At 69.0% G+C, this 52,871-nt stretch carries 51 protein-coding genes (1 of these 51 cut by a window edge); 32 read left to right on the plus strand and 19 right to left on the minus strand.

The genetic code is table 11. The annotated features are described in order from the left end of the window. The 10 genes from AC0IW9_RS10975 to AC0IW9_RS11020 all read left to right on the plus strand — a co-directional run. On the plus strand, nt 1–339 hold the 3' end of the coding sequence (locus AC0IW9_RS10975; protein ID WP_471648275.1) for a S49 family peptidase. It extends 471 nt beyond the left edge of the window; only the last 339 of its 810 coding nucleotides appear in the window; its start codon lies off the left edge, out of view; it ends in the stop codon at nt 337–339. A 297-nt stretch (nt 340–636) separates the two neighbouring features. Continuing rightward, complete coding sequence (locus AC0IW9_RS10980) at nt 637–1,005, plus strand: RidA family protein (RefSeq protein ID WP_471648276.1); 369 nt, start codon at nt 637–639, stop codon at nt 1,003–1,005. Then, nucleotides 1,002–2,051: a potassium channel family protein gene (locus tag AC0IW9_RS10985; RefSeq protein ID WP_471648277.1), complete on the plus strand. Its 1,050-nt coding sequence runs from the start codon at nt 1,002–1,004 to the stop codon at nt 2,049–2,051. The genes AC0IW9_RS10980 and AC0IW9_RS10985 overlap by 4 nt, the downstream gene beginning before the upstream one ends. Before the next feature lie 78 nt (nt 2,052–2,129). Continuing rightward, on the plus strand, nt 2,130–3,131 hold the full coding sequence (locus AC0IW9_RS10990; protein ID WP_471648278.1) for an NAD-dependent epimerase/dehydratase family protein: 1,002 nt from the start codon (nt 2,130–2,132) through the stop codon (nt 3,129–3,131). Between the two features lie 109 nt (nt 3,132–3,240). Further along, a complete protein-coding gene (locus AC0IW9_RS10995; RefSeq protein WP_471648279.1) occupies nt 3,241–4,377 on the plus strand; it encodes a DegT/DnrJ/EryC1/StrS family aminotransferase in 1,137 nt (378 codons plus the stop codon). A 104-nt stretch (nt 4,378–4,481) separates the two neighbouring features. Continuing rightward, on the plus strand, nt 4,482–5,360 hold the full coding sequence (locus tag AC0IW9_RS11000) for a c-type heme family protein (RefSeq protein WP_471648280.1): 879 nt from the start codon (nt 4,482–4,484) through the stop codon (nt 5,358–5,360). A 4-nt stretch (nt 5,361–5,364) separates the two neighbouring features. Next, a complete protein-coding gene (locus AC0IW9_RS11005; RefSeq protein ID WP_471648281.1) occupies nt 5,365–6,771 on the plus strand; it encodes a serine/threonine-protein kinase in 1,407 nt (468 codons plus the stop codon). 197 nt (nt 6,772–6,968) lie between these two features. Further along, the gene (locus AC0IW9_RS11010) at nt 6,969–9,746 is read left to right on the plus strand and encodes a phosphoenolpyruvate carboxylase (RefSeq protein WP_471648282.1); all 2,778 of its coding nucleotides are present in this window, start codon (nt 6,969–6,971) and stop codon (nt 9,744–9,746) included. A 111-nt stretch (nt 9,747–9,857) separates the two neighbouring features. Further along, nucleotides 9,858–10,130: a hypothetical protein gene (locus AC0IW9_RS11015; protein ID WP_471648327.1), complete on the plus strand. Its 273-nt coding sequence runs from the start codon at nt 9,858–9,860 to the stop codon at nt 10,128–10,130. Nucleotides 10,131–10,436: 306 nt separating this feature from the next. After that, the gene (locus AC0IW9_RS11020) at nt 10,437–10,652 is read left to right on the plus strand and encodes a hypothetical protein (RefSeq protein ID WP_471648283.1); all 216 of its coding nucleotides are present in this window, start codon (nt 10,437–10,439) and stop codon (nt 10,650–10,652) included. A gap of 90 nt (nt 10,653–10,742) precedes the next feature. On the opposite strand, the gene AC0IW9_RS11025 is transcribed toward AC0IW9_RS11020, so the two are convergent. After that, nucleotides 10,743–12,212 (minus strand): helicase HerA domain-containing protein, encoded by a 1,470-nt coding sequence (locus AC0IW9_RS11025; protein WP_471648284.1) that lies wholly within the window; start codon nt 12,210–12,212, stop codon nt 10,743–10,745. Nucleotides 12,213–12,354: 142 nt separating this feature from the next. Here AC0IW9_RS11025 and AC0IW9_RS11030 point away from each other — a divergent pair, with 142 nt between their 5' ends. Then, nucleotides 12,355–12,972 carry a hypothetical protein gene (locus tag AC0IW9_RS11030; RefSeq protein WP_471648285.1) on the plus strand — a complete coding sequence of 206 codons (618 nt, stop codon included), beginning with the start codon at nt 12,355–12,357 and terminating at the stop codon, nt 12,970–12,972. A 109-nt stretch (nt 12,973–13,081) separates the two neighbouring features. Beyond that, the gene (gene hemA / locus AC0IW9_RS11035; RefSeq protein WP_471648286.1) at nt 13,082–14,308 is read left to right on the plus strand and encodes a 5-aminolevulinate synthase; all 1,227 of its coding nucleotides are present in this window, start codon (nt 13,082–13,084) and stop codon (nt 14,306–14,308) included. Nucleotides 14,309–14,356: 48 nt separating this feature from the next. On the opposite strand, the gene AC0IW9_RS11040 is transcribed toward hemA, so the two are convergent. The 6 genes from AC0IW9_RS11040 to AC0IW9_RS11065 form a co-directional block, all read right to left on the minus strand. Next, nucleotides 14,357–14,728, minus strand: coding sequence for a hypothetical protein (locus tag AC0IW9_RS11040; protein ID WP_471648287.1), 372 nt, complete (start codon nt 14,726–14,728; stop codon nt 14,357–14,359). 105 nt (nt 14,729–14,833) lie between these two features. Further along, entirely contained in the window at nt 14,834–15,190 is a 357-nt protein-coding gene (locus AC0IW9_RS11045; RefSeq protein WP_471648288.1) for a hypothetical protein, read from the minus strand. Beyond that, nucleotides 15,190–16,587, minus strand: coding sequence for an amidase family protein (locus tag AC0IW9_RS11050; RefSeq protein WP_471648289.1), 1,398 nt, complete (start codon nt 16,585–16,587; stop codon nt 15,190–15,192). The genes AC0IW9_RS11045 and AC0IW9_RS11050 overlap by 1 nt, the downstream gene beginning before the upstream one ends. A 65-nt stretch (nt 16,588–16,652) precedes the next feature. Further along, nucleotides 16,653–16,994 (minus strand): DMT family transporter, encoded by a 342-nt coding sequence (locus tag AC0IW9_RS11055; RefSeq protein ID WP_471648290.1) that lies wholly within the window; start codon nt 16,992–16,994, stop codon nt 16,653–16,655. Next, nucleotides 16,991–17,968, minus strand: a complete 978-nt coding sequence (locus tag AC0IW9_RS11060; RefSeq protein WP_471648291.1) for a glycosyltransferase family 2 protein — start codon at nt 17,966–17,968, stop codon at nt 16,991–16,993. The genes AC0IW9_RS11055 and AC0IW9_RS11060 overlap by 4 nt, the downstream gene beginning before the upstream one ends. Nucleotides 17,969–17,994: 26 nt before the next feature. Beyond that, on the minus strand, nt 17,995–18,741 hold the full coding sequence (locus AC0IW9_RS11065) for a class I SAM-dependent methyltransferase (RefSeq protein WP_471648292.1): 747 nt from the start codon (nt 18,739–18,741) through the stop codon (nt 17,995–17,997). Between the two features lie 133 nt (nt 18,742–18,874). Between AC0IW9_RS11065 and AC0IW9_RS11070 the strand changes: the two genes are divergently transcribed. From AC0IW9_RS11070 to AC0IW9_RS11090, 5 genes are all read left to right on the plus strand, one after another. Next, complete coding sequence (locus AC0IW9_RS11070; protein WP_471648293.1) at nt 18,875–20,494, plus strand: hypothetical protein; 1,620 nt, start codon at nt 18,875–18,877, stop codon at nt 20,492–20,494. A 33-nt stretch (nt 20,495–20,527) separates the two neighbouring features. Further along, the gene (locus AC0IW9_RS11075) at nt 20,528–21,520 is read left to right on the plus strand and encodes a DMT family transporter (protein WP_471648294.1); all 993 of its coding nucleotides are present in this window, start codon (nt 20,528–20,530) and stop codon (nt 21,518–21,520) included. After that, entirely contained in the window at nt 21,504–22,415 is a 912-nt protein-coding gene (locus AC0IW9_RS11080; RefSeq protein WP_471648295.1) for a DMT family transporter, read from the plus strand. The genes AC0IW9_RS11075 and AC0IW9_RS11080 overlap by 17 nt, the downstream gene beginning before the upstream one ends. After that, nucleotides 22,412–23,293, plus strand: coding sequence for an MBL fold metallo-hydrolase (locus AC0IW9_RS11085; RefSeq protein WP_471648296.1), 882 nt, complete (start codon nt 22,412–22,414; stop codon nt 23,291–23,293). Before AC0IW9_RS11080 ends, AC0IW9_RS11085 begins: the two co-directional genes overlap by 4 nt. Before the next feature lie 80 nt (nt 23,294–23,373). Continuing rightward, on the plus strand, nt 23,374–24,084 hold the full coding sequence (locus AC0IW9_RS11090) for a hypothetical protein (protein WP_471648297.1): 711 nt from the start codon (nt 23,374–23,376) through the stop codon (nt 24,082–24,084). A gap of 14 nt (nt 24,085–24,098) precedes the next feature. On the opposite strand, the gene AC0IW9_RS11095 is transcribed toward AC0IW9_RS11090, so the two are convergent. From AC0IW9_RS11095 to AC0IW9_RS11110, 4 genes are all read right to left on the minus strand, one after another. After that, a complete protein-coding gene (locus AC0IW9_RS11095) occupies nt 24,099–24,794 on the minus strand; it encodes an NUDIX hydrolase (RefSeq protein WP_471648298.1) in 696 nt (231 codons plus the stop codon). Beyond that, nucleotides 24,787–25,626 carry a nitroreductase family protein gene (locus AC0IW9_RS11100; RefSeq protein WP_471648299.1) on the minus strand — a complete coding sequence of 280 codons (840 nt, stop codon included), beginning with the start codon at nt 25,624–25,626 and terminating at the stop codon, nt 24,787–24,789. Before AC0IW9_RS11100 ends, AC0IW9_RS11095 begins: the two co-directional genes overlap by 8 nt. Nucleotides 25,627–25,699: 73 nt before the next feature. Further along, the gene (locus AC0IW9_RS11105) at nt 25,700–27,751 is read right to left on the minus strand and encodes an acetate--CoA ligase family protein (protein ID WP_471648300.1); all 2,052 of its coding nucleotides are present in this window, start codon (nt 27,749–27,751) and stop codon (nt 25,700–25,702) included. Nucleotides 27,752–27,801: 50 nt separating this feature from the next. After that, on the minus strand, nt 27,802–28,707 hold the full coding sequence (locus AC0IW9_RS11110) for an SDR family NAD(P)-dependent oxidoreductase (protein ID WP_471648301.1): 906 nt from the start codon (nt 28,705–28,707) through the stop codon (nt 27,802–27,804). A 139-nt stretch (nt 28,708–28,846) separates the two neighbouring features. Between AC0IW9_RS11110 and AC0IW9_RS11115 the strand changes: the two genes are divergently transcribed. Genes AC0IW9_RS11115 through AC0IW9_RS11125 form a run of 3 tightly spaced genes read left to right on the plus strand, consistent with a single transcriptional unit; the run spans nt 28,847 to nt 31,331 of the window. After that, nucleotides 28,847–29,608, plus strand: a complete 762-nt coding sequence (locus tag AC0IW9_RS11115) for an ABC transporter ATP-binding protein (protein ID WP_471648302.1) — start codon at nt 28,847–28,849, stop codon at nt 29,606–29,608. Continuing rightward, on the plus strand, nt 29,605–30,369 hold the full coding sequence (locus AC0IW9_RS11120) for an ABC transporter permease (RefSeq protein WP_471648303.1): 765 nt from the start codon (nt 29,605–29,607) through the stop codon (nt 30,367–30,369). Before AC0IW9_RS11115 ends, AC0IW9_RS11120 begins: the two co-directional genes overlap by 4 nt. Nucleotides 30,370–30,380: 11 nt before the next feature. Further along, the gene (locus tag AC0IW9_RS11125) at nt 30,381–31,331 is read left to right on the plus strand and encodes an ABC transporter substrate-binding protein (RefSeq protein ID WP_471648304.1); all 951 of its coding nucleotides are present in this window, start codon (nt 30,381–30,383) and stop codon (nt 31,329–31,331) included. Between the two features lie 58 nt (nt 31,332–31,389). Here AC0IW9_RS11125 and AC0IW9_RS11130 read toward each other — a convergent pair whose 3' ends face one another. Beyond that, nucleotides 31,390–32,280, minus strand: a complete 891-nt coding sequence (locus AC0IW9_RS11130) for an alpha/beta fold hydrolase (RefSeq protein WP_471648305.1) — start codon at nt 32,278–32,280, stop codon at nt 31,390–31,392. Nucleotides 32,281–32,391: 111 nt separating this feature from the next. Between AC0IW9_RS11130 and AC0IW9_RS11135 the strand changes: the two genes are divergently transcribed. From AC0IW9_RS11135 to AC0IW9_RS11180, 10 genes are all read left to right on the plus strand, one after another. Then, nucleotides 32,392–32,853, plus strand: coding sequence for an SUF system Fe-S cluster assembly regulator (locus tag AC0IW9_RS11135; RefSeq protein WP_471648306.1), 462 nt, complete (start codon nt 32,392–32,394; stop codon nt 32,851–32,853). An 8-nt stretch (nt 32,854–32,861) separates the two neighbouring features. Continuing rightward, nucleotides 32,862–34,361 carry a Fe-S cluster assembly protein SufB gene (gene sufB / locus AC0IW9_RS11140; protein WP_471648307.1) on the plus strand — a complete coding sequence of 500 codons (1,500 nt, stop codon included), beginning with the start codon at nt 32,862–32,864 and terminating at the stop codon, nt 34,359–34,361. A gap of 36 nt (nt 34,362–34,397) precedes the next feature. After that, nucleotides 34,398–35,144 carry a Fe-S cluster assembly ATPase SufC gene (gene sufC / locus AC0IW9_RS11145; RefSeq protein ID WP_471648308.1) on the plus strand — a complete coding sequence of 249 codons (747 nt, stop codon included), beginning with the start codon at nt 34,398–34,400 and terminating at the stop codon, nt 35,142–35,144. Then, nucleotides 35,141–36,430 (plus strand): Fe-S cluster assembly protein SufD, encoded by a 1,290-nt coding sequence (gene sufD / locus AC0IW9_RS11150; RefSeq protein ID WP_471648309.1) that lies wholly within the window; start codon nt 35,141–35,143, stop codon nt 36,428–36,430. The genes sufC and sufD overlap by 4 nt, the downstream gene beginning before the upstream one ends. Then, nucleotides 36,427–37,656 carry an aminotransferase class V-fold PLP-dependent enzyme gene (locus tag AC0IW9_RS11155; RefSeq protein WP_471648310.1) on the plus strand — a complete coding sequence of 410 codons (1,230 nt, stop codon included), beginning with the start codon at nt 36,427–36,429 and terminating at the stop codon, nt 37,654–37,656. Before sufD ends, AC0IW9_RS11155 begins: the two co-directional genes overlap by 4 nt. After that, nucleotides 37,656–38,123, plus strand: a complete 468-nt coding sequence (gene sufU / locus AC0IW9_RS11160) for a Fe-S cluster assembly sulfur transfer protein SufU (protein WP_471648311.1) — start codon at nt 37,656–37,658, stop codon at nt 38,121–38,123. Before AC0IW9_RS11155 ends, sufU begins: the two co-directional genes overlap by 1 nt. Then, the gene (locus tag AC0IW9_RS11165; RefSeq protein WP_471648328.1) at nt 38,092–38,487 is read left to right on the plus strand and encodes an SUF system Fe-S cluster assembly protein; all 396 of its coding nucleotides are present in this window, start codon (nt 38,092–38,094) and stop codon (nt 38,485–38,487) included. The genes sufU and AC0IW9_RS11165 overlap by 32 nt, the downstream gene beginning before the upstream one ends. A 13-nt stretch (nt 38,488–38,500) precedes the next feature. Beyond that, on the plus strand, nt 38,501–38,884 hold the full coding sequence (locus AC0IW9_RS11170; RefSeq protein WP_471648312.1) for a HesB/IscA family protein: 384 nt from the start codon (nt 38,501–38,503) through the stop codon (nt 38,882–38,884). 1 nt (nt 38,885) lies between these two features. Next, complete coding sequence (locus AC0IW9_RS11175) at nt 38,886–39,527, plus strand: 3'-5' exonuclease (protein WP_471648313.1); 642 nt, start codon at nt 38,886–38,888, stop codon at nt 39,525–39,527. 81 nt (nt 39,528–39,608) lie between these two features. Continuing rightward, the gene (locus AC0IW9_RS11180; RefSeq protein WP_471648314.1) at nt 39,609–40,583 is read left to right on the plus strand and encodes a Bug family tripartite tricarboxylate transporter substrate binding protein; all 975 of its coding nucleotides are present in this window, start codon (nt 39,609–39,611) and stop codon (nt 40,581–40,583) included. Between the two features lie 3 nt (nt 40,584–40,586). Here the strand turns inward: AC0IW9_RS11180 and AC0IW9_RS11185 are convergent, their stop codons facing one another. From AC0IW9_RS11185 to AC0IW9_RS11210, 6 genes are all read right to left on the minus strand, one after another. Continuing rightward, nucleotides 40,587–41,822: an ABC transporter substrate-binding protein gene (locus AC0IW9_RS11185; RefSeq protein ID WP_471648315.1), complete on the minus strand. Its 1,236-nt coding sequence runs from the start codon at nt 41,820–41,822 to the stop codon at nt 40,587–40,589. Nucleotides 41,823–41,900: 78 nt separating this feature from the next. Further along, on the minus strand, nt 41,901–42,884 hold the full coding sequence (locus AC0IW9_RS11190; RefSeq protein WP_471648316.1) for an MBL fold metallo-hydrolase: 984 nt from the start codon (nt 42,882–42,884) through the stop codon (nt 41,901–41,903). Nucleotides 42,885–42,960: 76 nt separating this feature from the next. Next, entirely contained in the window at nt 42,961–44,235 is a 1,275-nt protein-coding gene (locus AC0IW9_RS11195) for a class I SAM-dependent RNA methyltransferase (RefSeq protein ID WP_471648317.1), read from the minus strand. After that, nucleotides 44,219–44,641, minus strand: a complete 423-nt coding sequence (locus AC0IW9_RS11200; protein WP_471648329.1) for a DUF2721 domain-containing protein — start codon at nt 44,639–44,641, stop codon at nt 44,219–44,221. Before AC0IW9_RS11200 ends, AC0IW9_RS11195 begins: the two co-directional genes overlap by 17 nt. Before the next feature lie 18 nt (nt 44,642–44,659). Next, on the minus strand, nt 44,660–45,865 hold the full coding sequence (locus tag AC0IW9_RS11205) for an acyl-CoA dehydrogenase (protein WP_471648318.1): 1,206 nt from the start codon (nt 45,863–45,865) through the stop codon (nt 44,660–44,662). 121 nt (nt 45,866–45,986) lie between these two features. Next, nucleotides 45,987–47,822 (minus strand): DEAD/DEAH box helicase, encoded by a 1,836-nt coding sequence (locus AC0IW9_RS11210; RefSeq protein WP_471648319.1) that lies wholly within the window; start codon nt 47,820–47,822, stop codon nt 45,987–45,989. Nucleotides 47,823–48,286: 464 nt separating this feature from the next. Here AC0IW9_RS11210 and AC0IW9_RS11215 point away from each other — a divergent pair, with 464 nt between their 5' ends. Beyond that, complete coding sequence (locus AC0IW9_RS11215; protein WP_471648320.1) at nt 48,287–48,988, plus strand: alpha/beta fold hydrolase; 702 nt, start codon at nt 48,287–48,289, stop codon at nt 48,986–48,988. On the opposite strand, the gene AC0IW9_RS11220 is transcribed toward AC0IW9_RS11215, so the two are convergent. Further along, a complete protein-coding gene (locus AC0IW9_RS11220) occupies nt 48,985–52,155 on the minus strand; it encodes a PAS domain-containing protein (RefSeq protein ID WP_471648321.1) in 3,171 nt (1,056 codons plus the stop codon). The two genes, AC0IW9_RS11215 and AC0IW9_RS11220, sit on opposite strands and share 4 nt — an antisense overlap. Before the next feature lie 42 nt (nt 52,156–52,197). Here AC0IW9_RS11220 and AC0IW9_RS11225 point away from each other — a divergent pair, with 42 nt between their 5' ends. Further along, nucleotides 52,198–52,587 carry a PH domain-containing protein gene (locus tag AC0IW9_RS11225; RefSeq protein WP_471648322.1) on the plus strand — a complete coding sequence of 130 codons (390 nt, stop codon included), beginning with the start codon at nt 52,198–52,200 and terminating at the stop codon, nt 52,585–52,587. The last annotated feature ends 284 nt before the right edge of the window (nt 52,588–52,871 follow it).

Here is a 52,871-nt window from a genome sequence, read left to right on the forward strand (position 1 = left end):
CCCGAGGATGTCGCGCGGCTCGGGGTGCTGCTGGAGGATCTGCACGGCGAATTCCGCAACTGGGTGCTGTCCCGCCGGGCGGATAGGCTAAAGGCGCCGCCGGAGGCGCTGTTCACCGGTCGCTTCTGGCCGGGCCGCAAGGCGGTGGAGCTGGGGCTGGCGGATCGCCTGGGGGACGCCGCCAGCGAGGCGAAGCGGCGTTTCGGCGATACGGCGAAGCTCATCCCCATCGGTGGCCGGAAGCCGGGCCTGCTGCGCCGGCTGTTACCGGGACTGGAGGTGGAGGCGGTGATCGCGGCGCTGGAGGAGAGGGCGGCCTGGGGGCGCCTGGGGCTTTAGGCATGCCGTTCCGGGAGCATCGCGTCAATTGAAGTGCTGTCCGCGACCCGCTGGTCGACTAGGCTTTGGGGTCACCTTGTCGTATCAGGCGCGATCGGCATCCTCATCCCCCACCTGGCGGACCGGCGGTGCGGCAGACTTCGACAGGGGGCATTGGCCAAGGCCTAGCCTGTTGTTTTCCTGCATGATTCATGGCCTTCGGTGATTTCGCCGCAACGGCATCCGCACTAAACTGGCGCCCAAGCCTGGGGCCGTGGGTGCGACCCGCGGGTGGCGCATGGTCGAGGGGGCAGGGGCATGGCGGGCATCAAGCGGCTGGCGGAGGAAGGGCGGCTCTCGGGCGCCGTGGTGCATGGCGGGCTGGTCTATCTTGCCGGGCAGGTCGCCGATGATCCCAGCCTGGATACCGAGGGTCAGACCGCCGACGTTCTGGCGCAGATCGATGCCTTGTTAGCCGAGGCCGGCACCAGCAAGTCCGGACTGCTGAGCGTGACCATCGTGCTGGCGGACATCAAGGATGCACCGGCGATGAACCTGGCCTGGGACCGGTGGCTGGACCCGAGGGCGAAGCCGGCGCGGATGACCATCCAGGCGCCGCTGGTGGATCCGTCCTGGCGGGTGGAGATTACGGGTATCGCCGCCCTGCCAGATACCGGGACGGCGTGACGCCCGCGGCGCGGCCACGCCGGCGGCGGACGCCGCGGGGCTTCGTCTCGGCGCTGGGCATGTCCCTGGTGCTGATGCTGCTGGTGGCAGGCGGGATCGCCGACCGGGGCGGGGCTTTCCCACTGGTGGTGCTCGGGGGCTCGGCCATGGCGGTCGGCGCCTTGTACCTGCTGTTCCCGCATGGGCCGGCCTTCTCGCTCGGCACGACCAACGGGCTGGCGATGTATGCCTGCCTTTATGTGGTGCTGGGGAGGGCCGGCTTTCCGGAGGCGACGGCCTGGGCACGGGCGCTGGGCTTCCTGCTGCCGGTCGCCACCTTTGTCCTCGCCTGCTGGGTGCGGCGCCGCGACCTCAGCGCCTGGGCGCAGGAGGAAGAAGCGGCCGACTTGGCACATCTGCCGCGCTTCGCCCGGTGGCTGGGGCTGATCGGCGTGGTGGGCGTGGTCTCGCTCGCCTTCCCGGTCAACCGGCTGGACGAGATGGGCCAGGGGCTGGCGCTGCTGCTGGCGATGGGGGTGATCGCCCTGGTCAGCGCCGTCGCGGTGGGCGACGTGGTGCGGCTGCTGGTGGATATCGCGGTGATCTTCCGCGCGGTGACCCGGCGGCTGGCCCGGCTGGCGGTGCCGATTGCGGCCTATTCCAGCCTCTGGGCCTTGCTGACGGTGGTTTTCGGCTGCCTGTACCGGATCGCCGATGGGCTGTCCTCGGCCCCGCTTTTCACCAGCACGCATGGGCCGATCCGGGTGGATTTCTCGGATGCGCTGCATTTCAGCGTGGTGACGCTCTCGACGGTGGGCTATGGCGATATCCTGCCCTCCGATGACGGCATCCGGCTCTTGGCCAGCATCCAGATGCTTCTGGCGCAATTGCTGCTGCTGTTCGGCTTCCTCGAGATCATGCGCGGCAGCCGGGCGGGATTGCCGGACCAGACGGCCGCGGATAGTCACGCTTCCGCCGCCTCTCGAATACCTCATTCCCCCATTGATGCAATGACAGGGCATGCTGCGGCCGTGGCGGAACCGCGCCGCGCGGGTGCCGGGGAATAGGCGCGCTTCCGCCTTATTCACTTGCGAAGCCTAGAATATCGCCGCGGCCGGTGCCGCGGCAGGGAAGGACGGGGATCGATGACCGACGCGGAAAGGGCCGCCTTCTGGCGTGGCAAGCGCGTGCTGGTAACAGGCGGCGCCGGCTTCCTCGGCAGCGCGCTGTGTCATGCGCTGGCGGGGCTGGGGGCGCGCGTCACCGCGCTGGATGCGATGTTCGAGGATGGCGGTGCCAATATCGCCAATCTTGAAGGCGCCTCGGTGCTGCTGGTGCGCGGCGATATCCGGGACGTGGAGCTGCACACGCTCTGCCAGGGCGTCGACGTGCTGTTCAACATGGCGGCGCAGACCAGCCACATGGGCGGCCAGAAGGACCCGGTGGCGGATATCGCCATCAACGCCGTCTCCCAGGTGCGGCTGATCCAGGTGATGCGGGAGGCGGCGCCGAAGGCGACGGTCGTGCACGCCTCGACCCGGCAGTTCTACGGCCGGCCGACCTATTTGCCGGTCGACGAATTGCATCCCGTCAATCCGCCGGATGCCAATGGCGTCTCCAAATGGGCCGGGGAACAGTATTGGCTGCTGGAGCAGAGGGTGCTGCATCGTCCCGTTGTTTCCCTCCGGCTGACCAATTGCTACGGCCCGCGCCTGCGGATCCGCGATGCCCGGCAAACCTTCCTCGGCATCTGGATCCGCCAGTGCCTGAGGGGGGAGGGCTTCGAGGTCTGGGGCGGCGAGCAGTTGCGCGATATGACCTATGTGGACGACGTGGTGCAGGCCTTCCTGCTTTCGGCCGAATACGCGCCGCGGCCGGAGGTGGCGGGCAAGGTCTTCAACCTCGGTGGCTCGCCGCCGGCGAGCCTGCTGGAACTGGCGGACCGCCTCATCTCAGCCAATGGCGGGCATGGTCATTACGATATAAAATCATTCCCTGCTGACCGGGCGCCGATCGATATCGGCAGCTACCACGCGGATGACCGGGCATTCCGGGCGGCGACGGGGTGGGAGCCCCGGATCGGCCTGGACGAAGGTCTGGCGCGGTCGCTGGAATGGTATCGCGGCCGGCTGGCGGATTACACCTGAGGCCGGTGCCGGCCCCGGCGGAACACGGAGGCCATGCAGGATCGGGTAATACCTCCCTGATCTTTGGCCTCTCCGAAGCGAATCGAGACACGGTCCAAGGGACACCGTTATGAACGCCACCCATACCATCATCGCCCAGGCCGATCCCGGGGCTGGCTACCGGGCGCAGAAGGAGGAGATCGATGCCGCGGTGGCCCGCGCGCTCAACTCCGGCTGGTACATCCTCGGCAAGGAAGGCGAGGCCTTCGAGCAGGAATTCGCCCAGTGGCTCGGCACCACCCGTGCTGTCGGCTGCGCCAATGGCACCGATGCGCTGGCGCTGATCCTGCGCGGCCTCGGCATCGGCGAGGGCTGCACCGTCGCCACCGTCTCCCATACCGCGGTTGCCACGGTGGCGGCGATCGAGATGGCCGGGGCAACGCCGCTGCTGCTCGACATCGACCCGGATACCTACAACATGGACCCGGATGAGCTGACCGCGGTGCTGGAGGATCCGCCGCCGGGCCTGCCGCCGATCCGCGCTGCGATCGCGGTGCATATCTACGGTCAGGCCTGCGACCTGGACCCGATGCTGGCGGCCTGCCAGCAGGCCGGCGTGGCGCTGATCGAGGATTGCGCCCAGGCGCATGGGGCGATGCTTGGCGGCCGCAAGGTCGGCACCATGGGAACGGCAGCCGCCTTTTCCCTGTACCCCACCAAGAACCTCGGCGCGCTGGGCGACGGCGGCGTGCTGGCGACGGATGACTTCGAACTGGCCGACCGCATCGGCGCCATCCGGCAATACGGCTGGCGGGAGCGCTATGTCTCCTCGATGGTCGGCGTGAACAGCCGGCTGGACGAGATCCAGGCGGCAATCTTGCGGGTGAAGCTGCCGATGCTGGATGCCGGCAATGCGCGGCGGCGGGAGATTGCCGCCGCCTATGACGCGGCGCTGGCCGGTGGGCCGCTGGCGCCGCCGGTGCGGCGGGCGGATGCCGAGCATGTCTTCCACCAGTATGTCCTGCGGACCGGGGCGCGGGCCGAAATGCAGGCCCGGCTGCGCGCCGATGGCGTCGGCACGGGCATCCATTATCCGGTGCCGGTGCATCTGCAATCCGCGTACCAGGGCCGCACGGCCTTGGGCCCGGCCGGCTGCGCCGAGACGGCGCGGGCGGCGGAGGAAGTGGTGAGCCTGCCTATGTATCCCGAGTTGACGGATGAGCAGGTGGAGCGGATCTGCGGAGCGTTGCGGAATCTGGCCGAATGACCCTGCTTCGCCGTATATAGAATACCGACGCATCATGCGGTGCCGTCCAGCCGTCTGCGGGTATTCCGCAACGAGTTCCGGGCGGCTTGGGACGAGGACGCAAGATGGGTCTCCGGGCGAAATTCAATTTGGCCGTGGTGGTGGTCTTTCTGTTGGGCTTCGCCGGCGCCTGGCTTTTTCTTGAGCAGCGCTTCCTCGAGACCGCCCGGTCGGAAGTGCTGCAGAACGCCCGCATCATGCTGAGCGCAGCCAATGCGGTGCGGGGCTATACCGCGCGGGAGGTCGGCCCGCTGATCTCTGCCGCGGCGCAGGGGACGACGCGGTTCGAGCCGACCACCGTCCCCTCCTATGCGGCGCAGACCAATTTCCGCGCGGTACAGGCGGAGTACCGCGACTACACCTACAAGGAAGCCGCGCTCAACCCGACCAACCCGACCGACCGCGCGACCGACTGGGAAACCGATTTCATCAGCACCTTCCGCAACCGGCCGGAGCTGGGCGAGCTGATCGGCGAGCGGCAGACGCCGACCGGGCAGACGCTGACCCTCGCGCGGCCGATCACCATCGCGGATGCGAATTGCCTGGCCTGCCACAGCACGCCGGAGCGCGCCCCGGCCGCCATGGTGCGCACCTATGGCACGGCCAATGGCTTCGGCTGGCAGCACAAGGAAACCGTGGGGGCGCAGCTCGTCTCGGTGCCGATGGCCCTGGCGATCGGCCATGCCCAGGCCAACCTGCGGGCGACCATGGTGATCCTGTTCGGCATCTTCCTGGGCATCATGCTGGTCCTGAACCTGCTGCTGCACCTGCTGGTGATCCGGCCCGTGGTGCGGCTTTCGGGCCTGGCGACCGCGGTCAGCCTCGGCCAGCCGGTGGCGGAGGAATTCGCCCGCGGCGGGAATGACGAGATCGGCCGGTTGGCGGCCGCCTTCGGCCGGATGCGGCACAGCCTCGACAATGCGATGAAGATGCTGGAGGGCTGAGTCCATGGCGGCGCTGCCGGCCGCGATCGGCCGCTACCTGCCCCAGGGGGTGCTTGGGACCGGCGCCATGGGCGTGGTCTACCGCGCGCATGACCCGCTGCTGGACCGTCCGGTCGCGGTCAAGGTGATGCGGACCGCCGGGCTGGAGGAGGAACTGCGGGCGGAATACCTCTCGCGCTTCCGGGTGGAGGCGCGGGCCGCCGGCCGTTGCTACCACCCGGCGATCGTCCTGGTGCACGACTTCGGTGAGGAGGTCGAGGGCCCCTACCTGGTGATGGAACTGGTGGAGGGGCCGACCCTGGCGGCGCTGCTGCGGCGTGGCCCCGATCAGGTCCGGCCCTGGGATGCCGCCACGCTGGCGGGGTTGCTGCCTTCGGTGCTGGACGGGTTGGCCAGCGCACATGGCTTCGGCATCGTCCACCGCGACATCAAGCCGTCCAACCTGATGGTGGCGCAGGGCTCGGACCAGGCGAAGATCGCCGATTTCGGCGTCGCCAGGCTGCCGCTCGGCACCCTGACCGCGGTCGGCGGCATGGTTGGCACGCCGAGCTACATGGCGCCGGAGCAGGCACTGGGGGAGGTGGTGGACCATCGCGCCGACCTCTTCGGCACGGCGGCCATTCTCCATGAGATCCTGCTGGGGCGGCCGCCCTTCGCCGGCAACGGGCTGGCCGATACCCTGCGCCGGCTCTGCGGCCCGGAGCCGGCCGAACTCGGAACGCTGGACGGCTCGCCGCTGCAGGCGGTGCTGCGCCGCGGGCTAGCCAAGGACCCGGCGGCACGCTTTGCCGATGCGGCGGAATTCGCCTCGGCGCTGAGAGCTGCGCTCGCGGCCCCGGCCGCCATTCCGCCGCCGGCCGAGGAGGGTGCAACGGTGGTTATGCCGGCGGCCGCCATGGCGGCGGCGTCGGATGCGCAATTCCTCAACCGCCTGACCGAGGATCTGCGGGCGACCCTGGGCCCGGTCGCTGTCACCCTGGTGCGCCGCACCGCCGCGGCGCTGGGCCCGGGAGCCGGGGATGCGCTGGTGCGGCAACTGGCCCAAGCATTGGAACACCCGGACGACCGCCGCGCCTTCCTCCGCCGGCATCGGCTGGAGCCGACGGTGGCGACGGTATCCAGCCCAACCTTCGGTAGCCCAACCTTCAGTAGCCCAGCCTCTGGAAGCTCGGCCGTGCCCGCCCCTGAGGCTGGCTGGCCCGCCCCGGCGCTGGCGGCGGCGGAGGCGGCGCTAGCCTTCCACACCGGGCCGATCGCCCGGGTGATGGTGCGGCGTGCCGCCGCCGAGGCGCGCAGCGTGGATGCCTTGATCACCCGGCTGGAGTCGCAGCTGCCCGAACCCGGTAGCGCCCCGGGGTTCCGCCGCAAGCTGAAGGCTGCGCTGGACGCGCTGCCCTGCCCACGCGGCTGAGGCCAGCGGGACGATACGGCACTGGTCGCTGCCATGGCCGCTTGAACCGTGTCCTTGAGAAAGCTGGCGGCATGGACCGCCTCATTGGATTGGAATATGGCGTGCAGGGCGTTGCGGTGACTGCCGCGGCGCAATCCGCACCGGCGAGAGCGGCGAAATACTGGCGCTTCCGGCCTTCGCAGGTGCAACATCGGCGCATGCCCGATATCACCCCCGATCCGCTTCAAGAACTCCTTGCCCGTCTTCGGGACGCTCGCGCCGCCGCGGCGCAGGACCCCTTCGGCGATCCGGTGCTGCTCATTGCCCTGGCGATCAGCCGCAGGATGGATGACGGGCTGCTGGATCTGGAAGGATTGGCCGGGCTGGTCCAGCGGCTGGCGGATGCGGCGGCCGGGGACCGGGCGAAGCGGATCGGCGCCTATGTCGGGCTGGAGGGCGGCGTGCCTGATATCGCCGCGCTGGCGGCCCGGCTGGTACGGCCGGACCCCGAGGATAGCCCGATCCCCTTCGCGCAGTACCGGTCGCTGCTGGAGACGCCGCGCTTCGCCGCGGTCTTCACCGCGCATCCGACCTTCTCCCTGCCGCCGGAGACCGGGGCGGCGCTGGCGGCGGCGGCGAGCGGCGCGGCGTTTCCCGCCGGGCTGGGGCACCGGCCAAGCGCGCCGACCCTGGGCGAGGAATTCCGCCAGGCGGCGGCGGCAATCCAACGCGGCCGCGATGCGATCGACGGGCTGACCGAGGCGCTGCTGCGGGCGGCCCAGGCGGTCTGGCCGGACCGCTGGACATTGCTGGTACCGCGTCCCGTGCTGCTGGCCACCTGGGTGGGCTACGACACCGATGGGAGGACCGATATCGGCTGGTGGGACACGCTGCGGCTGCGGCTGACCATGAAGCGGCTGCAGCTCGAACGCCTGGCGGCGCAATTCGGCGCGCTGGGCGAGTGTGCCGAGCCGCTGGCGGCACGGGTGGCGGAAGCGCTGGCGGCAACCGAGGCGCAGATCGCCGCGGTGCCGGAAAAGCCGGAGCCGCTGGAAGTGCAGGCCCTCGCCAAGGCGCTGATCGAAGGGCGCGAGGCGGCGATGGTGGGGGTGGCGCCATTGCTGGCACTGTTCCCGGCGGCCTTGGCGGCGGCACCGGATGAGGCGAGCCGGATGGGTCTTGCGGTGGCCCGGGCCGGGCTGGCGGCGCATGGGTTGGCGCTGGCGCATACTCATATGCGGCTGAACGCCGCGCAACTCCATAATGCGGTGCGGCAGCGGCTGGGACTGGAAGTGAGCGCCGAGGACATGGCGCAGCGGCGCGGCCTGCTGGTGGCGATCAACGAGGCGCTGGCCGAGGTCGTGGCGCTGCCGGTCGATTTCGGCGCGCTGATCGCGGAGCAGGCTTCCGCCGCGCGGCTGATGCTGATCTGCGCCCAGATTGCCAAGCATGTGGATGGCAGCGCGCCGATCCGCTTCCTCATCGCCGAGACGGAGACCGGCTATACCTTGTTGGCGGCGCTGTGGCTGGCCAAGCGCCTGGGGGCCGATCGCGCCATCGAGATCTCCCCGCTGTTCGAGACGGCGGAGGCGCTGGACCGCGGCGAGCGGGTGCTGGAGGAGGCGCTGCGCAGCCCGCACTACCGCGACTACTTGCGCGCCCATGGCCGCATCTGCCTGCAGTTCGGCTATTCCGACAGCGGCCGCTACGTCGGCCAGCTCGCCGGCAGCTACCTGGCGGAACGGCTGAAGCTGCGGCTGGTGGAACTGCTGCGGCGGCACAAGCTGGACGGCATCGAGGTGGTGCTCTTCGATACCCATGGCGAGAGCGTCGGCCGCGGCGGGCATCCGGATAGCCTGGCGGATCGCTTCGCCTACCTGTCACCGCCGCAGGCGCGGATGGCGCTCGACCGGGCCGGGCTGAAGCTGCGGGAGGAAACGGCCTTCCAGGGTGGCGACGGCTACCTGCTGTTCGGCACCCCGGCGCTGGCGGCGGCAACCATCGCCGGCATCGCCAAGCACGCCTTCGCCCCGGCCAAGGACGTGCACGACCCGGTCTATGCGGAGGCCGATTACGTCGCGGATTTCTTCGCAACCGTCAGGCGGGAGATGCAGGCATTGGTGGCCGACCCCGGCTATGCCGCGCTGCTCGGCGCCTTCGGGCCAGGGCTGCTGGACCGTACCGGGTCCCGCCCGGCGGTGCGGCAGGCGGATGGCATGGGCGGGCCGGTGCGAATCAGCCATCCCGGGCAGCTTCGGGCAATCCCGAACAACGCCATCCTCCAGCAACTCGGTTGGATGGCGAATTCGCTGCATGGGTTGGGTGCGGCGGCCACGGCCAATCCGGATGCCTTCCAGGAGCTGCGGGCCAAGTCGCCGCGCTTTGCCCGGGCGCTGGCCATGGCGGCGCGGGCAGCGGCCTGTTCCGATATCGGCGTGCTACGTGCAGTGGTGGATACGCTGGACCCGGGGCCCTGGCTGGACCGCGCCGGCTTCACCCGCCGCCCCGGGCGGCGGGAGGAATTGCTCGGCGTGGCCACGGCGGTGGAAGGGCTCGACCTCGATGCGCCGGTGCGGAAGCTGTTCCGCCGCTTGCAGGCGGATCATCTGGCGCTGCGCCATGCCTGGCCGGACCTGCCGGTGATGCAGGACCGGCTAGTACTGCTGCATGCGCTGCGGCTGGCGCTGATCCATCGGATCTGGCTGCTGGCGGTCACGCTGCCGGAGTTCTCGCCGCGGCATGGGGCGACGCGGGAGTCGCTCGTCTCGCGCATCCTGCAACTGGATGTGGAGCCGGCGCTGAAGCTGTTGGAGGAAGTCTTTCCAGCGGCCCCCGGTGCGGTCGTAGGCCTCGACTTCGGGGAGCCGGCGCCGCCGCGCGAGGGGCTCAGCTATGCGGCGGAACATGCGGCGATCTTCGGGCCGATGGCGACGCTGTTCTCGCTGGTGCGGGGATGCGGCGCGGCGATCACCCATGAGGTGGGGGCCTTCGGTTAAGGCTGGGCCAGGGGAGGCGGTTCGTCCTCTGGAGGGATATCGGACCTCGCCAACTCCTGACCGGCTGCGGCGTTTTAACCCGACAATGGCAGGAGACGGGACTTGGAACGCATGAAGCCCATGGCACCGATGAAACCGCTCGACTTCGGACCGGCCTGGTGGCCCAAGGAGTTGGGGCAGCCGGCCAGCAGTGGCGGGCAGAACGAGATCGGTTATGCCTTCTTCCCGGAGCAACGGCGTTTGGCGATCCGTCGTGGCCAGACGGTGACGGTGCATGACAGCGGCGACCACCAGATCGGTGGTGTCCAGGCCCAGGGAGGGAGCCTGCGCTTCACCAGTCAATCAGGTGAGGTGCGGGTGGAGGAATTGCCGCAGGTCGGGTGAAGCCCGGCTGGGGTGACCGCCCCGCCTATCTGGGGCTGTTCGTACTGCTCTCCCTGGGCTGAAGCCCGTTGAGCCCCTGCTTGCCGGTGGTGCTGGCAGCCCAGGGGGACTCGGCATCGTGGTGCGCCTGCTGGTGATGCGGGCCACGGGATGGCTGGCGGATCGTTGGCAGGCACCGCGGCAGGTGCTGGCAGGGGCTGCCTTGTGCGCGCTGGGCCATGGCTCGGCGGTGGGTTTCCTGCCGCTCCTGCTGGCCGGTACGCATGCTGCATGCCCTCGCCACCGGGCCCTTGGGACCCTTGCCGGATGCATTGGTGGTCAGGGCTGCCGGATTACGGCGTGGTGCGTGAGGCCGGGGCGGCGGCCTTCATCCTGGCAAATGGCGTGGCGGGCTGGGCGGCTGGGATGGCGGGGTCGCCTTTCGCGCTGCTCGGGATGCATGCGGAGCTGTTCGGCCTGGCGGCGCTGCTGCTGGCTGCGGGGCGCTCTATGCCGCCTAGGGCGGTAGCGGGTTTTGGCTGATGGCGGCAGCCAGCGGCTTGGCGGCGCCACTGGCACTCGGGCTGGAAAGGGGGGACCGGCCGGTGACGGGGACACTGCCCGCCTAAGCGATCAGTCTTCCCCGGCATCGCCCGGCGCGGTTTCCCAACCGAGCCCGGCGATGGTCACGATCCGCCGCCCTGTCATGTCGGGCCGGCACATGATGGCGCCCTGTTCCTCGATGAAGCTGAGGGCGCGGCGGGCGCGGCCGACGGAGCGGGTGCCATAGGCGCGGGCGATGGCGGCGTCGGAGGGGCAGGGGGCTGCGGCAAGCGCAGCCTGTGCCAGCAATAGGAAGACGCCCTGCAGGTCGTCGGGCAACGGGGCGGCCAGCATCAGGGCCTCGGGCCATTCCGGGTGCTCGGCGACCTCCGGCGTCACTCCGGCCTTGCCGACTGCCAGCAACCGGCGGAAGGCGGCCAGGTCCGGCACCTTGCTGCCGAGCTGGTGGATGCGGCAGCGGACCAGGAAGTCTTGGTAGAGCGTCGCCACCGGACGGTAGCCGCTGTCCGGCTCGTGCAGCACCTCGCGCATCACCGCCTCCAGCCGGCGGCGATGGGCGGCGATCTCCTCCGGCGCCGGGGGCGGCAGGGTGGCCGCGGGCGCGGCGGGGCGGGCGGCGGCCAGCTGGGCGAGGATATCCGGCGGTGGCGGGGGCGGGGCACGGCGGATACGGGGAGCTTCGGGCGCCGGCGGCTGCAGGATGATGGCGCGGGCCTCGGCCAGCGGCATCTCCGGCAGGGGGGTGAGGCGGGGTGCGGCGCCGCGGGATTCGGTCTCGACCGGGCCGATCTTCACCGACAGCGGGCGACGGGCCAAGGCCGGGCCGAGCGCCATGAAATGGCCCTGGCGAAGGTCGCGGAATTGTTCGGCCTGGCGCCGTTCCATGCCCAGCAGGTCGGCGGCGCGGGCCATGTCGATATCGAGGAAGGTGCGGCCCATCAGGAAGTTGGAGGCCTCGGCGGCGACGTTCTTGGCGAGCTTGGCCAGGCGCTGGGTGGCGATGATGCCGGCCAGGCCGCGCTTGCGGCCACGACACATCAGGTTGGTCATGGCGCCGAGCGAGAGCTTGCGGGCCTCGTCCGGGACCTCACCGCCGACCATGGGGGCGAAAAGCTGGGCCTCGTCCACCACGACCAGCATCGGCGTCCAAAATTCCCGGTCGACGTCGAAGAGGCCGCCGAGGAAGGCCGCAGCGCGGCGCATCTGGCCCTCGGTATCCAGGCCCTCGAGGTTGAGGACGACGGAGACGCGGTGCTGGCGGATGCGTTCGGCGGCCAGTTGCAGCCCGGCCTCGGAATGGGTGGCAGCGTCGATGACGAGGTGGCCGTAGCGGTCCGCCAGGGTGACGAAGTCGCCTTCCGGGTCGATGATCGCCTGTTGCACCCAGGGGGCACTGCCTTCCAGCAGGCGGCGCAGCAGGTGGGACTTGCCGGAGCCGGAATTGCCCTGGACGAGGAGGCGGGTGGCCAGCAATTCCTCAAGGTCCAGCAGTGCGGGGGTGCCGGCATCGTTCCGCCCGAGATCCACGCTGACCGTCATCCTGCTCCTGCTCGGTTCTGCGGCCTAGGGCTGCCGCCTGGGTCCTAGCCCAGACCGGCACCGCCATAAACCCCAGCCATAAACAACATGTTCATCGTCTTGCCGGATGCTGCACGGGAGCCGAGGCGTGGAGGCAGGACCGATGCAGCTTGAGACGAGCGTCGATATGACGGAGCCGCTGCGGCAGGCCCTGCGGGGTGACATGGGCGGGATGTTCGCCGACCTCCGCAGCTTCGTCGACCGGCGCATCGCGGAGCTGAGTGCCGAGGTACATGCGACGGTCCAGCTGGTGGATTATTCCGAGGAGAACCTGTCCGGCCAGCTCGGCAAGATCCATGAGCAGATCGCCAGCCTGGTCGCCATCCCGGCGGCGACCACCCGCAACAGCGGGCTGGAGCTCGAGGCGGTAGTGCAGGCGACCGAGGCGGCGGCCAATGTGATCATGGAGGCGGCGGAGGAGATCCAGAACTGGCTGGATGGCGGCAACCAGGACCCGGCCTCGCTGCGGGTCGTGTCGGAGAAGGTGAATTCGATCTTCGAGGCCTGCAGCTTCCAGGATGTGACCGGGCAGCGAATTCGCCGGGCGATCCAGCATCTGCAGCAGGTTGAGACCATGCTTGAGGGCATGGTGCCGGGCGCGATCGCCCCGGCAGCCGAGAAGCTGAAGGTCAGCGCGGTGCTGCATACGGTCGAGGAGCCGGCGCAGGCCGGACCGGATCTGGCACAGGCGGAAATCGACCGGCTGATGAACGATTTCTGAGGCGTCCGGGCCGGATCACTCCGGCGGGTAGCAGGGTTGCGTCAGTTTCATTGTGCAAACCCCGTAGGCGGCGACATATGGGCCCCAGCAACAGCTTGGCACCGAATTGATGGACACGCGGACCGCCTTCCTCGCCCATTGCGACGACAGCCTCGGCGCGCTGCGCCAGGAGGGGCGGTACCGGGAATTCGCCCGGCTGGAGAAACTGGCGGGACGATTCCCGATCTATCGCTGGCATTCCGAGACGGGGGTGCGGGAGGTAACCGTCTGGTCCTCCAACGACTACCTGGGCATGGGCGCGCATCCGGCGGTATTGGCTGCGGCGACCCGCGCCATCGCGGAGCATGGCGCCGGGGCAGGCGGCACCCGCAATATCTCCGGCACCTCGCCATTGCATGCGGCGCTGGAGGCGGAATTGGCCAGCCTGCATGGCAAGGGCGGGGCGCTGCTCTTCGGCAGCGGCTATATCGCCAACCAAGCGGGAATCTCGGCGGTGCTCGAGGCGCTGCCGGGCTTCATCGTCTTCTCCGATGCCAAGAACCACGCTTCCATGATTGCCGGCATGCGTGGGGCCAAGGACGCCAGGCGGGTGATCTGGCGGCACAATGACCTGGCCGACCTGGAGGCCAAGCTGGCGGCGGCGCCGGCCGGGGCGCCCAAGCTGATCGCATTCGAGAGCGTTTATTCGATGGATGGCGATATCGCCCCGATCGGCGCGATCTGCGACCTGGCCGAGCGGTACGGGGCCATGACCTACCTGGATGAGGTCCATGCGGTCGGGCTCTATGGAGCGACCGGCGGGGGCATCGCGGAGCGGGACGGGGTCGCGCACCGGGTCGACCTGATCGAAGGGACCCTGGCCAAGGGCTTCGGCGTGCTCGGCGGTTATGTCGCAGGCGATGCGGCGGTGGTGGATTATATCCGCAGCGTGGCGGGTGGGTTGATCTTCACCACAGCGCTGCCGCCGGCGGTCGCGGCCGCGGCGTTGGAGAGCGTGCGGGTGTTGAAGGCCGATCCCGCCCGGCGCGCGGCATTGGCAGCACGGGCCGTGGCGCTGAAGGCGGCGCTGGATGCGGCCGGGCTCGCCCGGCTGGACGGGCCGAGCCATATCATCCCGGTCTGGGTCGGTGAGGCCGGGCTGTGCCGGGACGTGGCGCGGCGGCTGCTGGTCGAGCACGGGATCTATGCCACCCCGATCAACTACCCGACGGTGCCACGGGGAACGGAGCGGCTGCGGCTTTGTGCCACGCCCTTCCATACCGATGCGATGATGGCCGACCTGATTGGGGCACTGCAGGCTGTGCTGCCGGCCGGGGTACGGCTGGCGGCGGAATAGGCCCCATTCGTGCTGGCGCCATCCGGGGATGGCGCCAGGCGAGAACGCTCAGTTCGCGCGCAGCCCGCTGTCGGTGGCGGTGATGGTGCTGGCGACGCAGACGTCGATGCCTCGCAGTTCCGTCGAGCGACCATTGGCCCAGACCACACGGAAGTCGTAGGCGCCAGTATTGGCGGCCCGGTAATTGGTGGCACGGCCGGGTGGCAGCACCGCTTCGCCGAGTTGGTCGTTGCCCCAGCCACTCTGCGAAGCATGGCTGAAGAACAGCCGCTCCACCGTACCGGAGGAGGCATTGACGACGCGGAAGCTGGTATCACAACTCCGCTCCCGCACCACCACGGTTTGGGTCGGCGGCACGCAGCCGGCCAGCGCCAGGGCCAAGCCCATGGGGGCAAGGCCCAGCAGGGAGCGTTTGAGCATTGTGGCGAATTCCTCCGTTCGGTTCGGAACGGTATAATCGCATAGCGCAAGCTGCAACCCGGCGTTTCGCCTGAGACAAGATGGGCGCCTCAAGGTGAATACGCTCTATTCGGCGCGCAACAGTCCATCGAGGATGGTGATGCGCGAGGTGGTGCAGCCATTAAGGTCGCTCATTTCCGCTGCCTGGCCATTCACCCAAACCACCCGGAGGGCATAGGGGCCAAGGCCCTCGAAGCGCAGCGGCATGCCGGCGCGGCTGGGCAATTCACCGCCACCCTTGAATTCCTGGCCAATCAGGTCGCGGCCCCAAGGGGTGCCGACCGGGCTGAGATAGAGCTGCTCGATCGCCTGGCTCGAGAGGTTTTCCAGCCGGGCCGCGGCCTGGGCGCAGCCCGCCGGAGCATTGCCACGGGCACAGGCAGCCAGGAGCAGCGGGGCCAGCAGAGGCAGTAAATGTCGCATCAGGCCGGGTCGATGGGAGACGGTGGGGTACCGCCGGCCTCGATCGCCTCGGCGGCGGCGAGCAGGATGTCTTCCCGGTAGCGACCGCCGACAAGTTGGACGCCGACCGGGATGGTGCCGACCAGGCCGGTGCTGACAGCGAGGCCGGGCAGGCTCAACAGCGGCAGGCCGACCTGCGGAAGCTGGGCCGCGAGGATTTTCTGGAAGCCCTCGAAGCTTTCCACATCCGAATGGTCCGGGAAGGGCAGGGCGCCGGAGACGGGCATCATCGCCACCGGATAGCGTTCCAGGAAAAGCAGCCATTCGCGCAACAGAGTAACGCGACGCTGCAAAGCGTCCTGGAAGTCATTGATATCCGGCTCGGGGCAGAGCCGCTCCATGTAGCCATAGACGGCCAGGGCATCCGGATCGCCCTCCCGCGCAAAGGCCGCACCGCCGCCGCGACGGGTTTCGGCAAGCCAGAGCAGGGCCTGGAGCTGGGCCGTCTCGGCCAGCGGCGGCAGGGTGGCCACTTCCTCCACCTGCCAGCCAGCGGATTGCAGACGCTGGGCCGCATCGCGCAGGGCGGCGGCGACGGCGGGGGCGACCGGCATGCCCTCGGGCGCGATGCAGAAGGCGGCCCGCTTCGGATAGGATGGGCCTTCCAGCGGTGCCGGGGTCCACCAGGGATCGCGGGCATCGGCCGCGCTCATGGCCTGAAGGCCGAGGCGGAGATCGGCGATGGTGCGTGCGATGGGTCCGGAGACGGCCATGAGCTGCGCGCCGATGAAGCGGTCCGGCCCGGTCTGGTTCCAGGCGGGGATGCGGCCGATGGTCGGGCGCAGGCCATGGATGCCGCAGGCATAGGCGGGGTAGCGGATGGAGCCGCCGATATCCGTGCCATGAGCGAGGGCGCCGATGCCGGCCGCGACCGCCGCGGCCGCGCCGCCGGAGGAGCCGCCTGGGGTGATGCTGGGGTCGCGCGGGTTCCGCGTCGCGCCATGCAGTGAGTTGCGGGTGAACCAGCGCAGCGAGAAGGCCGGCGTATTGGTGCGGCCGACGACGACGGCGCCGGCCTTGCGGAGGTTGGCGAGGACCGGGCTGTCGTGCTCGGCAATGGCATCCTTCTGCAGGCGGAGGCCATTGGTGGTGGCCCAGCCGGCCTGGTCCAGGTTGACCTTGACGGTGATGGGCACGCCGGCCAGGGGGCCTGGGTCCTCGCCGCGGGCGAGGCTTGCGTCCACCGCATCGGCGGCGGCCAGCGCCTCGGCCGGGTCGTGCGCGATGACGGCATTGATGCGGGGATTGACGGCATCGAGCCGCGCCAGGGCATCGGCTGCCGCGTCCCGGGCGGAGATCTCGCGCCGGCGGATCAGGCCGGCGAGGTCGGTGGCCGAGTGCCGCCAGAATTCGGTCATGCGAGGCTCCTGTCGCGCTGCAGCATCGTCACGCGCGACAGGAGTCAGGTCAACTGGGCGGGTCTTCAGCTATGCGCGCTGGCCAGCAGGACGACGCCGCCGCAGATCAGGCCGATGGCGGCCAGCTTCTGGGTGCCCAGGGCTTCGCCGAACATGAAGTGGCCGATCAGCGCCACCGCGACATAGCTGGCGGCGGTGCAGGGCAGCGCCACGCTCATCGGGATCTTCCGCAGCGCGACGATATAGAGCAGCGCGGCTCCGCCATAGGCGGCGAGGCCGATGACGGTGGTGGGGCGGAAAAGCTGGGTGATGAAATGGCCCTCGGCCACCGCCCCGGCCTTCAGCAGCACCTGGCCGCCGAGCGAGGTGCAGATCGCCGCGGCGAGCGCGACCCAATAGATGTTCACTGGCGGGCATCCTCCCGCTCGCGTGCCGGGATGACCTGACGGACGACGCCCTGGGGCTTGCCGTTGGCCGAGAGGAAAGCGCGGCCGACATACTCGCCGAGCACGCCGAGGATAAGGAATTGCACGCCCGAAATCAGCAGGGTGGTGGTCATCGAGGAAGCCCAGCCGGAGGGTGTGCCGGTCACCATCGCCTCGAGGACCACCATGGTGGCGCCGATCAGCCCCAGTACACCCATGGCGACACCGGCGAAGATGGCGAGGCGCAACGGCAGGATGGAGAAATTGGTGGCCAGGTTCATCCACAGCATGATCAGGCGCTTGATGGTATAGTTGGAGCGGCCCTCCATGCGGGCGAGGTGCTTCACCTCGATGCTGTCGATGCGCTGCGTGACCTGCATGATCAGCCCGTCCACGTAGGGGTAGGGGCCGCGATACTTGGCAATCTCGGCGACGACGAGGGCGGACATGCAGCGGAAGGAGCAGAGATAGAGGCCTTTCGGCTTGTCCAGCAGCGTATCCGCCACCCGATTGGCGAAGCGGCTGCCCAAATTGCGCCAGCCTTCATGCTTCTTCTCGGCATAGCGGGTATAGACCACGTCCCAGCCGCCGAGGCGGGCATGGTCATACAGCTTCAGGACTTCTTCCGGCGGATTCTGCAGGTCGTCGTCCATGGTGATGACATAGGCGCCGCGGGCATGGCGCAGGCCGGTCATGACCGCGTTGTGCTCGCCGAAGTTGCGCGCATGCTCGATATAGGTGAGCGGGATGGTTGCGGTCGCGGCCAGTGCGCGACAGACATCGCCCGAATTGTCCGGGCTGCCGTCATTGACCAGCACCACCTCCAGCCCCCCGACCGGGGCGAGGGCGGTAAGCGCTTCCACCAGCTTCCCGACGGTGGCGGCGCCGCGATAGACGGGGACGACGATGGACAGCCCCACCGGATGCGCGGGTGGTTCAGCGATGGACAGGCCCATGCGACGGTCCTCGAAACCCATGGTGGTCACCCTCGGTCTTTGCTGGCTGTGGCGAGGACCGAGCCGCCGGCCGGGAATGGCAGCCCTGCCGCCATCAACCGCCGTTCCAGCCTGGTCACGCCATGCAGGGTACGATTGAGCCAAGGCGAAAACGGGGCGACATCTGAGCCGTGGTTGGGCGCGCGTGCCAGAAGCTTGCGTTGCAGCACCATCAGGGGAAGCAGAAGCGCGTTCCAGTAACAAGTCCGGATGGTGGTGAGGCCGGCGGCTGCCAAAAGCGTGCGCGCGCCGGCGGCGGTGAAGCGGCGGGCATTCTGCACCCGCATGTCATGGGCGGAATGCAGCCAGGCAAAGGCCGGCAGGTTGACCAGCAGCAGGCCGCCGGGGGCGAGGACGCGGACCATCTCCGCCAGCGCCGCCTCCGGCAGGACCGCCGCATGGGACAGGACGTCGAGGCTGATGACCGCATCGAAGCTGCCATCGGCGAAGGGAAGGGCATTCACCGTGCCGACCGCGACCGGCGCGCCGGATTTGGCGGAAGCCCGCGTCGCCGCGGCGGGAAAGTATTCAAGGCCTGTGGCGGCCATGCCGGGCAAGTCCTGGCGCAGACGCATCAGCAGTCCCCCGGTGCCGCAACCGGCATCCAGCAGGCGAGATCCGGAACCAAGGCCAGGGGCCTTGGCAAGGGTGGCGATGACATGGGCGTGCAGGGCGCGGTACCACCACATCCCATCCTCGGCCGCATCCATCAGGTCGTATTCGGCTGGTTCCACGGTTTCGTTCTGCACGGGGCCTGGGGCGGGAACAAGGCATTGCGGTGCAGCAACCGTGTGAGCAACTGAAAGGTGACCGCGGCGGCATGCCGTATCCCGGCCGCAATCGGCCAGCAGGATCGGCAGCCGATCCATGACCCCGCCCGACCATATTCCTTCCGCCAGCCTGTCGCTTGTCCGGCCGGGACTGGCCGCTTCGGCCGCCAGATCGCCGTGGGGCTTGCGGCTGCTGGCGCTGTTGCCGGCGCTGGCCTTCCTGCTGACGGTGATCGCCCCGCCACTGAACCATGACGTGGCGGCGGTGCTGAACTTCAGCGAGCGCTGGCTGGCCGGGGAGCGGCTCTATGCCGACCTCATCGATGTCAATCCACCGCTGATCTTCGTCCTCACGCTGGTGCCGGCGGCGATCGGCGCCTGGACGCCGCTGGATACGGTGCAGGGTCTGCTGCTGTGCCTGCTGGCACTGTGTGGGCTGGCAAGCTGGCTGGCGCTGCGGCTGGCACGCGGCCGGGCCGAGTCGCCGGTGGAGGCTGCCGCGCTGGCGGCAGTGCTGCCGCTATTGACTGTCTCGGCCGGCTACGACTTCGGCCAGCGCGAGCATCTCATGGCGATGGCAGCACTGCCTTATCTGCTGCTGACGGCGCGGCGGATGGAAGGGGTGGGGACCGAGTCCCGCCTGGTCCTGGGTGTGGCAGTGCTGGCCGGGCTGGGCTTCGCGTTGAAGCCGCATTTCCTGGCAATACCGGGGCTGGTGGAGGCGCTGGTGCTGCTGCACCGCGGCTTCGGCCGGTCTGGGCTCAAATGGGCCGGGCTCTGGCGCGGCCTGGGCGACGCGGTGCCGTGGACCATGGCCGGCATCTGGCTGCTGTACCTCGCCAGCATCCCCTTGGTCTTCCCGGACTACTTTGGCCATGTGCTGCCCCTGGTCTGGGATTTCTACCTGGACCTGGGCGGCTTCGCCTGGTGGCAGGTGATCCTGACGGAACGCCTCGGCACGGCACTGATGCTGCTGGTGCCGCTGGCGGTGGTGGCCGCGCGTGGCCGCTTCGGGGCGCTGCCCAAGGTGCTGGCGGTGGCGGCGCTGGGGGCCACGGTTTCCGCCGTGGTGCAGCACAAGGGTTGGTCCTACCACGTGGTGCCGGTACGAATCTTCGCCGGGCTACTGGCGGTGGTGATCGGGGCGCGCTGGCTGGAACGCATACTGCCAGTTCGTCAAGCGCTGCGGACGGCGCCGGCGATGGCGGTGGTCGCCGCCTTCGGCATCGGCATCCATAATTTCGCCGGGGCCGAGGCGCCATGGCGCGAGATCACCTGGAGCTGGTCCCGCGCTGGCGAGGTCTCCGCCCTCCTGAAGCGGGAAGCCTATGGCGAGCGGCTGCTGGTGCTGTCACCGGATATCTTCCCGGTGTATCCGGCGCTGAACTACGCTCGGGCACAATCGACGCTGCGGACGATGAACCTCTGGCTGTTGCAGGGCGTGTACAATGCCTGCCCGGCGAATGGCGCGCGCTACCGCGAGAGCTGGGAAATGTCCCGCACCGAATTCTTCGTCTACCGGACGGTGGCGGAGGATTTCTCCCGTGCGCCGCCGGCTGCCATCCTGATCGCCCGAAATCCAGGCATCCCCTGGTGTGGCCGGGAATTTGACGTGCTGGAATATTTCTCCCGACATCCTCTATTCGCCGAGACCCTGAAGCGGTACCGGCCGGCGGCGGAGATCGAGGGCTATCGGTTGCTGCGGCGCGAGGATTAGCGCGTCCGCTTCGACTTGGATTGTGAGACTGATGTGAATACTGCCGGGACGGGAACGACACTAATTCAGCCAGCCGGCCAGGCGGCGGGCTATCGCGCCCTGCCGACCGGCGAGGAGGCGATGCGCGGCTTGGTCTTCGTCGGCATCGGCTACATGGTGATCTCGGCCGCGGATGCCGCGGTGAAATGGGTGTTGCCGGAGATCGGACCCGCCGCGGCCCTGGTCTGGCGCGGGGCGATCGGCGCGCTGCTGGTCTTCTGCTTTGCCCGTGGGCGGGGCCTCATCCCGGTCAACAAGCGGCTGCTGGCGGTCCGCAGCCTGCTGCATTGTTGCATCTCGGTCACCTGGTACTACGCCTGGGTGGCGGGGGTCTCGCTGGCCGACAGCTACGCGGTGGCCAGTGCCTCACCCTTGCTGATGACCCTGCTGGCGATCCCGCTGCTCGGGGAGAAGGTGGGCTGGCGGCGCTGGACCAGCACCGCGGTCGGCTTCTGCGGCGTGTTGTTCATGCTGCAGCCGGGGGGCGAGCTCTGGCGCTGGACTTCCGCCATGCTGCTGGTGGCGACGGCGGCCATGGCACTGACCCGGATCTGGACCCGGGTGCTGACCCGGACCGATCATCCGAATACCATCGCCTTCTGGCTGCTGCTGACGCATGTGCCGGTGGGACTGCTGCTGCTGCCTTTCCCGGGCCTTTGGCCGGCCGGGGGGCCGCCGCCGCTGCTGCCGAGCCTCTTCGGCATCCTCGCGCTCATCGCTTTCGGCCTGGCCAATGGGGCGGCGCAGATGCTCTTCGCCCGCGGCTTCGCGCTGGCGCCGGTCTCGGCCATCGCGCCCTTCGAGTATACCCCGCTGCTCTGGGGCATCGGCATCGGCTACCTGATCTGGGGCGAGGTGCCGGCCTGGACGACGCTCGGCGGCGCCGCGGTGGTGGTTGCCGCCGGCCTCTATAACGTGCATCGGGAAAGGGTGCGGCGCGCCGAAGAGCGTGCGGCGGGGAGGCTGAAGGGTGGCGCTACGCCATAACATCAAGCGCGGCGCCATCTGCATGCTGGCAGCGCATGCGCTCTTCACCGGCATGGGGGTGCTGGTGAAGGACCTCGCGGTGACCATCCCGGTGGTGGAGCTGATGGTCTTCCGCAGCGTCTTCGCGCTGCCGGTGCTGCTGGCGATCCTTTGGCGCTCCGGGCTCGGCATCGGCACGCTGAAGACCAAGCGGATCGGCGGGCATGCGCTGCGGGCCAGCACCGGGATCGCGGCGCAATCCTGCGGCTTCTTCGCCCTGACCCTGCTGCCGCTGGCCGAGCAGACGGCGCTCGGCTTCACCCAGCCGCTGTTCGTGACCATGCTGGCGATCCCGCTGCTGGGGGAGCGGGTCGGGATCTATCGCTGGTCCGCCGTGCTGGTCGGTTTCTGCGGGGTGCTGATCATCGCCGCCGGCCAGGGCGCGCTGGGCGGCGTCGCCGGGGCGCCGGTACTCGGGATCGGCACGGCGGTCGCGCAGGGGCTGTTCTCGGCGCTGACGACCTTGCTGGTGCGGCAGCTCTCGGCGACCGAGAGCTCGACCACCATCACGCTCTGGCAATCCCTGCTGATGGGCGGCTTCACCTTGGTGCTGCTGCCCTTCTTCTGGGTGACGCCAAGCCCGCTGCAATGGCTGCTGCTGATCCTGATGGGGCTGATCGGCGGGGCGGCGCAATGGCTGCTGACCGAGGCCTGGGCCAGCGCACAGGTCTCCTCGCTGGCGCCCTATTCCTATTCGGCGCTGCTTTGGTCGGTGCTCTTCGGCTGGGTGGCCTTCGGCGACGTGCCGGGCTGGAGCATGCTGGCGGGCGGCGTGTTGATCGTGGCGGCCGGCTTGTACATCCTGCACCGGGAGCTGGTTCGCCGGCGGGAAAAGACCGAGGAAACGACGCCATGACGATCCCTTTCCTGAAGCAGGACCCGCTGGCGCATGGCGCGGTGGAGGAGACGGCGCCCGGGGTGCGGCGGATCGTCTGCCCCAACCCCTCCGCCTTCACCTTCCGCGGGACGAATACCTACATCATCGGCCGGGGCAGGGTCGCGGTGATGGACCCGGGGCCGGAGGATGCGGCGCATCTGGCGGCCATTCTGGCGGCGACGGCGGGCGAGACCATCACCCATGTGATCATCACCCATACCCATCGCGACCACTCGCCGGGGGCGCGCCCGCTGGTCGCGGCCACGGGGGCGATGACCTATGGCTTCGGGCCGCATATGACCCCGCCGGATGCGGGCGGCGAGGGCGGCGACCATGGCTTCCACCCGGATGTGCGGGTGGGCGATGGCGAGAGGATCGAGGGGGAAGGCTGGGCCCTGACCGCACTGCATACGCCGGGGCACTGCGCCAACCACCTGTGCTTCGCGCTGGATGGCACCGGGGTACTGTTCAGCGCCGACCATGTGATGAGCTGGTCCACCAGCGTGGTCTCGCCGCCGGATGGCGACATGGCGGATTACATGCGCAGCCTGGCGCGCTTGCAGGCGCGTGACGACACCATGCTGCTGCCGGGACATGGGCCGGCGATCACCGACCCCAAGCCATTCCTTGCCGCACTGGCGGCGCATCGGCTGGAGCGTGAGGCGCTGGTGCTGCAAGCCTTGCGGGCCGCGGGGCGGGCGACACCGGCCGAGCTGGTGCCTCCGGTCTACGGTGCGTTGGATCCGCGGCTGGTCGGGCCGGCGGGGCGAAGCCTGCTGAGCCACCTCCTCAAACTGCAGGGCGAAGGGCTGGCCCAGCGCGACGGGGACGCCTGGCGACCCGCTGCGATGCAGTAACGAGGCATGTATATAAATACTGGACTGCCGACCGCTGATCCGCGATTTTATAACGGAATCGTCGCGGGATAGGGTTCGTCATGGACGGAGGAGTGCAGCTGCTGGGGCTGGCGCCGGACGCCACCCGTCCCGTGGGACTTGCCCGGGTTTCGGGCGGCACAATGGAACAGCTTCGCCAGGGGAGTGTCCAGGAACAGCCAAAAGGGCCGGCCCAGGCCCAGCCGCAGATGCGGGGCCCGCAGGCGACGTCGGGGATGCCGCCGGCAGCCGCGCCGGCCGGTTGGGCAAGCCTGCTCACGGCGCGGGTGAGGCAGGTGGCCGGGCTGGATGCATCCCGCCCCGTCGCGCCAGGCACCGAGGAAGGCTGGGCCAGCCGGCTGAAGGCTCATGCGCTGCGGTCCGGGTGGGACCGGGTGGAGCAAGCCCGTGTGGCGACACCGGCCACCGACCCGATCGCCACCTTCGCCGCCGCGCTGAACCTGCTGCGGGAGCAGCTGGAGCGGGAAAGGCATCGCGCGGATGCCGCTGAAAAAGGCGGCCAGTCGCGCATCGCCGCGGCCGAAGCCCAGGTGGCGGCCGCCGAGCGGCAATTGCGCGAGGTCCAGGCGATGCTGGCCCGGCGCGAGGGCGACCTCGGCGTTGCCCATGGGCGCATCACGACGATCGAGGGCCATCTGGCCGGCGCCATGCGCCGCGCCGAGCAGGCCGAGGGTGAGGCCAAGGAGGCCAAGTCGGAACTGCGCCGGCTGCGGTCGCGCGGGCTTTGGGCCCGGATCTTCAACGCCGATTGATTAGCCTCGGGCGGTCAGCGTTCCGGCGTGCGGCTGTCCATGCCGCGGAAGCAGATGAGCGGACGCGCCCCGCGCTCCGCCGGGGACATGGCAAGCCAGCCCTGGAATTCCGCCAGAACCTTGGCGGTGATGGTGGCGATCTTGTGCCGGAAGGCATCCTCGAAGCTGAAGTAGCGCAGCTCCTCCAGCTCCCCGCTGCCCTGCAGCCTGCCATGCGCGGCATCGCCTGGGGCGATCAGGAAGCGGGCGTTGAAGCGGCGGAAGCGGTTGGGTGGCGTTACCGCGCGGCAGAGGTAGTCCACCACCCCGAGCTCCGGCAGCAGCCGCGCACCATCCATCCGGCCTAAGACGAGGCCGGTTTCCTCATGCAATTCGCGCGCAGCGGCGATGCCGATCGCCCGCGCGAGGGAGGGGGCGGCCTGGCGTTCCAGGCAGGCCCGGGTGAAATCCGACAACTCGCTGAGTGCCGGGGCGCGATGATCCGGGCGATCCACCCTTCCGCCGGGAAAGACCAGCACATTCGGCATGAAACGGTGCGAGGCGTGGCGGAGGCCCATCAGCACCTCCGGCCCCGCCGCGGTCTCGCGCCAGAGGATGAGGCTGGCGGCGTTGCGCGGGGTGACGGAGCGGGTCGAGGCGCGCTTCGCTTCGGCCGGGCCGCCGGGATTATCGTCGGTCGGGTGCTCGATCGCTGCCGCGTTCTCAGTCAAGCGACAGGCCTTGCAGCTTGAGCCAGGTGCGCAGGCCGAAGCGTTCGGGGACGGAAAGCTGGCGGGCGGCATTCACCGACCAGCCGCAGCCCTCGGGCGCCGGGCCGTGGATTTCCGGATAGCGCGGCTTGGCCGGGGGACGGGCGGCATCATAGGCGGGCAGTGCGGCTTCGAGGCCGGTGTCGTCATAGGTTTCCCGGTGCACCACCAACGGCTGCGGCAGGCGGGGGGAAAGCCAGTTGCGCGGGCCGGTTGGCCAGCCGAGAGTCAGTCCGGCGACCGGGAAGACACCTTTGGGCAGGCCGCAGAGCGGAGCGATCTTCTCCACGTGGTTGCGGACATAGCTGATGGGGCAGGTGCCGAGCCCGGCGTGTTCCGCCGCCATGACGGTGAAGCCCAGCGCCAGGGCGGCATCGGCCGTGGCATTGATGAAGGTATCCACGTTGTCGTTGGCGTGGTCCCGGCCATGCAGGGTGGCAACACGGCGGCCGCGGCGGATATCGCCGCAGAACAGCAGGAAGACCGGGGCCTGCTTGATCCAGTCCATGCCGCCGATCCAATCTGCGATACGGGCGATCTTCGCCGCATCCTGGATGACGATAATCGAATATTGCTGAAGATCCGACTTGCTGGGCGCGGACTGGGCACCGGCGAGGATCGTCTGCAGCAGCGGCTCCGGCACCGGCTCGGCCGCGTAGCGGCGGGTGACGCGGCGGTCGAGCAGCGCGGCGAGGGCCGGGGCGACCTCGGGCGCGGGGGCGAAGGGGAGCGGGGCATTCGGCTGGATGCCGTAGCGGCCGCGGATCAGCGCTTCGGGGGCATTCTCGGACATGAGGGGAGGATGGCAGGGGATCGGGGTGACGCCCAGCCCCCTGGGCATGCCCGGTGACGCGATCTGCATCGTTTCAGCGGACGCGCACGACCCAGGCATCGGCCACCGTCACGCCGGCGCCTTCTGCCCCGATGATGAGCGGATTGATCTCGGCCTCGGCGATATCCGTCCGGGCAGCGAGGCGGGAGACGGCGACGACGGCCTGGGCGAGGGCCATAAGGTCGCCGCGCGGCAGGCCGCGCCAGCCGGCAAGGGGCTTGAGGCCCTTCACCTCGGCGATCATGGCTTCGGCTTCGGCGAGATCGACCGGGGCGAGGCGGAGGGTGACGTCGCGGAACAGCTCGGCGGTGACGCCGCCGGTGCCGAGCAGGACGACCGGGCCCACTTCCGGGTCACGGCGGAAACCGAGGATGGCCTCGCCAAGGCCCTTGACCATGGGCTGCACCAGGAAGCCGGTCAGGCTGGCCTCCGGCGCCATCCGGGCGACGCTGTAGTGCATGGCCGCGGCTTCCTGCTTCAGCGCCTCGGCATTGGCGATGCCGAGCTTCACGCCGCCGACCTCGGTCTTATGCGCAAGGTCGGGGGAGAGGATCTTGAGCGCGACCGGATAGGGAGTGACGGCGGCATCCTGTGGGCTGGCCAGCACGGCGAAGGGGCTGGCAAGGCCGAGGGCGGCGAAAAGCCGGCGGGCATCGGCCTCGTCTGGATGGGGGGGCAGTTCATGTGAAACGGCGGGGGCGGCGGTTTCGGCGCGCGGGGCAGTCCAGTCGCACCAGGCGCGGATGCAATCGGCAGCGCCTTCGGGAGTGCGGAAGGCGGCGATCTTCTCGGCCGCGAGCAGGCTGAGGGAGGCATCGGCCTGGGGAACCAGGAAGGCGGCGCTGGGCTTGGCACCCCCTGCGTCCCGGGCGCGGAGGATGCCGGCGACCGCATCCTGCGGCTTGAACTGGGCGGAGGAGCCGATGACCGAGAGCACCAGGTCGGTGTCCTCGGCGGCCTGGAGGGCGCCGATCGCGGCCGCCACGCGATCTGGCTTGGCGCCGGCCAGGGTCAGGTCCAGCAGCCGGCCGTGGTGGTGGATGCCGGCGGCGTCCAGCAGCGCTGCGGCGGCGGCATCGGGGGCGCGGGCCTCGATGCCGAGGACGCCAAGGCAATCGACGGCCATGGCGCCGCCGCCGCCGGTGGTGGTGGTGACGCCGACGGCGCGATGGGCCTTTGCCATCGGGCGGCGGCCGACCAGCAGGGCCGGCAGTTCCAGCAGGCCTTCGAGCGTCGCGACGCGGGCGATGCCATGGGCGCGGAAGAAGGCTTCGGCGGCGGCGTCCGAGCCGGCGAGCGCACCGGTATGGCTGGTGGCAAGCTCCGCCCCATAGGGGCTGCGGCCGAGCTTGTAGGCGATGACCGGCTTGCCCGCGGCATGCGCTCGGCGGGCAAGGTCGGCGTAGTGCTCGGGCGCGCGGATCGCCTCGAGGAAGAGCAGGATGGCATCGACGTTGGGGTCGTCGACCAGCAGGCCGGCGACCTCGCCGGCGGTCAGGTCGGCCTCGTTGCCGGTGCCGATGATATGGGAGAAGCCGATGCCGCGCGGGGCGCCGCGCGACATGATGGCGCCCATCATGGAGCCGGACTGGCTGACCAGGACGAGGCGGCCGGCCGGCAGCGACGGGGCCTCCAGCGCGGCATTCACCGAGCAGGCGATGCGGGCGTTGAGGTTGATGAGGCCCATGGAATTCGGGCCGAGCAGGCGGAGGTTGGCGGCGCGGGCGGTGGCCAGCAGCCGGGCCTGCAGCGCAGCGCCCTCGGGCCCGGCCTCGGCGAAGCCATCGGCCAGGACGCAGGCGGCGGGGATGCCCTTGGCGGCGATGGCATTCACCACGCCTTCGACATGCGGGGTGTTCAGCAGGATATAGGCGAAGTCGACCGGGCTGGGGATATCCGTGACGGTTGGGTAGGCGCGTTCGCCGAGCACCTGGGATTCGCGGGGGTGGACCGGGTAGATCTCGCCCTCGAAGCCGTGCTTCCTGAGGTAGAGCTGGGCGCGGGCGGTCAGCCGCGTCGGGTCGGCGGAGGCGCCGATGAGCGCGATGCGCCGGGGTTCGAACAGCGCGTCATGCAGGGCGTTCATCGGACGGTCCTCGGTTGGCCGGCCTGCACGAAGCGGGCCGGCCGGTCGGCTTACAGCGGATCCCAGCTGAACACTTCACCCGACCGCTCCAGCGGCACGAAGAAGCTCTTCAGCGCCGGCAGGGCGTGCTCGGCAAGGCTCTCGGGGGTCCAGCCCTCGGCGGCGTGGATGCCGCGGATCGGCCGGTTCTGGCTGAACAGGAAGAGCTCGTTCATGCGCGGTCCGAAGATCTGGCCGTTCACCTCCTTGGCGGCGTCGGAGGCGAGGAAGACCGCGAGCGGGGCGTTCTTTTCTGGGCCCATGCGCATGATCTTCTCGACGCGGGCCTTCTGCTCGGGCGTCTCGGCCGGGATCGAGCTGGTCATGCGCGACCAGGCGAAGGGCGCGAGGCAGTTGGAACGGACGTTGTAGCGCTTCATGTCGAGGGCGATCGACTTCGAAAGTGCTGCGATGCCGAGCTTGGCGGCGGAGTAGTTCGCCTGGCCGAAATTGCCGATCAACCCCGAGGTCGAGGTGATGTGGACGTAGCTGCCGCTCTCCTGCTTGCGGAAATGCGTCGCCGCATGGCGGGAGACGTAGAAGCTGCCGTTGAGGTGGACGCCGATGACCGCGTCCCATTCCTCCTGCGACATCCGGTGGAAGATCTGGTCGCGCAGGATGCCGGCGTTGTTCACGACGATGTCGATGCGGCCGAAATGGTCCATCGCCGACTGCACGATCTTGCCGGCGCCGTCCCAGGAGGAGACGCTGTCGGTGTTGATCTCGGCGGCGCCGCCGCGCTGCTCGATGATCGCCTTGGTCTGCTGCGCCGGGGTGGCCGAGAGGCCTTCGCCGGTCAGCGAGGCGCCGATGTCGTTGATGATGACCTTGGCGCCGGCCTGCGCCATGTGCAGCGCGATCTCGCGGCCGATGCCACCGCCCGAGCCCGTGACGACCGCGACTTTACCATCCAGCATGCCCATGGGCGTTCCCTCTCCGTTAGTTGGCTACCTATTCCTAGACCCGTGCGGGCCAGACGTGAAGCGGGGGGCGTAGGGCGGTTGCCGCTTCGGTGCCGCCACTGCATACCCGCAGGGGTTGGATGGGGGATGGCGCTTGGCACTGGTCACGCTGGAGGCGGTGGGCAAGACATTCCGGGGACGGGCCGGGTCCTGGGAGGCCGTCCGCGGCTTCTCCCTGGAGCTGGCGGAGGGGGAGTTCACCTGCCTGCTCGGCACCTCGGGCTGCGGCAAGACCACGGTGCTGAACCTGCTGGCGGGCTTCGAGGCGCCGACCACCGGCCGCATCCTGCTGGACGGCGTCCCGGTGCGCGGCCCCGGCGCCGAGCGCGGGGTGGTCTTCCAGGGCCATGACAGCCTGTACGATTGGCTGAGCGCGCTCGACAACATCGGCTTCGGTCTGCGCCTGCGCGGGGTGCCGAAGCGCGAGCGGCGGGCGCGGGCGGGGCATTTCCTCGCCATGGTCGGGCTGGAGGGGCAGGGGGCCAAGCACCCGGCGGAGCTCTCGGGCGGGATGAAGCAGCGCATCCAGATCGCCCGGGCGCTGGCCGCCGACCCGCGGATATTGCTGATGGATGAGCCCTTCGGCGCGCTGGATGCGATGACCCGCGCCACCCTGCAGGGCGAGCTGACCCGGATCTGGGCGGAGACGCGGAAGACGGTGCTCTTCATCACCCATGACATCGAGGAGGCGGTGGCGCTCTCGACCCAGGTCGCGGTGATGACGCGGGGGCCGGGCGGAACGCTGAAGGCGGTGATCCCGGTCGATCTGCCCTTCCCGCGGGACCGCACCTCGGACGGCTTCATGGCGGTGTTCCGCCAGGTGCATGCCCTCATTCACGCGGAGATCCACTCGTGAACCGCGACGGCGCGACCACCCTGCTTGGCTATCTTGCGGGCTTCGTCCTGCTGTTCCTGGTCTGGCACCTGGCGGCGGTGCTGCTGGTGCGCTCCACGCTGTTCCCGCCGCCCTGGCCGGTGCTGGAGCGCGGCTGGGTACTGCTCGAGGACGGGCTGCTGCAGGAGAGCGTCCTCGCCAGCCTGCGGCGCATCCTGCAGGGCTTCCTGCTGGGCAGCGCCATCGGCATCCCGCTGGGGCTGGCCATCGGAAGCTTCCGCTCGGTGCGGCTGCTGCTGGAGCCCTGGACCGAGTTCTTCCGCTTCATCCCGGCCGTCGCCATGATCACCGTCTCGGTCATCTGGTTCGGCATCGGCGAGGAGAGCAAGGTCTTCCTCATCGCCTATACCACCGTCTTCGTCGTCATCATTGCGACCGCCGCCGGCGTCGGCGCGGTGACGCCGGACAAGATCCGCGCGGCGCAATGCCTGGGCGCTTCCCGCTTGCAGGTCTTCGCGTTGGTGGCGCTGCCGGCGACGGTTCCCTTCATCCTGACCGGCATGCGGCTGGCGATGGCGAATTCCTTCGTCACCATCGTCGCGGCGGAACTCGTCGCCAGCAACGACGGGCTCGGCAAGATGCTGTGGGACGCCCGGCTCTTCATGCAGATCGAGGATATCTTCGTGGCGCTCGTCACCCTCGGGCTGCTCGGCTTCGCCACCGACCGCGCCTTCCGCCTGCTGATCCGCGCCTTCGCCGGCCGCTACAACCCGACCATGTGAGGAAACGCCCGATGCTCCGCCGCACCTTGCTTGCCACGCCCGCCCTGGTCGCCGCCTTGCCCGTGCGCGCCCAGGGCACCATCAAGATGACCATCGCAACCGGTGTCGACCCGTCCTTCGCCCCCTTCTACGTCGGGCGGGAGGGCGGCTTCTTCGAGCGCAACGGCCTCGACGTCACGGTGAATACCGGCCCCTCGGGCAGCGCCATGGTGGCCTTCCTGATCGGCGACCAGGTGAATGCCGCCTTCGGTGCCGAGCAGGCCGGCGTCTCGGCCCATATCCGCGACCCCAACGTGGTCGTGGTGGCGGAGGGGACGGCGCTGCTGCGCTGGATCAGCGTGCTCGGCCGCAACGTCGAGAGCATGGAGGCGCTGAAGGGCAAGAAGGTCGGCGTCGCGCGCGGCACCGGCAGCGAGACCTTCTGGCTTTCCGTGGTGGCCAAGCAGGGGCTGAACCCAGCCGACTACACCATCGTGAACGTCGAGGCGCCGGAGATGGTGGCGGCGCTGGAGCGGGGCAACATCGATGCCTTCGCCGTCTGGGAGCCCTGGCCGACCCGGGCGCTGCGTGCCATCCCGGGGACCAAGATCCTGCTCAACAACGAGAGCATCCAGATCGTCCGCAACTTCATCTACATGAACAAGGCCTGGGCCGGGGCGAACCCCGAGGCTACCACCCGCTTCCTGCGCGCCCTGGTGCAGGCGACCGCCTTCCTCGAGAGCAACAAGACGGAGGCGGCGCAGCAGGTGGCGCGCTTCCTGCGCCAGGACCGCGGGCTGATGGCCGAGCTCATGACCAAAGTGCGCTACCCGCTGGATCTCACCGCCGATTCGGTCGCCAACGTCCAGCTGGCGATCGACCAGCTCCGCGGCATGGGCCGGCTCGGCAAGGAGGTGACGCCGGCGCAGGTGATCTGGGCCGACCCGCTGCGGGCTGCGGCGCCGGAGCGGGTGACGATCTAGGGTTCGTCCGGCTAGGGTTCGTCCGGGCGGGCGGCACGGTCCGCCCGGACCCTGGCCCTCAGGCCTTCGGCTTGCCGGCGATGATGCTGCCGGCCAGCGTCTCCGGGTTGCGTTCCCACCAGCGGCCGGCATCGACCCAGGTGATGAAGTCGAGCACGGCGCGGTTGAAGGCGTCGGGGTCCTCGAGGTTCATCGTGTGGCCGCAGCGCGGCATGACCAGCAGGGCGCTGGTGCTGATGGTCCGCTTGAGGAAGAGGCCGGGCTCCAGCGTCGGGTCGTCCTCGTCGCCGCAGATCACCAGGGTCGGCAGCTTCATGGCGCGGAAGCCGGCCTCCAGCTCGAACAGGCTGGGGCGCTCGCGCTGGCAGCCGCGCATGGTCAGCACGGCGCCGTCGGTGTCGTGCTCCGACAGCTGCGACATGAACTCGGCGTAGCCGCGCGGGTCCTTCTCCTCGAAGACCAGGCGGGTCGGGCCGCGGCCATAGGTGCGGGCCATCTTCCACATACCCTCGGCGGCGATCCGGTCGGCGGTCGCATCGACCTCGGCGCGGAACTGGGCCTGCTTGCCCGGCTGGGCGCCGTAGCCGACGCCGGCGGCGGTCAGGCTGCGGGCGAGGTGGGGGTAGCGGAGGCCGAGGTGCAGGGTGGCGAAGGCGCCCATGGACAGGCCCACCACATGGGCCGGGGCGAGGCCGAGCTGCTGGATCACCTCGGCGATGTCGTCGGTGGCGCGGTCCTGGGAATAGGCGCTCTGCTCGTGTGGGACGGCGGAGGGCGGGTAGCCGCGGGCGTTGAAGGCGATGCAGCGGTAGCGCCGGGCGAAGAAGCGCATCTGCGGCTCCCAGGCGCGGGCGTCGCCGGCGAATTCATGGACAAACAGCAGCGGCGTGCCGGTGCCGGCCTCCTCGTATTGCAGCTCGACGCCGTCGGCGGTGGTGATGCTCGGCATGGTCCAGGGTCTCCCTCGGGGCGGAGCCTAGCCCCAGGAGGAGGATTTGGGCGAGGGGGGCTTCAAAGAGGACCCGATTGGTCCTATTTAACCGGTCGTGGAGAAATCACCGTGCTGAGGCTCTCGAAGCTGACCGATTATGCAGTGGTGGTCATGGCGCGCCTGGCGCGCGATGGCGCCCTGCCGGATGGCCAGGTGCAGACTGCGCCGGGCCTGGCGCTGGGCACCGGCATCGCCGAGCCGACCGTGTCCAAGGTGCTGAAAAGCCTGGGCCAGGCCGGCCTGGTGGAGGGCCTGCGCGGCGCCCGGGGCGGCTATCGCCTGACCCGGACGCTGGACCAGGTGCCGCTGTCCGAGGTGATCGTCGCCATCGACGGGCCGATCGCCCTGACCGCCTGCGTCGATGGCGGGCTTGGCAGCTGCGAAGCCGAGAGCATCTGTGCCATCCGCGGCCGCTGGGATCCGGTGAACGAGGCAATCCGCCGGGCGCTCTCCGGCATCACCCTCGCCGATCTCGCCAGCCCCCCACGGCGTGCCCCCGTCACCATGCTCGCCCAACTCGTCGCCGAGTAGGAAACCCAATGCCCGCAGTTGCCGAGACACTCGACACCGTCCAGTCCGTTACCGAGGGTACCTACAAGTGGGGCTTCTCGACGGATATCGAGATGGACTTCGCCCCCAAGGGGCTGAACGAGGACATCGTCCGCTTCATCTCCGCCAAGAAGAATGAGCCGCAGTGGCTGCTTGACTGGCGGTTGAAGGCCTATGCCACTTGGCTGAAGATGGAGGAGCCGACCTGGCCTTCCGTCCATTACCCGAAGATCGACTTCCAGGATGCCTACTACTATGCGGCGCCGAAGCAGAAGATCGGCCCGAAGTCCCTGGACGAGGTCGATCCCGAGCTGCTGAAGACCTATGCCAAGCTCGGCATCCCGCTGAAGGAGCAGGCGATCCTGGCGGGCGTCGAGGGTGCGGGCGACAGCCCCTCCGAGAGCGGGCGCATGCCGATCGCGGTCGATGCGGTCTTCGATAGCGTCTCCGTCGCCACCTCCTACAAGGAGCGGCTGGCGAAGGACGGCATCATCTTCTGCGCCATCTCGGAGGCGGTGCACGAGCACCCGGAGCTGGTGAAGCAGTACCTCGGCAGCGTGGTGCCGCAGGGCGACAACTACTATGCGGCGCTGAACAGCGCGGTCTTCACCGACGGCAGCTTCGTCTACATCCCGAAGGGCGTCCGCTGCCCGATGGAGCTCTCCACCTACTTCCGCATCAATGCGAAGAGCACGGGGCAGTTCGAGCGCACGCTGATCATCGCCGACGAGGGGGCGATCGTCTCCTACCTCGAGGGCTGCACGGCACCGATGCGCGACGAGAACCAGCTGCATGCGGCGGTGGTCGAGCTGGTGGCGATGGACGACGCGCGCATCAAGTACAGCACGGTGCAGAACTGGTACCCCGGCGATGCCGAAGGCCGCGGCGGCATCTACAACTTCGTCACCAAGCGGGCGCAGTGCCGCGGCGCGCGGTCCAAGGTGAGCTGGACCCAGGTCGAGACCGGTTCGGCCATCACCTGGAAGTATCCGTCCTGCGTGCTGCTCGGCGATGACAGCGTCGGCGAGTTCTACTCGGTGGCGATCACCAACAACCACCAGCAGGCCGATACCGGCACCAAGATGATCCATGTCGGCAAGCGCACGACCTCGACCATCGTCTCCAAGGGGATCTCGGCCGGCAAGGGGCAGAACACCTACCGCGGGCTGGTCCGCGTCGCGCCCACCGCTTCGGGTGCGCGCAACCACACGCAATGCGACAGCCTGCTGATCGGCGACCAGTGCGGCGCGCATACCGTGCCGTACATCGAGAACCGCAACATGACGGCCAAGGTCGAGCATGAGGCGACCACCAGCCGCATCGCCGAGGACCAGCTGTTCTACTGCCGCCAGCGCGGCCTGTCGGAAGAAGATGCCGTCGGCCTCATCGTCAATGGCTTCTGCCGCGAGGTGCTGAAGGAGCTGCCGATGGAATTCGCCGTCGAGGCCCAGAAGCTGCTGCAGATTTCGCTCGAAGGATCGGTCGGCTGAGCCCCGAGGGGCACAGCGGCCAACAAGGACTCTGATATGCTGAAGATCGAAGGACTGACCGCCGAGGTCGATGGCAAGCCGATCCTGAAGGGGATCGACCTGCAGGTGCCGGACGGCGAGATCCATGCCATCATGGGCCCGAACGGCTCGGGCAAGTCCACGCTGTCCTACGTGCTGGCCGGCCGCGACGGCTATGAGGTGACCGGCGGCAGCGCGACGTTCAACGGCGTCGACCTGCTGACCTTGGACCCGGAGGAGCGGGCGGCGACGGGCGTCTTCCTCGCCTTCCAGTATCCGGTCGAGCTGCCCGGCGTCGGCAATGCGAACTTCCTCCGCACCGCGCTGAATGCGCAGCGCCGGTCGCGCGGCGAGGGCGAGCTGGATGCGATGCAGTTCCTGAAGACCGCGCGGGCGCGGCTTGCGGCGCTGCAGATGTCCGAGGACATGCTGAAGCGCGGCGTGAACGTCGGCTTCTCCGGCGGCGAGAAGAAGCGCAACGAGGTGCTGCAGATGGCGCTGCTGCGGCCGAAGCTGGCCATCCTCGACGAGACCGACAGCGGGCTCGACATCGATGCGCTGAAGATCGTGGCCGATGGCGTCAATGCGCTGCGGGCGCCGGAATTCTCCTCGCTCGTGATCACCCACTACCAGCGGCTGCTGGACTACATCGTGCCCGACCGGGTGCATGTGCTGATGGCCGGGCGGATCGTCAAAAGCGGCGGCGCGGAGCTGGCGAAGGAGCTGGAAGCGACCGGCTATGCCTCCGTCCAGGCGGCGGCATGAACGCGGTCGTGCATTCCGGCGCCGAGGGCTTCCTGCACCGCTTCGACGGGCTGCGGGCACGGCTGCCCGGCGTGCGGCTGCCCTGGGTGCAGGCGCTGCGTGAGGCGGCGGCCGAGCGCTTCAGAAGCGCCGGATTCCCGACCCGGCGCGTCGAGGCCTGGAAATACACCGACCTGCGGCCGGTCTCGGAAGCCGGCTTCGACGAGGCGCTGAGCGTCCTGGGCGATGCGGCCGACCTGCCGGAGCCGGTCTGCCACCGCCGCGCGGTCTTCGTCGATGGCCGCTTCCGGGCGGATATCTCGACGCTCGACAGCACCGGGTTCGTGGTGGACGGGCTGGCCTTGCAGCTGGCGGCGCAGGAAGGCCGGCTCGGCAGCCTGGCGCGGCCGGCGGAGGAGCCGCTGGTCGCCCTGAACACCATGCTGTTCGAGGATGGGCTGGTCATCACCGTGCCGGCCGGCGTGGCGGGCGGGCTGCTCGAGCTCGCCTCCTTCGCCAGCGGCGGGGAGCGGCCGGCGGCCTTCCACCCGCGCCATCTGGTGCGGCTGGAGGCGGGCGCCAGCCTGACCATCATCGAGACGGCGCGTGGCCCGGCCGGGTCGCGCTACCTGCACAACCCGGTCTTCGAGATCGAGGTCGCCGAGGGCGCGACCCTGACCCATACCCGGGTGCAGCAGGAAGGCGCCAAGGGCTTCCAACTCGGCACCATCTATGCCCGGGTTGAGGGCGGCGGGACCTACGACAATTTCACGCTCAACGCCGGCGGGCGGCTGGTGCGGAACGAGATCCACGTGACCCTCGCCGGGCCACGGGCGGCCTGCCACATGAACGGGGCGCAGTTGCTGCGGGCGGGCCAGCATGCGGATACGACCACCTTCCTCGACCATGCGGCGCCGGATTGCGCCAGCCGGCAGACCTACAAGACGGTGCTGGCCGGCAAGTCGCGCGGCGTCTTCCAGGGCAAGATCCACGTCCACCAGATCGCCCAGCGCACCGATGGCTACCAGATGAACCAGGCGCTGCTGCTGAGCCCGGAGGCCGAGATCGACTGCAAGCCGCAGCTCGAGATCTACGCCGACGACGTGAAGTGCAGCCATGGCGCCACGGTGGGCGCGCTGGATGCGGAGCAGCTCTTCTATCTCCGCGCCCGAGGCATCCCGGAGGAGGCGGCGCGGTCGATGCTGGTGCAGGCCTTCCTCGCCGAGGCGATCGAGGCCGTCGCCGACCCGACCAGCCGGGCGGCGCTGGAAGCCGCGGTCGCAGGTTGGTGGGAGCCGGCATCATGAGCTTCGACGTCGGCCGGATCCGGCAGGATTTCCCGATCCTCGGCAGCATGGTCCGGGGCAAGCCGCTGGTCTTCCTCGACAGCGGCGCTTCGGCGCAGAAGCCGCGCGCGGTGGTGCAGGCGATGGTCCGCAGCATGGAGGAGCGCTATGCCAACGTGCATCGCGGCGCCTATCAGCTGAGCGAGGCGGCGACCGCCGACTACGAGGCGGCGCGCGCCGCCGTCGCCCGCTTCCTCAACGCGGCCGATCCGCGCGAGGTGATCTTCACCAGCAACAGCACCGCCGCCATCAACCTCGTCGCCCATAGCTGGGGCCGTGGCGTGATGCGGCCGGGGCAGGCGGTGCTGATCAGCGAGCTGGAGCACCACGCGAACATCATCCCCTGGCAGATGCTGCGGGATGACGGGCGGGGGATCGAGCTTCGCGTCTGCCGGGTGACCGATACCGGCGAACTGGACATGGACGACCTCGGCGCCAAGCTGGCCGACGGCAAGGTCGGGCTGGTCGCCATCGCGCATATGTCGAACGTGCTGGGCACGGTCACGCCGGTCGAGCGGATCGTCGCCATGGCGCATGCGGCCGGTGCCAAGGTGCTGTTCGACGGCAGCCAGGCGGTGGTCCACCGCAAGGTGGACATGCAGGCGCTGGGCGCGGATTTCTACGTCTTCACCGGGCACAAGCTCTATGGGCCCACGGGGATCGGCGTGCTCTGGGCGCGGCTCGAGCATCAGGACCGCATGCCGCCCTTCCTCGGCGGCGGCGACATGATCAGCTCGGTCAGCTTCGAGCGCAGCACCTGGGCGGAGGCGCCGGCGAAGTTCGAGGCCGGCACGCCGCCGATCGTCGAGGCCGTCGGCCTGCATGCGGCGATCGACTACGTGACCGCCATCGGCATGCCGGCGATCGAGGCGCATGAGCGCACCCTGGTCGACCATGCGATGCGGCGGCTGTCGGATATCGACGGGCTGGCGCTGCTGGGTGCGGCGCAGGACCGGGGCGGGGTCTTCGCCTTCGGCCTCGACAATGCGCATCCGCATGATCTGGCGACCCTGCTGGACCGCGCGGGCATCGCGGTGCGGGCCGGGCGGCATTGCGCCGAGCCGCTGCATGCGCGCTTCGGCGTGGAGGCCGGCACCTGCCGCGCCTCCTTCGGGCTCTACACCACGGAAGCCGAGATCGACTATCTCGCCGAGGCGCTGGGCAAGGCACGGGAGTTCTTTTCCTGATGTTCGACGATCTGCGTGACCTGTACCAGGAAGTCATCCTCGACCACGGCCGCAAGCCGCGGAACCTGCGGCGGCTGCAGGATGCCGACCGCAGCGCCAAGGGCGACAACCCGATGTGCGGCGACCGGATGGAGTTGTTCCTCAAGATGGCCCCCGACGGCAGCATCGCCGATGCCGCCTTCGAGGGCCGCGGCTGCGCCATCTCCATGGCCAGCGCGTCCCTGATGACCGAGACCGTCAAGGGCAAGTCGGCGGCCGAGGCGCACAAGCTGGGCGAGGGCTTCCGGGCCTTGGCGATGACCGGCACCTGCCCGGATTGCGGCGCCTCGCTGGCCGACGAGATGGAGCGGTTGCAGCCGCTGTCCGGCGTGCATGAGTTCCCCAGCCGGGTGAAATGCGCGACGCTTGCCTGGCATACGCTGAATGCCGCCCTCGATGGCGGCAGCAAGGAGGCGAGCAGTGAGTGAGGATATCGCCGTGACCCATGGCGCCTGGACGCCCGAGGGCGAGACCCCGCCGCCGGCGCAGAAGATCAGCGAGGACGCGATCATCAGCGTGCTGAAGACCGTCTTCGACCCCGAGATCCCTGTCGACATCTATGAACTCGGGCTGATCTATGCGGTCGAGATCGAGGATGACGGCAAGGTCAAGGTCGAGATGACCCTGACCACCCCCTCCTGCCCTTCGGCGCAGGAGCTGCCGGCGCAGGTAGAGGAAAGCGTGCGGCTGGTCCCCGGCGTGACTGACGTGACGGTCGAGGTGGTCTGGGATCCGCCCTGGGATCAGGGCCGGATGAGCGAAGACGCCAAGCTTGCCATGAACATGTATTGAGGGAGGCCGCACCATGAGCACGACAATTGACCCCCCTGGCCAGACCCCACCGCGCGCCCGCCGTGCCCTGCCGCCGCTGATGCAGTTGACCGAGGGTGCCGCCGAGCGGCTGCGCCGGCTGTACGCGGCCGGCGAGGCCGGGCGGCTGCTGCGCATCGGCGTGAAGACCAAGGGCTGCTCGGGCCTCTCCTACGACCTCACCTGGGTCGATGGGCCGCAGAAGGGCGACGAGAGCGTGACGGACAAGGACGTGACCGTGCTGGTGGACAGCAAGGCCAGCCTGTTTCTCATCGGTACGGTGATGGACTACGAGCAGAAGGCCATGTCGGCCGGCTTCACCTTCACCAATCCGAACGAGAAGGGCCGCTGCGGCTGCGGCGAGAGCTTCCACGTCTGAGATGCTGGATCTTCCGGATATCCTCGGTGCCGCGCGCATCGTCTCGATCGACGTGGAGACCACCGGCCATCCGGTGAAGACCGAGGCGGAGATCCTGAAGCTGCCGAAGGGGCTGCGGCTGCCCGGCACCATCATCCAGATCGGCTGCCTGGAGCTGCTGCGCGACGGCGAGGGCTGGCGCAACGGCGAGAGCTGGCAGAGCCTGGTGAACCCGGAAGGCCCGGTGCATCCGCAGGCGATGAAGGTGCATGGCATCCACCCCAATGCGCTGCGCAAGGCCCCGCGCTTCGCCGAGATCGTCGCCGTCTTCGAGGCTTTCATCGGCGATTCGGTGATGCTGGCACATAGCGCCCGCAACGAGATCGGCTACCTGAACTACGAGATGCGCCGGGCCAAGCTGGCGGCCTGGGATGCCGAGCCCTTCCACGAGGGGCGGTTCATCGACACCCAGCTCATCGCCCGCACTGTGTTCCCCGGCGCGCCCGGCTCGCTCGACGTGCTGTGCGACCGGCTCTGGATCGACCGGTCCGACCGCTTCGAGCATCACGGCGCGCTGCTGGATGCGGAGCTGACGGCGGAGGCCTTCGTGAAGATGACGACCGGCTTCGTGCAGGACGGGCCGCGGAGCATCTCGGCCGGTTGACGCTGGCCGGTTGACGTCGGGCCGCGGCGCCGACACCATTCCCGTACGGGCCGGCAACAAGGCCCCTGGGGGAAATCAGCCATGAGCCTGCACCGGCGCGCCCTGCTGGGCGCCATCGCCGTCGCGCCCGCCATCCGTGCCGCCCAGGGCCAGACCGTGGCGCGCTTCCCGGACCGGCCGGTGCGCTTCGTCGTCGCCTATGCCGCCGGAGGCGCGGCGGATAACCAGAACCGGCTGGTGGCACAGAAGCTGGCGGAGGCCTGGGGCCGGCCGGTCGTCGTCGAGAACAGGCCGGGCGGCAATACGCTGATCGCCACCGAGACGGTCATGCGGGCGCCGGCGGATGGGCATACGCTGCTGAGCGTCTCGCTGCCCTTCGGGTTGAACCCGCTGATGTTCGACCGGCTGCCCTACGACCCCTTCCGGGATTTCGTACCGGTGGCGCTGATCTCGACCATCCCGAACATCCTGGTGGTGCATCCGGATTTCCCGGCGCGGGACGTGCAGGAGTTCGTGGCCTATGCGAAGGCCAATCCGGGGAAGGTGGCGGTCGCCCATACCGGCATCGGCGCCATCACCCATCTGTCGGGCGAATTGCTTTACGACCGGGCGGGGATCGAGGTGACAACCGTCGCCTATGGCGGCAGCGCGCCGGCGCATGTGGACGTGCTCTCGGGCCGGGTGCCGGCGATGTTCGACAGCTCCATGCTGCCGCATATCGCTGCCGGGCGGGTGCGGGCGCTGGGGGTCACCTCGGCGCGGCGGGTGGCGCTGCTGCCGGAGATCCCGAGCATCGCCGAGCAGGGCTTCCCCGGCTTCGACGCGGCGGCCTTCTACGGGCTGGTGGCGCCGAAGGGGACGCCGGCGGAGGTGGTGGAGATGCTCTCAGCCGCCATCCGCGCGGCGGTGCGGCAGCCGGATGTGCGGGAGAAGATGAAGGCGCTGACCTTCGCGCCGGGGGATACCACCCCGGCGCAGTTCGAGGCCTTCATCCGCGCCGAGGTGGCGCTCTGGGGCGGGCTGGTGAAGCGCCGGAACATTCGCCCCGAGGGGTGATACTCAGCCTTGGACCATCGGGCAGCCGCCCTCGGCCAGGGGCCGCATCGCCTTCTCCGCCTCGATCGAGCCGACCAGCCTGTAGAAGTCCCAGCCGGTCTTCACCTCAGCCGGCGGCTTCACCTCGAAGAGGTGGACGGGGTGGATCTTGCGGCCGTCCTCGCGCACCCGGCCGGGGCCGAAGCAATCGTCCTCGGTCGGCAGCGCCTTCATCCGGGCAATGGTGGCGCGGCCGGAGGCCTTGGCCGCGGCTGGGCCGCCCATGGCGGCGGCGGTGCGGATGTAGTGCAGCACGGCGGAATAGGCGCCGGCATGGTTGGTGCTGGGGTAGATGTTGGGCGGCATCTTCGGCAGCACGCGGGTGGTGAAGGCGCGGGTGCGGTCATCGAAGTCCCAGTAGAAGGGCTCGGCCAGCAGCAGGCCCTGCGCCGCCTCGGCGCCGATCGCCCGCACGTCGCCGAGCAGGCAGAGCAGCCCGACCATCTTCATCGCGCCGCGCCGGGTCAGGCCGAATTCATGCGCCTGCTTCACGCAGTTGACGAGGTCGGTCCCGGCATTGGCGAGGCCCAGCACCTTGGCGCGGGAGGATTGTGCCTGCAGCAGGAAGGAGGAGAAGTCCGTGGTCTGCGGGAAGGGGTAGCGCGCCTGGCCCAGTACCTTGCCGCCGCCGGCTTCCACCGCGCGGCGGGTGTCGCGTTCCAGCGAATGGCCGAAGGCGTAGTCGGCGGTCATGAAGAACCAGCTGTCGCCGCCGGCCCGCACCGTGGCGGCGCCGGCGCCATTGGCCAGCATCCAGGTGTCGTAAGTCCAGTGCAGGTGGTTCGGGCCGCAGCGGGTGCCGTGCAGATCCGCCGTCGCCGGGCCGGTTGCCAGGAAGACCTTGTCCTTGTCGCGGGCGATATCGGTGATGGCGAGCGCGATGGCGGAGTTGTTCACCTCCAGGATCGCATCGACGCCGTCGCGGTCGAACCACTGCCGGGCGATGGCGACGCCAACATCGGGCTTGTGCTGGTGGTCGGCATGCAGCACCTCGACCGGCAGGCGGGTACCGGCGCCGGCGAGATCCTCGATTGCCTGGCGCACGCAGGCCATGGTGCCGAGGCCCGAGAGGTCCCGGTAGGGGCCGGACAGATCGCCCAGGATGCCGAGCTTCAGCGGCGAGGCCTGCGCCCGTGCCGCGCTTGCCGTCGTCAGCGCCAGGGCTCCGGCAGCCAGGATGTGCCGGCGTGTCGTGGTCATTCTTGTGGTCTCCTCACTGCGCCGCGGCGCGGCGGGAGGAGACCGCAAAACCCTCGACCGGTCCAGCCGTCCAGCCGGTCAGACCGCGCTCGACCAATCCGCCGGGACGTAGCGATAGCCACTGCCGTCCTTGGTGAAGTAGCCGTTGGCGGGGAAGGGGAAGTGGTAGCCCGTCGTGCGGATGCGGTCGGTGGCGACCATATCCAGCACCTTGCGGCGGGTGGCCTCGGCGACATCGGCGTCGAAGTCGAAGACGGCGTGGTAGCCGGGGCGGGCGGCGAAGAGCTCCGGCCGGTTGGTCACGTCCGCCATGAAGATCGCCTGGGCGCCGCCGTCGGCGATGCGGTAGATGGTGTGGCCCGGGGTATGGCCGAAGGCATCGATGGCGGTGATGCCGGGGACGGGCTCGGCGCCCGCCTTGATGCGGGTGATGCGGCCGGCATAGGGCGCCAGGCGACGGGCGCTGTTGGCGAAATTGGCGCGCTGGCCTTCCGGGCTGTGGCTTTCGTTGGCGGCATCGCCGAACCAGGCGATCTCGGCCTCGGGCAGGAAGATCTCGGCATTCGGGAAGGCTGCGGCATTGTTGGCGCCGAGCAGGCCGTTCACGTGGTCGCCGTGGAAATGGCTGAGGATGACGGCATCCACCTTGGCCGGGTCGATCCCCGCGGCGGCCATGTTGGCGATCATCTTGCCGTTGGTCGCGGTGGGCGGGGTGATGCCGTTGCCGCTGTCGAAGGCCACCAGCTTGGTCGGGGTCTGGACGAAGGTGACGGTGAAGGGGATGCGGAAGCTGTCGGTCGGCATGAACTGCGCGGCGAGGACGGACTGGACATCGGCCAGCGGCGCGTTGCGGACGAAGGCCTCGAGCGGCCGGGTGAAGGCGCCGTCGTGGACGGTGGTGACGGTGAAGCCGCCAACCTTGAAATGGTAATAGCCCGGCGCCTGCGGCATGGCAGCGGCGGGAGAAGGGGCCGTCTGAGCCGCGGCGCCCCGCAGCAGTGCCGGCGCAGCAAAGGCGGTGGCGAGGCCACCCAGGGCAAGGCGACGGCTGGAGGGGATCATTGCGGTAAGGCTCCGACTGGTTATTGCTTATTGGTGGGGAGGATGCCCGCGCAATCAAGTTATTCCGCTGGCTGGGTCAGCGGCTGAAGGCAACCACTGCTTCCAGATGCGGCGACCAGAGGAATTGATCCACTGCGGTGGCGGCGGCGACCCGGTAGCCGGCGGCCTGTAAGGCCCTGGCATCCTTGGCTAGTGCCGCCGGGTTGCAGGAGACATAGATGATGCTGGGCACGCCGGCCTTTGCGAGCAGCCCTACCTGCTCCGCCGCGCCAGCGTAGGGCGGGTCGAGCACGACCGCTGCAAAATCCTTCAGCTCCGCCCCGGCCAGGGGCTGCCGGTCGAGGTCTCGCTTCACTGCCTTGACCTTCACCCCGCCCTTGCCCGCGGCGGCAGCCAGGGCTGCGACCGCATCCGGCATGCTTTCGAAGGCGGTGACCCGCCCGCGGGCGGCCAGCGGGATGCTGAGGGTGCCGATGCCGGCATAGAGATCAGCGATATTGCCGCGGCCATGCAGTTTCTTCGGCAGGCCAGCGAGCATGGCGGCGATGATCGCCGCTTCCCCCGGGGCGCTGGCCTGGAGGAAGGCGCCGGGGGCGGGGGTGACCTCGATGCCCGAAAGCCGGTGGCGGACCGCGCCGAGCTGGGCAGCGATCTCCGCTCCGGCGCCCTTGCCGGCCCAGGCGATGCGGGGGACGCCCAGACTAGTGGCCAGTCCGGCCAGCGCCCGGCGGTCCGGCATCGTCAGCGGCGCATCGGTGCGGAGCAGGATGTCCGGCCCGCTGTCGAGCATGTTGATGACGGCGGAGCCGAGCCGGCGGAGGCCTTCGAGGTGGCGCAGCGTCTCCGCCAGGGCGGGCAACAGGGCAACCAGCGCGGGCAGCAGGACATGGCATTCCCGCATCGGCACCAAAGTGGTGGTACCGCGCTGGTGGAAACCGATGGTGACCCGGCCATCGGGCAGTCGCTCGAAACCAAAATCGACACGCTGGCGGCAGGCGGGCGGAGTGGCAACCATGGGACCGACCGGGGCCTCGGGGAACCCGGCGCGGGCCAGGGCCTCGACCAGCCGGCCGCGCTTCCAGGCGCCATAGGCCGAAAGGTTCCAGTGCTGCAGCACGCATCCGCCGCAGACCGGGAAATGGGTGCAGGGCGGGGTGACCCGGTCGGGACTTTCGGTAAGCCAGGACTCTACCTGGGCAACCTTGGCCTCCCCACGCTTGCCGGTGAGGCGGGCGTGCACGACCTCACCGGGCAAAGCCTGCGGCAGGAAGACCTGGCCACCTTCGAAGCGAGCGATGCCATCGCCGGCCGCGCCCATCTGTTCGACGGTCAGTTCAAGCAGGTCCGACATCGTGCTCCAGGGGCAAATGGGCGGAGGCGAGGCGGACCTCGCCCAGGAAAAGGCCCAGCGCCGCTACCAGCGAGAGCATGGCCGCGACAAGCAGGGCAGCCAGGACCCAGGCGAGCTTCAGGCCGAGGAAAACGCCCCCGAAAGCGGCGATGATGAGCGAGCACAGCAGAATGGCCGCCGTTACCGAGGCGCCGATCGCATGGTGCAGACAGCGGGCCCGCAGCGCCAGCCGCTTCAGCTCTCCCCGCAAGGGAGGGGAGAGACCATTGCGGATGGCGCGTTCCCGGTCGATCAACCGGCCGAGGCGGCCCGTCAGGACATTCAGCAGGCTGAAGATGCCGGTGAGGAGGAAGGCCGGGGCGATCGCCGATTGGATTGCCCGCTCGATCTCCGCCACATCCTCCACGCCGAACAAGGGGGCTGCTTAGCCCCCGAAGGCGTTCAACCCGGTGATGGCCCGGCCGAGGATCAGCGCATGGACGTCGTGCGTGCCCTCATAGGTGTTCACCGTCTCGAGGTTCATGACGTGACGGATCACGTGGTACTCGTCCACGATGCCGTTGCCGCCATGCATGTCACGGGAGACCCGGGCGATATCCAGCGACTTGCCGCAGTTGTTGCGCTTCACCAGGGAGATCATCTCCGGCGCAACCTTGCCCTCGTCGAAGAGACGGCCGACGCGGAGCACGGCCTGAAGGCCGAGGGTGATCTCGGTTTCCATGTCGGCCAGCTTCTTCTGGACAAGCTGAGTTTGCGCCAGCGGCCGGCCAAACATCTTGCGGTTCATCGTGTAGTCGCGCGCCGCGTGGAAGCAGAACTCGGCGGCGCCGAGCGAACCCCAGGCGATGCCGTAGCGAGCACGGTTGAGGCAGGAGAAGGGACCGTTCAGCGATTTCACCAGCGGCAGCCGGTTCTCCTCGGGAACGAAGACCTCGTCCATCATGATCATGCCGGTGGTCGAGGCGCGCAGGCTGAATTTGCCCTCAATCTTGGGGAAGGTCAGGCCCTTCATGCCCCGGTCGAGGATGAAGCCACGCAGGATGCCCTCGTCGTCCTTGGCCCAGACCACAGCGCAATCGGCGATCGGCGCATTGGTGATCCAGGTCTTGGAACCGCTGACGAGATAGCCGCCATCGACCTTCTTGGCGCGCGTGCGCATCGAGGAGGGGTCGGAGCCGGCATCCGGCTCGGTCAGGCCGAAACAGCCGACCCATTCGCCGGTCCGCAGCTTCGGCAGATACTTCTCCTTCTGCGCCTCGGAGCCGAAGGCGTGGATCGGGAACATCACCAGGCTCGACTGCACCGAGAAGGCGCTGCGATAGCCGCTGTCGACCCGCTCGACCTCGCGTGCCATCAGTCCGTAAGCGACATAGGAGACGCCGGCGCAGCCATAACCGTCGAGCGTGGCGCCGAGAAAGCCCATCTCGCCGAACTCGTTCATGATCTCGCGGTCGAATTTCTCATGCCGATTGGCCATGAGGACGCGGGGCAGCAGCTTCTCCTGGCAGAAGTCATGCGCCGCCTCGCGGATCATCCGCTCATCCTCGGTGAGCTGGTCGTCGAGCAGGAATGCGTCTTCCCACTTGAAGGTCGCCATGCTGCGCTTCGGGGCTGGGGAGATGACGTTCATGGCTGGCTCCTCGGGGCTCTGGTGCCCCGGCGCGTGGGGCTTGCGGAGGGTATTTGGCGCGGCCAGCAGCATCCCGCAACCGCTGGCGCGGCGCAGGATTGCTGTCCGGAGAAGACGAAGCCTAGGCGGCTTCGGCCTCGGTCTCCGGCTCCGGGTTCGCATCACGCCGCGGACGGGGGATGGGGATCAGCATGAAAGCCGGGATGGCATCACCGAAACCCTGGACCGAGGGGCCGAGGTCGTCGCGGTCGCGACGGCGCGGACCGTCGCGGTCCCAGCTGCGCTCGGGGCGTTCGGCATAGCGGTCCGGCTGCGGCCGGTCCCAGCCGCGCTCCTCGCGCGGTTGTTCGTTGCGCGGGGCGCGGTCCTCAGTGCGGGGACGTTCCTCGCGCGGAGTGACCGGGGCGCGGTCGCGGCCACGATCGCGGGAGCGTTCGCCACGCTCGGGTCGGTCACCACGGGCTGGGCGCGCGGGGCGCTCAGCCAGAGGGGCCCGCTCAGGGGAGGCGGCAACGATCGGCTGGGTATCAGCCTGGGGGGCGCGATCGGATCGGCGGTCGGCACCGCGCGGGCCGCGTTCGCGGTCACGTCCACCAGCAGCCGGGCGACCACCGCGGGCAGAGGCACCACGGCCACCACGGCCGCGGTTCGGCCGGGCGGCGGCCTCAGCGATTTCCTCGTTGCTAACCTCGTCCAACCCTTCGACTTCGATACGGGGGATTGGTCGGCCGGTCAGTTTCTCGATAGCGGCCACGTTCCGGGCATCATCGGCGGTGGCGATGGTGAAGGCGGCACCCTTATTGCCGGCGCGGCCAGTACGGCCGATGCGGTGGACATAATCCTCCGCATGGAACGGCACGTCGAAGTTGAAGACATGGCTGAGGCCGCCGATGTCGATGCCGCGGGCGGCGACGTCCGAGCAAACCAGCAACTGCAGCTCATTCGCCTTGAACTTGTTCAGGGTGGCGAAACGGGCTGGCTGATCCATGTCGCCATGCAGCGAGCCGACCGAGAAGCCGTGCCGCTTGAGCGACTTGTAAAGGACATCCACCTCGACCTTGCGATTGCAGAAGATCAAGGCGTTCTGGACCTGCTCGCGGCGGATCAGCCGGCGCAGCGCCTCGCGCTTGTCGAGCTCACGGGTCCAGAGCAGGCCGGCGGTGATGGTCGTCGCTACGGAAGCCGGGGCGGAGACGCTGATCTCTTTCGGGTTCTGCAGGAAGGCATCGGCCAGCTTGCGGATCTCGGGCGCCATGGTGGCGCTGAAGAACAGGGTCTGGCGCATGGCGGGCAGCATCGAGACGATGCGCTCGACATCCGGGATGAAGCCCATGTCCAGCATGCGGTCGGCCTCGTCGATGACGAGCACCTTGCAGTCGGCCAGCAGGATGCGGCCGCGGTCGAAGAGGTCGAGCAGCCGGCCCGGCGTGGCGATTAGCACGTCGACGCCCTTGTCGAGCACGTTGCGCTGGTCGTTCATGCTCTCGCCGCCGATCAGCAGGGCATGCACCAGGTTGAGGTGCTTGCCGTACTTCACGAAATTCTCGGCGACCTGCAGCGCGAGCTCGCGGGTCGGCTCGAGGATCAGGCTGCGCGGCATCCGCGCCTTGGCCCGGCCGGAGGCGAGGATGTCGAGCATCGGCAGGGTGAAGCCGGCGGTCTTGCCGGTGCCGGTCTGGGCGCAGCCAAGCACGTCCCGGCCCATCAGCACGATGGGGATGGCGGCTTCCTGGATCGGCGTCGGCGTGACGTAACCGGCTTCGGCAACGGCCTGGACGATGGGGTCGGACAGGCCGAGGTCGGCGAAGGTGACGCGGGGGGTGGCGTCTTCCTCGGCCGGGTCGTCTTCGTCTTCGTCGTCATTCTCGGAGACGTTGGTCACCTCGGCGGCGGCTTCGGCTGCGTCCCCCGTGGCGGCTGCGGCCTCCGGGGGATCGGCGGCCGGTTCAGCGGACACGACTTCGGCCTGGGCGGATGTACCGAATTCCATCGCGGCTACGGGCTCGGCGACAGGTGTTTCGGGGGCGACTTCAGCCGGAGGCTCGGCAGAAATTGCTTCAGCTGGCGCAGAAGCATCGGTCGCAGCTGCGGCCTCGGGTTCGATGGCGGCCACTGGCGGCTCAGTCATCGGGCTTGCCGGGTCTGCGGCGCTCACCGCGGGCTGGTTGCTATGCTCGTGTTCGGCCGCATCGGAAGCGGGCCGTTCGGAGGTATCGGTCAAGTGCGGTCGGTTCCTTCGCCGGGACAGCGGCGGCATGGCGGCCCGAATGGCCGAAAACCGACGCCCGGCTCGCCCTTTCGCAAGGCTGCCGTTCCAGGTCCACGATCCCTATGCGCCAAGGCGGCGCGAAAATCAAGCGCATCCGGTCGGCATTGCCCCATTGTGCCGTTGTTTTGGCCGGACTAGGAGCCTGCCCATCCATGCAATCTCCCCCCGACCTCCTGCTGCTGCCCGGTTTGCTTTGTGATGCCGCGCTTTGGGAAGCGCAGGTCGCCGGGTTGGCCGGCTCGGCACTCTGTCATGTGGCAGACGTGACCAAAGACGATGGCCTCGCAGCCATGGCGGCCCGTGCCCTGGCGGAGGCACCCCCTCGCTTCTCCCTGGTTGGGCTGTCCATGGGCGGCTATCTCGCCTTTGAAATCATGCGGCAGGCGCCTGAGCGGGTGACGCGCCTGGCGTTGTTCGACACTTCTGCTCGGCCTGATACGCCGGATCAGGCGCGGCGTCGGCGCGGGCTGATGTCGCTGACGCGCAGCGGGCAGTTCAAGGGTGTGACGCCGCGGCTGCTGCCGCAACTCGTGCATCCGGCGAACCTCGCGGGGCCGGTCGGTACGGCGGTCATCGCCATGGCCGAACGGGTGGGACGGGACGCCTTCTTGCGGCAGCAGGCGGCGATCCTCGGCCGACCGGATTCGCGGCCCGACCTGCCGGGGCTGCGGTTGCCGGTCCTGGTCGCGGTGGGGGAGGCGGATGTGCTGACGCCACCGGAGCTGGCGGCCGAGATCGCCGCCGGCATTCTTGGTGCCCGGCTGCGGGAGATCCCCGGTAGTGGTCATCTGCCGCCAATGGAGGCGCCGGCGCTGGTGACGGCGCTGCTGCGGGATTGGCTCAGCTGGGATTAGGTTGCGGCGGCTTCGCCATCCAGCACCAACGCCTTGCCTGGGCCATTCCAACTCAGTGGCACCTCGATGTCGCAGACCAGCCCATTCGCCAACCAGCGCCGTTCAAGGGTGCCGCCAAGCTGGCTTTGCACCGTCTGCTCGATGACGCGGGAGCCGAAGCCGCGGCCGCGTGTCAGGCCGGTGAGGTCCGGGCCACCGCTCTCACGCCAGCTGAGCACCAGCATCCGGTTGGCCGCATCCAGCCGCCAGGTGACCTGCAGCAGCCCCTGCGCATGCGACAGGGCACCGTATTTCATCGCGTTCGTCGCCAATTCATGAATCGCCATGCAGAGCGGCTGGGCAGCATGGGCGGCGACGGTTACCGGTGGGCCAAGCAATTCCACCCGCGGCGCGTCACGGCGGATGCCGGTGAGAAAGGGGGCCAACTCACCTTCCAGCAGAGCATGCAACTCCGCCCCCTCCCAGCGGCGCTGGGCGAGAATGGTCTGCGCCCGGGCCAGGGCGGCAACCCGGCCTTCGACAATCCGCACCAGCTCGGCCGGAGAGGCTGCGCGGGAGAGACGGAGCGCCGCCTGCACCACGGCAAGCGCGTTCTTTGCTCGGTGATCCACTTCCCGCATCAGCAATTCGTTGCGCTGTTCCGTTCGCTTGCGGGCGGTGATGTCCATGGCGAGGCCCGTAAGGCGGATCGGCTGGCCATTGGCGAAGCGGACCTGGCCGGTGGTGGCGACCCAGCGTTCCTGGCCATCCTGGATGCCGATGACCCGGTATTCGACCTGGTAGGTGCCTTGGCCCGCGGGATCCATGGCGCGGCGCACCGCGTCCCGCCGCAGCGTCCGGTCATCCGCATGCAGGCCCGAGAGGAAGAGGCGATTGGTAACCGGCGCATCCTTCGGCAAGGCCCAGAGGGCGCGCATGCGGCTATCCCAGGTCACGCGCCCGGTGGGAAAGTCATAGTCATATATGCCGAAGCCGGCGGCGCCTTGAGCCAGCCGTAAGCGTTCCTCGCTTTCGGACAGGGCCGTCGAGGCGGCACGGCGTTCGGTGACATCGAGGATGATGCCAGTAACCATCCGGGGATATGGGCCGCCGGCCGGGTCGGCGGCCGCCTCGCCCCGGGCCAGCAACCAGCGTTCGCTGCCGTCCGGGTGCTGCACTCGGAATTCCTGGCTGAAGCCGCCGCCGGCAGTGGCGAGCCGGGCGCAGAGCTGTCGGGCTGCCGCCAGGTCGGGCGGGTGAAAGCGGGCGAGGCAGCGCTCGATCGTCATGGCCGTGTCCGGTGCCAAGCCGAACAGGCCACGCAGCGCCGCATGCGCCACCACCCGGCCATCCTCCAAGATTTCGAAGGCCACGACACCACTTGCTTCCTGCGCCCGGCGTAGCCGTGCCTCGCTGCGGCTCAACGCGCGCTGCGTCCGGCGCAGGACGCTGAGGTCGGTGCGGGTGCTGACGAGGGACATGGGTGCCCCGGTCAGTGGATCCAGCCGCAGGGTCCATTGGGTGCTGGTGACCATCCAACTGCCATCACGTCGCTTCTGCCGCAGCTCCCCCTGCCATTGACCGGTTTGGAGCACCGCGGCCAGCACCTTGTCCCGCCCACCAGCGGGAAATTCGGTGGAGAGTAGATCACTCGCCTTACGCCCGAGTGCTGTGGTTCGGTCGAAACCATAGAGGCGGACACAGCCTTCCGACCAATGGCTGATGCGGCCCTCAAGGTCGGTGATCATGCAGGGGGTGAGGTCGAGCGCCTGCGAGACTTCCTCGAGCGTGGCATTGCGGTCGGCGACGCTGGCTTCAAGACCGCCATTGGCAGTGATGAGATCAAGCTGGCTGCGGCGCACCAGCAAGGCCAGGGCAAGCAGGGCCAGAGTTGCGGGGATGCCGATGGCGAATTGCGGCCAGGCCGCTTCCCACCAGCTGCCGGCGATGGCACTGCGGGAGCGGATGACGGCAGCATAGACCGGCAGGCGATCCAGCCGACGGAGGGCGACGAGTTGCGGCTGTCCGTTGATCGGGGCGGTGACACGATAGGTTGCGGTCTTGGCGCCGGCCTTTGCAAAACCATGGAAGGGGCTGCTGACGGGCAGAAAGGAGAGTGGGCCATAGGCGCCCGTCGTTCGGGTCAGTATGGCGCCATCGGCACGGATGAGCGCTATGGCATCGCCGTGCCGGGCCAAAAGTCGGGAAAGGCCCGCGGCAACCAATGCCGGTTCCACCGAAAGATTGACCAGACCATCAAAGCCACCGGCCTCGAGCGCATTGCCGGTATTGGAGCGGCGCCGACTGACGGCGAAGAAAGGGCGGCCATCGAAGCGGCTGGCATAGACCCGGCTGATATGCACCTCCGGTGCATCTTCGCCGGAGAGGGCATGGAAGAAATCGCGGTCGCGCGCGGTGGCAACGCGGGGGACCGGCATGCGGTCGGCGGCAACCAGCGGCACGCCCTCCCGGTCCACCACGAAGGCAGCGGAAGCCTGTGGCAACTGGGCGACCAGCGCCTTCATCGCCTCATGGAGAGCAGGTTCCTCGGCGCGGATTTCGGCATCGTTGAGGCCGCGCAGGATGTCATCCACGCGACTGGCGGCGATGGAATAGTTCAGCAACAAGCGTGTGGCGTAATCGGCGCCGGCATCGGCAGCGCGTTCCAACTCTATTGTCGCGTCACGCCATTGGCTTTGCCAGGCAAGCCTGGTCCCGGCGCCGAGGATGCAGGCGGGTAGGGCGACGGCGGCAAGCAGCAGGAGGCGGAGCGAACGATGAAGCCGCCTTGCCTGTGCGTTCGGGCTGGCCGGCCCGAATATCGTCGCACTGGCCTGTGGGAGGGCAGGGCTGGCGGCAGCGAAAGGCGGTAACTGCGTCACCCCAGCGACACCGCACGAGCCTTGGTACGGCCGGTTTCGGTCAGGTGCATGTTGTCTCCATGCCGGTGCGAGCTTGGTTCCTGCGGCCCTGTCATTCGAAACGATTAGGCACCGGATGCCTCTGCCGTCTGCGCGCAATAACGTGAGCTTGCTTGAGTCGGCGTTACATCGCCCGAACGTGATAATTTTAGTATACAAAAAATAGCGAGAATACGTTGCGGCCCAGAAAATTTGGTGAAGGGCGAGTGGCTGGGAAAAGAGCGGACTTCTCGCGCCATTGCGCCCGATGGTCAGCGCAGCCACCATTCCGAGTCCATATCCTATGGACTATTTCTGCGAGGCGCCCGTATGTCCGAAAGCACGCTGCTGACTACCCGGGAGACCAAGCGCTCCTTCGGCCTGGGCCGAGGGGTGCTGGCGCTGCTGCTACTGGGACTGCCTTTCCTAGGACGTCAGCGGATCACCATCACCAATGAGCGGATCGTCATCGAATCCGGCTTCTGGACCAAGGTGCGGGACGATGTTGAGGTCTTCCGCATCCGCGACGTCGTCTCCACCCGCAACGTCTACCAGCGACTGGTCGGCATCGGTGACATCGTGCTGAAGTCGGTCGAAGGACGAAGCCCGGAGGAAGTCCATGTGTTGAAGGGCGTGCCAGACCCGATCGGTGTCAGCGAAGCGATCCGAACCGTGTGGAACAAAAGTCGGCCGCGCGGGCCGGCAGTAACGGTGGATTGACGTCAAGCGATAACAAGCCAGCACGCGTCTATGGTGAGGAACCTAGCGGACTGCAGCAGACTGTGGTCGGCATCCTGGACGACTCCCGGGAGGCCAGACCTGCTTCACTCCCAATTCACCTATATGTCCTCCGGCGCGGGCCGAGAGGCGGCGTTGGGCAATGAACCCCGAACGCGTCATGGCCACGCTGAAGACTGCCCGGCTGTGCTAGCACTACCTGGGCACTATTGCGGCTGATGTGCGTTGTCTGAGCTGGGCTGAGACGGCTTGGTTTAGGAAGGCGT

This window comes from Belnapia sp. AC561, from assembly GCF_979252845.1.

Excerpts from the sequence above, each read along its gene's own strand:
- AC0IW9_RS10980 (WP_471648276.1), top strand. The coding sequence starts at position 637 with ATGGCGGGCATCAAGCGGCTGGCGGAGGAAGGGCGGCTCTCGGGCGCC.
- AC0IW9_RS10990 (WP_471648278.1), top strand. The coding sequence starts at position 2,130 with ATGACCGACGCGGAAAGGGCCGCCTTCTGGCGTGGCAAGCGCGTGCTG.
- AC0IW9_RS10995 (WP_471648279.1), top strand. The coding sequence starts at position 3,241 with ATGAACGCCACCCATACCATCATCGCCCAGGCCGATCCCGGGGCTGGC.
- AC0IW9_RS11000 (WP_471648280.1), top strand. The coding sequence starts at position 4,482 with ATGGGTCTCCGGGCGAAATTCAATTTGGCCGTGGTGGTGGTCTTTCTG.
- AC0IW9_RS11005 (WP_471648281.1), top strand. The coding sequence starts at position 5,365 with ATGGCGGCGCTGCCGGCCGCGATCGGCCGCTACCTGCCCCAGGGGGTG.
- AC0IW9_RS11010 (WP_471648282.1), top strand. The coding sequence starts at position 6,969 with ATGCCCGATATCACCCCCGATCCGCTTCAAGAACTCCTTGCCCGTCTT.
- AC0IW9_RS11015 (WP_471648327.1), top strand. The coding sequence starts at position 9,858 with ATGAAGCCCATGGCACCGATGAAACCGCTCGACTTCGGACCGGCCTGG.
- AC0IW9_RS11020 (WP_471648283.1), top strand. The coding sequence starts at position 10,437 with ATGCATTGGTGGTCAGGGCTGCCGGATTACGGCGTGGTGCGTGAGGCC.
- AC0IW9_RS11025 (WP_471648284.1), bottom strand. The coding sequence starts at position 12,212 with ATGACGGTCAGCGTGGATCTCGGGCGGAACGATGCCGGCACCCCCGCA.
- AC0IW9_RS11030 (WP_471648285.1), top strand. The coding sequence starts at position 12,355 with ATGCAGCTTGAGACGAGCGTCGATATGACGGAGCCGCTGCGGCAGGCC.
- hemA (WP_471648286.1), top strand. The coding sequence starts at position 13,082 with ATGGACACGCGGACCGCCTTCCTCGCCCATTGCGACGACAGCCTCGGC.
- AC0IW9_RS11040 (WP_471648287.1), bottom strand. The coding sequence starts at position 14,728 with ATGCTCAAACGCTCCCTGCTGGGCCTTGCCCCCATGGGCTTGGCCCTG.
- AC0IW9_RS11045 (WP_471648288.1), bottom strand. The coding sequence starts at position 15,190 with ATGCGACATTTACTGCCTCTGCTGGCCCCGCTGCTCCTGGCTGCCTGT.
- AC0IW9_RS11050 (WP_471648289.1), bottom strand. The coding sequence starts at position 16,587 with ATGACCGAATTCTGGCGGCACTCGGCCACCGACCTCGCCGGCCTGATC.
- AC0IW9_RS11060 (WP_471648291.1), bottom strand. The coding sequence starts at position 17,968 with ATGGGCCTGTCCATCGCTGAACCACCCGCGCATCCGGTGGGGCTGTCC.
- AC0IW9_RS11070 (WP_471648293.1), top strand. The coding sequence starts at position 18,875 with ATGACCCCGCCCGACCATATTCCTTCCGCCAGCCTGTCGCTTGTCCGG.
- AC0IW9_RS11085 (WP_471648296.1), top strand. The coding sequence starts at position 22,412 with ATGACGATCCCTTTCCTGAAGCAGGACCCGCTGGCGCATGGCGCGGTG.
- AC0IW9_RS11090 (WP_471648297.1), top strand. The coding sequence starts at position 23,374 with ATGGACGGAGGAGTGCAGCTGCTGGGGCTGGCGCCGGACGCCACCCGT.
- AC0IW9_RS11100 (WP_471648299.1), bottom strand. The coding sequence starts at position 25,626 with ATGTCCGAGAATGCCCCCGAAGCGCTGATCCGCGGCCGCTACGGCATC.
- AC0IW9_RS11105 (WP_471648300.1), bottom strand. The coding sequence starts at position 27,751 with ATGAACGCCCTGCATGACGCGCTGTTCGAACCCCGGCGCATCGCGCTC.
- AC0IW9_RS11110 (WP_471648301.1), bottom strand. The coding sequence starts at position 28,707 with ATGCTGGATGGTAAAGTCGCGGTCGTCACGGGCTCGGGCGGTGGCATC.
- AC0IW9_RS11125 (WP_471648304.1), top strand. The coding sequence starts at position 30,381 with ATGCTCCGCCGCACCTTGCTTGCCACGCCCGCCCTGGTCGCCGCCTTG.
- AC0IW9_RS11130 (WP_471648305.1), bottom strand. The coding sequence starts at position 32,280 with ATGCCGAGCATCACCACCGCCGACGGCGTCGAGCTGCAATACGAGGAG.
- sufB (WP_471648307.1), top strand. The coding sequence starts at position 32,862 with ATGCCCGCAGTTGCCGAGACACTCGACACCGTCCAGTCCGTTACCGAG.
- sufC (WP_471648308.1), top strand. The coding sequence starts at position 34,398 with ATGCTGAAGATCGAAGGACTGACCGCCGAGGTCGATGGCAAGCCGATC.
- sufD (WP_471648309.1), top strand. The coding sequence starts at position 35,141 with ATGAACGCGGTCGTGCATTCCGGCGCCGAGGGCTTCCTGCACCGCTTC.
- AC0IW9_RS11155 (WP_471648310.1), top strand. The coding sequence starts at position 36,427 with ATGAGCTTCGACGTCGGCCGGATCCGGCAGGATTTCCCGATCCTCGGC.
- sufU (WP_471648311.1), top strand. The coding sequence starts at position 37,656 with ATGTTCGACGATCTGCGTGACCTGTACCAGGAAGTCATCCTCGACCAC.
- AC0IW9_RS11165 (WP_471648328.1), top strand. The coding sequence starts at position 38,092 with ATGGCGGCAGCAAGGAGGCGAGCAGTGAGTGAGGATATCGCCGTGACC.
- AC0IW9_RS11170 (WP_471648312.1), top strand. The coding sequence starts at position 38,501 with ATGAGCACGACAATTGACCCCCCTGGCCAGACCCCACCGCGCGCCCGC.
- AC0IW9_RS11175 (WP_471648313.1), top strand. The coding sequence starts at position 38,886 with ATGCTGGATCTTCCGGATATCCTCGGTGCCGCGCGCATCGTCTCGATC.
- AC0IW9_RS11180 (WP_471648314.1), top strand. The coding sequence starts at position 39,609 with ATGAGCCTGCACCGGCGCGCCCTGCTGGGCGCCATCGCCGTCGCGCCC.
- AC0IW9_RS11185 (WP_471648315.1), bottom strand. The coding sequence starts at position 41,822 with ATGACCACGACACGCCGGCACATCCTGGCTGCCGGAGCCCTGGCGCTG.
- AC0IW9_RS11190 (WP_471648316.1), bottom strand. The coding sequence starts at position 42,884 with ATGATCCCCTCCAGCCGTCGCCTTGCCCTGGGTGGCCTCGCCACCGCC.
- AC0IW9_RS11195 (WP_471648317.1), bottom strand. The coding sequence starts at position 44,235 with ATGTCGGACCTGCTTGAACTGACCGTCGAACAGATGGGCGCGGCCGGC.
- AC0IW9_RS11205 (WP_471648318.1), bottom strand. The coding sequence starts at position 45,865 with ATGAACGTCATCTCCCCAGCCCCGAAGCGCAGCATGGCGACCTTCAAG.
- AC0IW9_RS11215 (WP_471648320.1), top strand. The coding sequence starts at position 48,287 with ATGCAATCTCCCCCCGACCTCCTGCTGCTGCCCGGTTTGCTTTGTGAT.
- AC0IW9_RS11220 (WP_471648321.1), bottom strand. The coding sequence starts at position 52,155 with ATGGTGGCTGCGCTGACCATCGGGCGCAATGGCGCGAGAAGTCCGCTC.
- AC0IW9_RS11225 (WP_471648322.1), top strand. The coding sequence starts at position 52,198 with ATGTCCGAAAGCACGCTGCTGACTACCCGGGAGACCAAGCGCTCCTTC.